The organism is Ruegeria sp. BH8 (assembly GCF_056538065.1).
The window spans coordinates 396,722-450,762 of sequence record NZ_JBQFSP010000001.1; the positions used below are offsets into that span (position 1 = coordinate 396,722).

The window sequence follows — 54,041 nt, forward strand, 5'->3', positions numbered from 1 at the left end:
AAAAGCTGCAAATGCCGCTTGAGAAGGTTCGCAAGGTGATGAAGATCGCCAAAGAGCCGATTTCACTGGAAACTCCGATTGGTGACGAAGAAGACAGCCAGCTGGGTGATTTCATTGAGGACAAGAATGCTGTGCTGCCGCTGGACAGCGCCATTCAGGAGAACCTCAAGGAAACCACGACACGGGTCCTGGCCTCACTCACCCCGCGTGAAGAACGTGTGCTGCGGATGCGTTTCGGCATCGGTATGAACACCGACCACACGCTTGAAGAGGTGGGTCAGCAGTTCAGCGTGACCCGCGAACGTATCCGCCAGATCGAAGCGAAGGCGCTGCGGAAGCTGAAGCACCCCAGCCGATCCCGAAAACTTCGGTCCTTCCTGGATCAGTAAGTATCAAGGCGCCTCTCCCGAGGCGCCTTTTTTTATTCCGGACACTCTTCACGATGGCCTGTTCTCCCATCACATTGGCGGGAACGCACAAGGGCTGGACCTTCTGTCCTTCTATATCCGTTCTGTCCACTCATGGGACGGGCCGGGGCGAGGTTTTTCAAGCTGATGACCCCCGGTCTCACGTCCGTATCGGGTGTTCTGTTCGCGTCTTGAACGCGCTGGGCGGCTGGCCTGTCCAACGTTTGAAAGCGGTCGAAAATGCGGCCTGATCGGCATAGCCCAGCGAATAGGCGATTTCGGACAAGGGCATTTCATTCTTGATAAAGGTCTGCGCCAGGTCGCACCGCAGATCGTCGACAACATCGCGATAGCTGGTGCCTTCGTCCCTGAGGCGCCGACTGAAGGTTCTAAGGCTCATCCCCAGATCAGCCGCGAGGCTTTCGGCCTGCGGGATTGCGCCGGGCAGGGATCGGGTAACCAGCCCTTCGACCTTGGCACGGGTCAGATGTTTGGGCGCGCCTCTCTCAGAAAGCAGGCGATCTGCATATTCCAGCAAGTGCTCTCTGAGTTGGGGGTCATAAGTCGGTACAGGCAGGTCCAGCGCTGAAAGAGGCAGGATAATCTCGAGGTTCTCAGCCCCAAAGGTCACGGGAAAACCGGCAAGCTTTTCAAATCTTCGGGCGTGGTCACCGACCCTGTGCTGAAACCGAATTTCTATCGGATAAAGATCGACTTGCGTCAGGTTCCGCATTCTGGCCAGGGCAGCAAATATCAGGAATTCGGTGCGTCTGTGATACCGCGCAAATCCGGGGTCTTTCCACTCGGCTTCCAAGGTCGCAAAGTTATCCGCGACGCGCAGGTTAAGCGCGATGGCAGGGTCGATGATACCGTGAAAGCGCGAGAGGTTCTCCATCACCTGTTTCAGGTCGCGGGAATACTTGCTGATATAGGCGGTCACGGTCGAGGCTGATGTAACCTCAAGACCTGTGCGGGCCGCAAACGTTATGTCATGGGTGGCGTCACATGCATAACGGATAAACAAAGCCTCGCTTTGTACGCTGTAGGTGGTCACCGGCGGCGCGATATCCTGAGGGCGCAGCCCTGCCATTTTCAGGACATCGCAGGACATGTCGCCATTTCCGGAATAGCGGTCCAGCGCCTGAACAAACAGATGAAGTCGGCCGATATCGACATCCATCGCGAAACAGTACCTCAAATTTTCAATTACATACACAAACTATTGCGGAATTGTCTTTCAGGATCGACGGTGCTGACAAGTGGATTTCACACAGAAACAAGCCGTCGGTGGCAGTTTCTCGAAATTTTTTGACCGGTATGGACAAGCATCGCCATGTGCAACGAACCAATTCAGTGGTGTTGCCGGGTCCAGACCTTTATGGGGATGAGGTCAGAGCCTCGGGGAAATCACCAGCCTCTGGTTAAGGCTCCCCGGCACGCCCCCACACCTTTCATACATGTCGCATTGCTTCGCTCAGGTGGTTTTGTCAGGCTGGCTTTAAGTCAATAGTTCCGGTGTAAAACCTTGCAGGATATTTTTGAGAATACAGCGGTTAATGACCAAAACCTAATTGTGTTCGACAGCGAATGCGTGCTGTGTTCGAGGTTTTTCCAGTTTATGCTGAAACGTGACCAGCGCCATGTTTTTCAATTTGCAACGGCGCAGTCCCCGCTTGGGCAAAAGCTATATCGTGATCTCGACCTTCCCACACAGGATTTTCAAACAAATCTGGTGGTCGTGAATGGCGCTGTTTTTCAGCATCTGGATGCATTTGCAGCGGCGATGCGACAGTTGCGCGGCCCATGGTCGCTATTATCAATGTGTCGGTTTCTGCCTCGGCTTATCAAGGATCCAACCTATCGCCTGATCGCACGAAACAGATATGCATTCTTTGGGCGTTCCGAGACATGTCTGGTTCCCGGTCCCGATATCAGGGCTCGTTTTGCCGAAAACGGGTACTAGCGATGGACGATCCCTTTCTTAAGGCGATAGGATCGACCGAAAGGTTGCCAAAGGCGGTTCGAGATCTGCACATGAGCGAGGGCTGCTTTGCAGGACGCTGCGACATCGAACGCGGCAAAGGGATATGGGTTGCCTTTGTAACACGTCTGGCCGGGTTTCCGCAAAACGGCAAAGACGTCCCCGTTTCCCTGCAGATTGATGCAAATGGCGAAATCTGGTCATGGGACCGGAATTTCGCGGGCCACAAAACCCGATCAACTCTGAAATATGATACGAAAAGAGAGTGTGTTCGGGAATCTTTCGGCGCGGTCTCGATCTGGTTACAGCCCGTTTGGCAGGAAAACGGGATGCATATCAAAATTCTCCGCCTGACCGTGTTTGGCATCCCGATGCCATCTTTTTCCTTGCCGCGTTCAAGAACGCACGAATGGCAGGACAAAGCGGGGCGCTTTCGGTTTGATGTGTCTGCGGACGCGCCGGGACTGGGGTTGTTGATCAGGTACCAGGGATGGCTCACGCCGGTTCACGCAACGCATGAGACGGATTAAACAGAACGTGAGCGACCCTGTGCCGACGAAGCTTATGGCCTAACCTTTTTGAGACACACAATCAGGGAAGAAATGACAATGAAACATACACGGACATTTGCCGCGATTGCCGCCCTGGCGTTCAGCATTCCAATGACGGCTGACGCGGCACCGCACGGGTACCGGACCGAGCCGATAAACGCCACCGATTTCGAAGTTATTCCGCGCGGCGACCAGCGTACCGAAGGATACTGGTGCGCGGCAGCGGATTATGCACGGCGTACATTGGGCGCGGGCTGGCGCGATCGGATCTACGTGTTGCGCGGGTATGGGCCAAGCGTCACCACCGGTCGTAAAACGGCGGTTCAGTTCTCGACCAAGCCGCCCCAGAATGTGGGTGCACAGCCAAGCAGCTTTGTTACAATCGGTTTTCAACCTGGCACCAGCATGTCTGTACAAGGCGCGAATGCCAGGTGTAACTATCGACCGTTCTATAACGACTGACAAAACGGCGAGACACCGCGAATGCAGACTGAATTTGTAATCCGGACCCAAGGATCAGGTCTTTACGAATTCACGTCCGAGGTGACGCAGTGGCTGGGGCAGGTGGCGACGGATGGCTTACTGACGCTTTTTGTTCGCCACACCTCCTGTTCATTGCTTGTTCAGGAAAACGCAGACCCCGAAGTTCAAACTGATCTTCGGGCGTTTTTCGAAAGGCTGGTGCCGCCGTCCAATCACCCGGCAATGTCGTATCTTCGGCATACTTATGAAGGCCCCGACGACATGCCAGCGCATATAAAGGCTGCGCTGTTGCCGGTATCCTTGTCGATACCTGTGGTGCAGGGTCGCCCATGCCTTGGAACATGGCAGGGAATATATCTGTTTGAACACCGCACGGCACCACACCAGAGACGGATTGCAGCGCACCTTGTCTGACCCTTTATCTAGCGGTTGAAATTTCCGACTACCCAAACTCTAGTTGCTGCCCTATAGTTGTGGATAAGTAAGTCGCAGCGCTTACAAAAAGAGGCGGAACAAGGGACGAGGAGACGGCGGATGCGCTGCCCGTTTTGCGGAAATATCGATACTCAGGTAAAAGATTCACGTCCGGCAGAGGACCACGTGGCAATCCGCCGACGCCGGTTCTGCCCGGCCTGTGGCGGGCGGTTCACGACTTATGAGCGTGTGCAGCTGCGTGATCTGGTTGTCATAAAGACCAATGGTAAGCGCGAGGATTTCGACCGCGATAAACTGGAACGTTCGATCCGCATCTCGATGCAGAAACGGCCAGTTGATCCCGAGCGGATCGATCAGATGATTTCGGGTATCGTGCGTCGGCTGGAAAGCATGGGCGACACGGATATCCCGTCCCACAAGATCGGTGAGATCGTTATGGAAGCTCTGGCGCGGATCGATACCGTCGCGTATGTTCGCTTTGCGAGTGTGTACAAGAATTTCCAGGCGGCCGATGATTTTGAGGAGTTTGTCCACGAACTGCGCCCGCCGCAGCCACCGACGGACGAGTGAGCGAAAAAGATAAGCGTTTCATGGCGCTGGCCCTGTCACTGGGGCGGCGCGGTCAGGGGATGTGCTGGCCAAACCCTGCGGTGGGGTGTGTTATCGTGCGCAAAGGCCGGATTGTCGGGCGCGGTTGGACCCAGCCGGGCGGCCGCCCCCATGCCGAAACCGAGGCTTTGGCGCAAGCCGGGCAGGCCGCACATGGCGCGACCGCCTATGTGACTTTGGAACCCTGCGCCCACCACGGCAAAACACCCCCCTGTGCCGAGGCTTTGATTGCTGCGGGTGTCGCCCGTGTCGTGGCAGCCGTGGAAGACAGCGATCCGCGTGTCGCGGGGCAGGGCTTTGCCAAGTTGCGCGAGGCCGGAATTAAGGTCGTAACCGGTGTCCTCGCAGAGCAGGCGGAACGTGATCTGGCGGGCTTCTTTCTGAAGACCGAACAGGGCCGACCTTTCGTGACCCTCAAGCTGGCCAGCAGTTTTGACGGGCGGATCGCAACCTCGACCGGGCACAGCCAATGGATTACCGGGCCACAGGCGCGCCGCGTTGTCCATGCCATGCGTGCGCGACACGACGCGGTGATGGTCGGAGCGGGTACAGCGCGGGCTGACGATCCCTCACTGACAGTTCGGGATCTTGGCATTGATCATCAGCCCGTGCGCGTTGTGGTTTCGCGCCATATGGATATATCCCTGATGGGGCATTTGGCCCGCACGGCATCAAAGACACCTGTGTGGCTCTGCCATGCGCATCACCCGGATGCCGAGCGCGCGAAAGCCTGGGAAGGATTGGGCGCAAAGCTGATCCCCTGTGCGTTGAAAGATCATCAGGTTGACGCGGTCGATCTGCTCCAACAGTTGGGGCAAGCCGGTCTGACCAGCGTCTTCTGCGAAGGTGGGGCGGCGCTGGCAGCGTCGCTGCTGGCCGAGGATCTGGTGGATGAACTGGTCGGATTTACCGCTGGATTGACCATCGGAGCCGAAGGTCTGGCTGCCGTGGGAACATTGGCTTTAACGACACTGGACGCCGCGCCACGGTTCGAACTGGTTGAAGCGAAAGTGGTGGGTGGGGATATCCTGCACCGTTGGCGCAGGGCGTCGGACTAGGTTTAGCGCCACAAGTGCGCATGTGTCGCAAACGCGCCCTGAAGTTTTGACAGAACTCGATTGAACGGACCGGTCGGAGCACAAGTGCCCTGCGCCAGACGTTCAACTGCAACCTCGACCGGGCAGGGTTGCCCCGTGACCGGGTCGAAATAACGAGGGTAATCAATCAGGGTGGCATGGACGAGGCCCATCAACGTTGGTCGTGCGCCACGCCGGGCGGGAACAACCCCCAGATCCGTGGTCAGCCCCCAACCCGCATAAAAGGGCGCGCCCAGAGTTGTAACCTTCACGCCGCGCAGCAAAGCCTCGAACCCCAGAAGCGATGTCATGGTCCATACTTCCTGCACGTGCGGCAACAATGACGCGGGGTCTGTTTGGGTTAAAACAATGTCTGCAATCGCCTCGGCATCGATCCTGCCTTCGCGCAGACCCGCTTCGACATCGGGGTGGGGTTTGTAAATCAGGATCGCGTCGGGATTGGCATCGCGCACAGTTTTCAGCAGGTCCAGATTGTTGCGGACCGCGCTGGTACCCAACAGGATCGAGGCGTCGTCCTCGACCTGTCCGGGCACAAGAATACGATGGCCTTCGGGCAGGGGGCTGGTCGGATTGCCGGTATTGTATTTGCTCAGGCCTTCGGCCAAAAGGTTTTCGACAAGACGTTCCGCGCGCAGGTCCTGATCCGGCCTCAACGTTTCACGCAAAGTGATCAGCTCTTCCAACTGGCTGGGTTTTGTCGGGTCGTAGTAGATACCGATCTCGTCTGTCACCAGCGACAATGGCGGGACCAGTGCCGCCCCAAGCCCGCGTGAACGCAGGAACCCGTCTTCGACCCGAACCGCCCCTTCGGTGTTCCTTGCCTGGCTGGCCCATACCATGTGGGGGCGGTCCGGTGTGCCGGGTTGAGATGCCGTAAAGCGCAGCTTTCCATGTTGCCCGAAAAACTGTTGCAGATGCCTGCGTTTCCACAAGCGCATCCCGGATGCCGTCCAGCCGTTCTTGTCCTGTCGCCAGGCGCGGGTCTTTGCCTCTAACGTGTCCAGTACCGTTTCCAGTTCGCACAGCTGATCGCGATAGGGGTCATACCAAGTCGGGTACAGCAGCATGGCGGCCGCGAACAATTGCGCCCGTGTCAGGCTGCGCTGGCGGCGCGGAACGGGTCTGTCATCCTGCGTCAGGCCCCATCCGGCATAGAAAGGTTGGCCGAACACACGCGGTTTGTGGCCCGCCAGAATTGCCTCAAACCCCAGTTGCGAGGACACGGTGTAGACAGCAACAGCCCCTTCAAGCAACGGCCATGGGCTGATCGGGTCGCTGAACTGCGTTATCCGGTCTGACAGGTCCTGATCGGTAAAATGCCCCTGACGGTGACCCGCCAGTGTTTCAGGATGCGTCTTGATCAGGATGCGCGCACCGGGGTTTTCCTCCTGCGCCAAGACAAGCATTTCAAGAAACCGGGCGCGGTCCGCTCCGCTTGCAGTTACTGAAGCATCGCCGACCGTCTGATCGATCACCAGAACATAGCCCGGATCGGGTGAATCAAGATCGAGATCGAAGGCGGAATATTTGCTGAGGTTAAGCTCTCTGATCCGCGTGATCGCGGCGCGGGCACGGTCCAGCAGGGCCGTGTCATCCAGAGGGTGCGTGGTCAGCACTGTCTCAAGTTCAGACGGCGTGGCGGCATCGAAATGCAGGCCGGAACGATCCAGCAACAGCCCCAAGGGGGGCTCGCCATTCCGGCCCGGGTGCAGAGATCTGAGAAAGGCGTCCTCGACCCGCAGAACCGGGGCAGCGTGTTTTTCGGCGATCTTAAGGCCGCGATGTGCTGTCGGGCTGTTGCCCCAGACGCCTACGCAATCGCCTTCTTTCGGAATTCCCAGACGAATGTCGTAACCCGAAAGCGCCAGTATTCGTCTCAGACGTTTCTGGGTCAGAAAGCCGCCGTTATAGACGAACAGCCGATTTTGCCCGCTCCCGGCTGACGTGTCGGGATCGGGCCGCATGCATCAATTGCCGGTTAGCGTGGCAACGTTTGCAACGGGCGTCAGACCGCCAGCGATAAGTGAGATCGACTTGCTCCACTGCGCATAGGGCGCTTCGGTCACGTAGATTGTATCATCATCCCGGATCACGAAATCGCGTGCAATGAACAGGCCGTTGGGGGCTGTCAGGTTCAGCAGGTAGATCATGCGCTGATCCCCTTTGAGGTCGGCGCGTCCGGTGATACTGCGGGCGACATCTTGACGTTCCTTGCGCAGAATGAATATTCCCGTTGGATCCGAGGAAAGCGTCAGCAGACCACCGACCTGCGCCAAGGCTTCCAGTGCCGACAGATTCTGGCTTTCAAATGCCACGCGCGACTGGCCCCCGGTTGCGCCAAGGGCGATATACGATCTGCTGTCCTCTTCCACCAGAATGCGGTCGCCACCGCGCAGGGCGACGTCCAGCTTGGGGTTGCGGAACAGGTCCTCGTACCAAACGGTACCCTTCTGATCGCCCCGGATCAGGGTCACCAGCGCGATGTCCGACGCGACCGAGACCCCGCCCGCCTGGGACAACATACCAAGCAGCGATCGGGTTGGCCGTTCAATCGGATAAATGCCCGGTGCGGCGACCGTGCCCGTCAGCGAGACGGTGGACCCGTCACCCGCGACGCGCCGCACTTCGACCTGCGGGTCCGGCGTTTGTTCCTGAAGCTTGTCTGTGATCAGTACGCGCAGCTGTTCCGGCGTGTTTCCCGCCGCCCGAATCCGGCCTGCATAGGGGACAAAGATAAATCCGTCACTATCGACCTGAACCTCGTTCAACGCGGTCGCAAGACCGGTTTCGCCGGACAGCAAGCCATCGTCGACGTTTTCCCAGATGGTCAGCCCCAGCACGTCACCAGGGCGGACGGTATCTGCGGTCAATGTCTGGGCACTGCTGAAGGAGGACGAAAAGCCATACTGAGGAATGGCGGACGTCGCGCGTGTGATATTGTCGTCAACTTCAACGACATATGCGTTGCCCCCGTTTTGAACTGAACCGGCCAGAATTTCGGATTTGTTCGGTCCGGCTTTTGGCAGCTGGCACGCAGCAAGCAGACCAATTGCAGCCACAAGGGACACACCCCGCATCCATCGCCTAGGAGAGACTTTCACCGCCCGATATCCTCAGTCTTTTGTAGTTGCGTGCAGATTAGCTGGTAAGTTGCTTAACTTCCAGTCACACACCACCCGTTTCATTCGACAACTTTCAACTGTGTCGTTCGCGCCTCGTTCGTATTCAGGACCGATTGGTAAGGATCGTTGGTGTCCAAAAGCATATCCACGGCGCGGCGCAGCAGCTGACGGCGGCCTCGTCTTGAATAGAACCCGCCGGGTACCTGACTGGTTTCCAGAAGAAATTGCCGATAACAGCGATAGGCTTCGGCATCCGGGTGGCGGGGATCGGCGAAAAACGCTGCGATCGGCTGCTGCGAGACGAAATCGGGTTTGTCATAAACCGAACGCCCGAAAATGCGCAATGGAATGCCCCGCCACAGGACCTGCTGTCCGGCGGTGGAATTCACGGTGACGGCCGAATTCGCCTCATCCAGCAATCTGGCCAGTTTGCCGCCCGGCACATAATGAACCCGGTCGCTGATGCCGTGTTTTCTGGCAATCTCGCGAGCCCGGCGTCGCAACGGTTCGCGATGGTTTTCCAGGGGGTGTTCCTTTACCACCAGCCTGTGATGGGCGGGCGCGCCTTGCGCAAATCCTTCGATTGCCAGCTCAAGAAATTCACACATGCCCGAAAAGCTGGAATGAGCCTGCACCGAGCTGTCATGCCCAAGCTGCAACAGAACGAGGTGGTAGGGGTATCCGCCCCATCTGACCCGCGCCGTTGCCACACTTCGTTGAAGGCGATGAAAAGGCATCAAAAACAGTCGCTTGAGGTACAATCTGAATTCTTGAGAGACAGGTAATTCCCTGTGCGGTTGAAAGTTGCGGTAGCGACTGTTCAGGGCCATCACGAACCAATGATAAAGGGCGCCATAGAAGATATGGTGCCGCATGTCTCCCCAATGCGACGGGGGCGGCGGCGCCTTTCGGTCGGACAAGGCCAAGGCCTGGCGCATTTGCTGAACGTCCAGCGACATCAGCCGGGAGTTTCCATTTGATCCGTCCCGCTCATAAGTCACCCACCAGGGGCGCAGATACCCTTCCTCGAATACATGTACGGTAACTCCGCACGACCGCGCGATTTCGACCGCACGCGCATGGATGGGTCTGGTGTCGCCATAAAGAACAATATCCGTAACAGCTTTTTCAGCGATCAAAGAGGACAGTGTTGCGGGCCAGTTTTCCGGTTTGTCCTGAAACGGGATGTAACTTGCCTTGTCAAACCAGAACGCCTGATCGCCTGCATTGAACCCAACCCGCCAGACCCGAGCCCCCGTGGCGCGCAACATACGCCCCAAGGCCGGGAAAAAAGGTCCGTGCGGGCCCTGAAGGAACAGGAAGACCCGATCATGAGACCTTGAAGGCGGGTGCGGCATCCGAACTGCTCGTATTGTTGTTGTTGCCAAAACTATGCCCGTTTGGTGGGTGTACGGCAAGGCAGGGCTTGCCCGCGCGGCCCGTTGGCCTTACCTCGACGGTGAAAGTCAGGCACAGGTTAGGAACTGAGGGTTAACGGAATGTTTACAGGGATCGTCACCGACATGGGCACCGTCGCCGAGCTGGAGCAGCAGGGAGACCTGCGTGCGCGGATCAGGACCACCTATGACACTGCGGGCATCGATATCGGGGCCTCGATTGCCAGTGACGGTGTGTGCCTGACCGTGATCGCGTTGGGCGACGATTGGTATGACGTCCAGATCAGCGCGGAAACCGTTTCGAAAACCAATCTCGACACCTGGGCTGTCGGCAAGCGTGTCAATCTGGAACGCGCCCTGAAGGTTGGTGACGAACTGGGCGGTCACATCGTTTCGGGCCATGTGGATGGCGTAGCCGAGGTGATCGCGATCAAGGAAGACGGCGACAGCACCCGCGTCACCTTGCGCGCGCCAAAGGATCTTGCACGGTTCATCGCGCCCAAAGGGTCGGTGGCACTGAACGGCACATCCCTGACGGTCAATGACGTGACAGACTGCGATTTTGGCATCAACTTCATTCCACACACCAAAGAGGTCACCACTTGGGGTGACGTGCAGGTCGGTGACAGGGTCAATCTTGAGATCGATACGCTGGCCCGTTATGTGGCGCGTCTGGCCGAAATGTCCTGATAGGATACGTCGCGTCGGAACAGACCTGCGCCGTTTGTGGACTGGTCTTTGTGCCCTCAGTGGTCTATTCCGCCGTTCAAACATGCCATGCGAAAGGCTGCCCAATGAGCTTTGAGACACCCGGCCCGGTCGAGGCCCGGCTGCGCGACGCGATCAGCCCGATCGAAGACATTATTGAAGAGGCGCGTGCGGGCCGGATGTATATCCTGGTCGACCACGAGGATCGCGAAAACGAGGGCGATCTGGTGATTGCTGCCGAGTTCGCCGATGCCGAGGCCATTAACTTTATGGCCACCCATGGCCGTGGCCTGATCTGCCTGCCGATGACGGCAGAACGGGTCGAAGCACTTGGGCTGCCGATGATGGCGGTGAACAACTCATCCCGGCACGAAACCGCATTCACCGTGTCCATCGAGGCGCGCGAAGGGGTCAGCACCGGGATCTCTGCCGCCGACCGTGCGCTGACCGTGGCAACTGCGATCAACGAGCAGAACACGATGGCCCATATCGCGACACCGGGCCACGTCTTCCCCTTGCGCGCCAAGCGGGGTGGGGTGCTGGTGCGTGCCGGTCATACCGAGGCTGCCGTTGATATCTCGCGTCTGGCCGGCCTGAACCCCTCGGGCGTGATCTGCGAGATCATGAAACCCGACGGCACCATGGCGCGTCTGCCCGATCTGGTTGAGTTTGCGCAAGAGCACAACATGAAGATCGGCACGATCAGTGACCTGATTGCCTACCGGTCGCGCAACGACAATCTGGTGGTTGAAACCTCGCGTCAGATGGTGACGTCAGAATATGGCGGCGAGTGGGAAATGCGGCTGTTCACCGATCAGACCCATGGCATCGAACACGTGGTCATGATCAAGGGCGACATCACCACACCCGAACCGGTGTTGACCCGCACCCATGCTCTGCACGAGGCCCCCGATATTCTGGGTCTTGGTCCGAAATCATCGCGCGAACTGCCGCGCGCCATGGAAAAGATTGCTGAAGAAGGACGGGGCGTGGTCTGCCTGTTCCGTCAACCGCGCAACTCGCTATATGCGACGGGTGACGAAGGGCCGCGCACCATTAAACAAACCGGTCTGGGGGCCCAGATCCTGTCCAAGATGGGAATTCAGGAACTGGTTCTGCTGACCGACTCGCCAGAAACCGTATATCTGGGGCTTGACGCGTTTGGCCTGTCCATCGTCGGTACCCGTTCGATTTTGAAGGAAGACTGATCATGGCTGCTCAAGACGAACATGGCGTTCTGCCGACACCGACATTTGACAAGCCGGTCAAGCTGCTGATCGTGGCGGCGCCGTTTTATCGTGCGATTGCCGATAACCTGATCACGGGCGCGAAGGCCGAAATCGAAGCCGCGGGCGGAACCTGCGAAGTGGTCGAGGTGCCCGGCGCGCTGGAAATCCCGACCGCCATCGCAATGGCCGACCGTCAGTGCAACTTTGATGGCTACGTCGCGCTGGGCTGCGTCATTCGCGGCGAGACCACGCATTACGAAACCGTTTGCAATGACTCCAGCCGGGCCATCCAGTTGATGGGCCTGCAGGGCCTGTGCATCGGCAATGGCATTCTGACTGTGGAAAACGACGCGCAGGCCGAAGTCCGCGCGAACCCGAAAAAGATGAATAAAGGGGGTGGGGCTGCTGCTGCGGCCTTGCATCTGATCGCGCTCAGCCGTAAGTGGGGCTCTTCCAAAAAGGGCGTTGGTTTCAAACCGCCGTCCGAGTCCATCCTCGTGGCGGGCGACAGCAACGGACCCTCGACAGCATGACCAAGACAGACGCGCCGAAACCGGCCAGCCAGAAACGCCTGATGAAATCCGCCGCCCGGCTTTATGCCGTGCAGGCGCTGTTCCAGATGGAACAGTCCGGGCAAACGACCGAAGCTGTCGTGAATGAGTTTCTGGATCACCGTTTTGGCGCTGTCTATGAGGGTGAGGAAATGTTGGACGGTGATATCAGTGTCTTCCGCTCGTTGGTCGACAATGCGGTGAACTATCAGGCGGCCATCGACCAGATGACGGACCGTGCGCTGGTCGCCAAATGGCCGATCGCTCGGATTGACCCGACCTTGCGGGCGCTGTTCCGTGCGGCTGGGGCAGAGCTGACCCAAAGCGACACGCCGCCAAAGGTTGTCATCACTGAATTTGTTGACGTTGCGCGTGCGTTTTTCCCGGAAGGCAAAGAGCCGAAATTCGTCAATGCTGTGCTGGATCATATGGCCCGCGAGGCACAGCCCGAGGCATTCTGACGCCTTTACGAAAACCAGATATGCGCTAACTTGAATGTCATAGCGCAAAGAGGTTCGCCATGCCCAAACTGATCCGCCTTTATATCACGCAAGTTGCCTGGGGCTTTGTCATTTCGGCTGTGTTTGTCGGCGTCCTGTTGGCGCTGAATGTCGCAAACCTGCGCCATCTGATAACCAGTTCGGAAATCGGTCTTATCGCTTTGGTGATGATCTGGTTCATGAACGGCATTGTCTTTGCCGGTGTCCAGTTCGCCTACAAGATCATGAGCATGGCAGAAAAGCCGCAAGGCCCGCGCCGGGGAACACCGGTTTTAGATGATTTGAAACCAGTTGCGATCAAGCAAGAGGCGAGTGTTTCACGCTAATTTTGATGCCAGGCTTTATCACACCAAGCCTCTTATGGGTTCTCTGGCATATCGTGAGATGGTTGCGCCGACATTGACTGTTGCAGCTTCAAAGCAGATGCAGCCGCTGTCACGTTTGTATGCGGTTGATTTCAGCCTATCGCGGATATTCAGAATGGCGTATCTGGGGCCTTGGTCTGAACATATTCCTTCAATATAGCGCTTTGAATAACCTGCTAATAGGAAGGGACTTTGATCATCTTGTCCAAGCGACTAGTTTGACAACATGGCCTCCGTACCACAATTAACCGACTGGATGATTACCGAAGGACGCCGCTCAGGCGACCCCGTGAAAGTAGTTTCTCATTTCTGCTCGTCATTAGTTGACGAAGGCGTTCCACTCTGGCGAGTCAATATTGGTCAGCGGTTCGCCAATCCGTTACTTATTGCATGGGGGATAGTCTGGACCCCTGACCGGACCGACAGCTACGACGTAACTCATGAAACGATGTCGACAGACGGGTATGTTGGCAGCTCATTTGAGTACATTCTGGAGCACAGAAAGCCACTTCATAAAAGTCTGCGACAACTTGATCCAAGGACCGAGCATTCATCGTATCTTGAATTCGCTGAGTCGGGTGGCACAGACTACTATGCCACCCTTTTGTATTATGGTGATGGATCTCTGCACGGCTGTACATTTGTTACACAGGACCCAGACGGTTTTTCACCGCAACATCTGGAATTGATTGAGGAAGCTCTGCCTGCTCTATCGTCCGCCTTGGAACCCGTCACAATGCGCAAGTCAGCCAAGGGGCTGCTACGAACATATCTTGGTGATGGGCCCTCTGATGCGGTTTGGAATGGGCGGATCAAGCGGGGCGAACGAACGACAGTTGATGCAGTTGTCATGTTTTCTGATTTGCGAGGTTTCACGGCTCTTTCGGAAGCCGCTCCCGAGGTGGATGTTTTTGACGCGCTGAGCGGTTACTTTGATCTGGTTGTGCAATCCGTAGAAGAGAACGGCGGCGATGTTCTCAAGTTTATGGGTGACGGTATTCTCTCGATCTTCACCATCGCAACTCAGGTTGACCACGCCGACCGATGCCGAAAGGCTGCGCAAGCCGCACAAAGTGTATTGGCCGGTTTGACGACGCTCAACAGTCGCCGCGTTGAGGCTAATAAGTCGTCTTTGGATGTAGGAATCGGGATCAATGTTGGGCAAGTCAGCTATGGCAATATCGGCAGTCCGGGAAGGCTTGATTTCACGGTTCTCGGGGGCGCAGTGAACGTTGCCAGTCGCATAGAAGGTCTAACCAAGTCTATCGGTCACAGAGTGCTGGTAACATCAGCGATTGCTGGGACCTCACCTGATCTGTTTTTGCCTTGTGGGGTTCACGAAGTTCGTGGCCTTGCTAATCCAATCGAATTGTTTTCTCTCATCGAAGGATAGCCTTGAACCAGTTTGCATGAATATTCTTGGGGCCAGGGAATGGGTGCTATGTTTCAACAGGAAGGCTGGTACACTAAGTCAGCATTGCTTTTGGAAGAATTGGGCTATCAGAGCGGATTAATTTGATCTGCATGGCATCCAGGCGTGTAAAGACCGACGTTGGTGGTGCTCTGAGCCAATTCAGCAATGTGGCGGGACCACCAAACAACCGTGTGGTTTGATTCCCGAGGACCTGTATATACAGGTGGGCGCCAGGTAATCAGGCCAGGACCTGAACAGAGCCAGCCCCCTCGGAATTGCTTAAGGCCACCAGAATGCTACCTGTCACAAGAAGGGCAGAACCCGCCACGCGCTTAAGTAGGGCGTCTGACGGGTTCGCACAAGGGGTCAGGCATCAACAGTTTCGTGCAATGCCGTGCGCATCTTGCCAAAGTGCTCGTCCCAACCCTTGTCCAGCGCCAGGATCAGGCCAAAGGCATCGGCCCCCTGCGGCAGGCCTTCATGCCGCAGGTCAAGGCGCGTCCCGCCTGCGACGGGTTCCAGGGTCCACTTGACGACGCTCACCGCGTCGCCCATCGGTTTTACGGTGAACGTGTATTCCAGATATTTTGGAGGGTTGGCAACGCGAACCTCACCCCAGATCAACAGGTCGCCGCTTGTTGTGCCAAACATCTCCAGCTTTTGACCCGCGGTCAGAGGATGTTTCGGTTTGTGGAACCATTCCGCCAGGCGATCCGGGTCTGTAAGATAAGCCCAAACCGTTTCCGGCTCGGCCCTCAGAAAGATCGATTTCTTCAGAACTGCATCGGTCATTTCGATTTCCTTTCAACAGCTTCCTTGAGAGAGTTGAGGCGATCGTCCCAGAATTGGTCAAAATATCTGAGCCAGTCCAGAACGGGGGCCATGCCTTGTGGTTCAAGTCGGTTAATGCGTTCGCGGCCACGGGTTTCAACGGTGATCAAGCCGCCGTCGGATAGCACGGTCAGATGCTTTTTGACCGCGGCCCGGGTCATGTCGAACCGGTCTGTCAACTGCCCGATGGTCATGTCCTGAGACGAGAGCAATTGTACAATGTCCCTACGTGTGGGATCGGCCAGCGCACGGAACGCGTTTTGAGTTCGGTTATCCATAAGCAACCCCAGAACAGATACCATTTGGTATCATATTAATGCGATACCAAATGGTACCATGTCAAGCGCGATGCAGTACTTTACTTTTGTTCACCAATTGTTCACATTTGGGGTATGTTGTTAGATTTGCAGCCCGGACAGAAACTGGCGCGTGGCGTCGCACGCCACCTTGCCGCGCATGGTTTTGTTTCTGTTGAAGAATTCGTTCCGGCACGTGGTTTGCGTGTCGATGTGATGGGGCTGGGTCCCAAAGGTGAGATTTGGGTGATCGAATGCAAATCCAGCCGTGCCGATTATCAATCGGATGCCAAATGGCAGGGCTATTTGGAATGGTGTGATCGATTCTTCTGGGCCGTGGATACCGAGTTTCCGACCGATCTGTTACCTGATGAAACGGGCTTGATCATTGCTGACGCCTATGATGCCGAGATCGTGCGCATGGCGCCCGAGGACAAGCTTGCCCCGGCGCGGCGCAAGAAGATGATCCAGAAATTTGCAACAGATGCAGCACGCCGTCTGCATGCGCTGCGCGATCCGCGCTTGTAAAAGCTCAGCCTTTGACGGCGAGGGCGGCCTGTATCGCGGCGCGGATCTCATCGGCGATTTCTTCGGCTTCCTCGGGGTCGAAATCCATCGGAATCTCGATGCCGTCGGCTTCGATGAACAAGCGTACCATCCCCTGATCGGTCGGACCGATTTGCAGGTTGGCCTGAATATCGCGTTCGGTATTGATGCCCATCTATGCCTCCGAGACTGAGCATTCGTGCTAGCGCGCACGGGGTTGAGAATCAAGTCACCTTTGCGGTCAGATAAGACATGGAAAATGTGGTTCTCAGAACGTTTCGCCCCGATGATGCCGCGTGGCTGGTTGGACAGCACGGGTTACTCTATGCGCGCGACGAAGGATTTGATGACAGCTTTGCCCCATTGGTTGCGCGCATCCTTGAGGAGTTCATTGCCAACAATGACCCGTCCTTTGAAAAAGGCTGGATTGCTGAACGGGCTGGGCAAAGATTGGGTAGCATCTTCTGCGTGCGTGTTGACCAGACAACCGCCAAACTGCGCCTCTTCCTGCTTGTCCCCGAAGCGCGCGGACTTGGGTTGGGGAAACGGCTGTTACAGACCTGTACAGACTTCGCACGCGAGGCTGGATATCGGGAAATGGTTTTGTGGACCCATGAAAGTCATACGGCTGCCTGCGCGCTTTACAGGGCGTTTGGCTGGGAACTGATCGACAGCAAACCGGTGCATTCCTTTGGCGTCGATCTTGTCGAACAAAGCTGGAGAATTAGGCTTTAATCCTCTTGCATTCCCCCGGCGCGTTCGGTACATCGCCCCTCACAAAGTGCCGCCTTAGCTCAGTTGGTTAGAGCGCTGGATTGTGGATCCAGAGGTCCCCTGTTCAAGCCAGGGAGGCGGTACCATTCCCCCCAAATCGACTGTCCGTGCTCGCATCACCAAGCGTATTACAAGCGTAGTGTAGGCTTGAACGCCGGAATTTGCGGCGCGCCGTCTTTTAGCGCGCCAGGTTCAGTTTGAACCGCATTTTTGCCCGTTTGGCGGTGGGGAGGTGGCGGTTCAGGCGTTTGTTGATCAGGCCAAATCCCCCGACAATCACCAATGTCAGCAAGATGAAATAGAAGGCCAGAATTGGATAGGGGATGAACGGGTTGAACGTTTTGTCCGCGAAATAGCTGGCGTAGTAGAGCGCGTCGCCACGTTGTTGCCAGGCCGGAAAGGCCGAGAAGAAGACCAGCGTGGTGGCATGGAACAGAAAGATCGCCTCGTTCGTATAGGCCGGCCAGGCCAGACGCAGCATGGTGGGCCAGACGATCCGCCGAAACCGCGACCAGCCGGACATGCCATAGGCATCTGCCGCTTCGATATCTCCCTTGGGGATCGAGCGCAGGGCACCGTAAAAAATCTCACCCGAATAAGCGGCAGTGTTCAGGAACAGCACGATCAGCGCCCCCAGCCAGGCCGAGGTGAAAGCGTCGAACATCGGATATGTTTTCTTCAGCGACAGGAAGAAGAAATAAGCAAAGAAGAACTGGATAAAGAGAGGCGAGCCCCGGAACAGAAAGATGAACCATTCGGCAGGTTTGCGCAGCCATTTGTTGGTCGAGGCTTTGCCGACGGCCAGCGCGGTGGCCAGAAAGAACCCGGTCGCCAGCGCCATGACGCCGAAATAGATGTTCCAGATCATGCCCGAGCCGATCAGGGTGAACTGTTCGCACAGGGTGAAATCGGTCTTGGGCAGCAGGCGTTCGCCAAAGCCAAGCGACCGCAGGCCGTAATCCTGAATGGTCTGGATGCAGCTCATGATCGGGCTCCTTGGAAAGGAGATTGCGGGCGCGAAAGAGATTGCTGTGCAATCGCGTGCGGCACCCGGTTGCGGTCTGGAACGCGGATCATCATGCCGTGGTCTCCTTGCGCAGAAGCTCTCCGCCGGAAGTGGCCTGTCCGTGGGACAATCGCCGCATCAGTTTTTCAAGCCCAAGTTCCGAGAAACGGGTCATGCCAAGGTAGAAGATCAGCAGGAACAGGAAATACCACATGCGCCAGTCGCCATGCGGGTATTGCGTGAATTTCGAGGTTTTGGTGCCGCCCAGTTCGCGCGCCCAATACACGATATCTTCGACGCCCAGCAGGAAGAGCAGGGGTGTCGCCTTGATCAGCACCATCCAAAGATTGGACAGGCCGGGCAGCGCGTAAACCCACATCTGAGGCACAAGGATACGCCAGAAGGTCTGGCGGCGATTCATGCCATAAGCTTCGGCCGTTTCCAGTTGCGCATGTGGTACGGCGCGCATTCCGCCGAACAGGACATTGGCCGCAAAAGCACCAAAAACGATAGAGAAGGTGATGACCGCAAGGAAAAACCCATAGGTTTCATGCACCCATTCAGGCGCGGTTCCGAGTGGCAGCTTGGCGGCCTGACAAACGAGGAAGTCATTGCCCTGGCGGATTGGGTCGGTCCAGTCCGGGCACAATATCTTATGCCGCGTCCACTCAAACGCCTGATCCAACGCTATGACGAAGAACAGGAAAAACGCAATGTCGGGCACGCCGCGCACAATCGCGATATACCCTTTGCCCAGCCAGCTGAGCGGGGGGAAATGCGAGCGCGCCGCCATGGCACCTGCAAACCCGAAGCCAAGAGCGACGGGCGCGGTCACAGCCAGCAAGGCCAAAACCTTGATGAAAGACAGGTAGAACGACCAGTGGACGCCATTGGTCAGGTAGCATGAAAACCAGCGGAACGTGCCCAGCGTGTCAGGATCAGCGCAGTACGAGAACATATGGCGTCTTTCCAACGTCTGTTCCGGCTAGGCCGGAAGCGGCCCGGCGCCAAAGCACCGGACCGGGATTGGTCAGGTCTTAGTTGGTGACGACCGAACCGTCAGAACCGTATGTGGCGGTGCCTTCACCGAACCACTTGATCAGCATCTCGTTCAGCGTGCCGTCAGCTTTCATCGAAGTGATGGCTTCGTCGAACTTGCCGCGCAGTTCACCGTCGCTTTCACGCAGGCCCATGCCGACGCCGCCGCCCAGCGGAACCGGATCGCCGATAAAGACCAGCTCACCGCCCGATTCCTCGACCAACGGCACCAGATAGTCGCGGTCGGCCAGAACGGCATCGGCTTCGCCGTTACGGACGGCTGCAATGGTTTCTTCCGGGGTCGCGAATTCAACCAGGGTTGCACCGGATTCGGCAACGTGGCCTGCCTGGATCGTGGCGGTTTGCGCAGCAACGACACCACCGGTTACGTCTGCCGAGTCAGAGGTCGCGACATAGGCCGACGCGGTCGGCGGGTAATAGTCTTGGGTAAAGTCGATGACCTCATCACGTTCGGCAGTGATCGACATACCGGCGATGATGGTGTCGTAGTTGCCCGAGACCAGGTTCGGAATGATCGAATCCCAGTCGTTCTTGACCCATTCACACTCCAGGTTAGCGCGTTTGCACAGCTCGTCGCCGACTTCACGCTCGAACCCGTCGATTTCACCTGCATCGTTGATGAAGTTGTACGGAGGGTAGGCGCCCTCGGTGCCCATGCGGACCGTGTCGGCCATCGCGATACCAGCAGTCAGCGCCAGGGCTGCAGTGGACAGAATCAGGTTTTTCATTGGTTACTCCCCAGTTTTGGTTCTGTTCTTGAAGTTAAGCCGCTTGAGTAGCGGAGAGAAAGCCCCGAAGCCGTTCGGATTCGGGTGACGTAAAGATATCTTCGGGCAAACCTTCTTCCTCGATCAGGCCCTGATGAAGAAATACCACGTGGCTCGAGATATCTGCCGCCATTTTCATGTCATGGGTCACGATGATCATGGTGCGCCCTTCTGCGGCCAGATCCTTGATCACCTTGATCACTTCCTGTTCCAGTTCGGGATCCAGCGCCGAGGTCGGTTCGTCGAACAACAGCGCCTGCGGTTCCATGCACAGCCCCCGCGCGATCGCGGCACGCTGTTGCTGACCGCCGGACAATTGCGCCGGATATGCGTCGCATTTGTCGCCAATCCCAACTTTCTCAAGGTATTTGCGCGCGCTGTCTTCCACTTCGGCCTTGTCGCGGCCCAGAACGGTCACGGGGGCTTCCATCACATTTTGCAGGATGGTCATATGCGCCCACAGATTGAACTGCTGAAACACCATCGACAGGTTGGTGCGGATGCGCAGAACCTGCTTGGGGTCCGCGGGGCGACGCCCATGGCTATCGCCCGACCATTTGACAGGCTCGCCTTTGAACAGGATTTCACCCTGCTGGCTGTCTTCCAGCAGATTGCAGCAGCGCAGCAAAGTTGATTTTCCTGACCCCGATGACCCGATCAGCGAGACCACGTCGCCGCCATGTGCTGTGATATCCACCCCCTTCAACACTTCCAGATTGCCGAAGCTTTTGTGAAGGTTTTTGATTTCGATGACGGGAGCGATTTCTGTCACGGGCAGTCCAGTAGTTTGTGGTGTTGGTGCGGTAATAGGGCCGAAAAATTTGCTCAATGCAATGCGCAATTCGCAAATTCAGGGTCGGAAACAGCCAAAATGACCAAATGCACCGGACAATTTGGTCATCAGATTATCCGCTGTGCGCATGGCGGTGGCGGGGTCGGTACGGACAGGTACTCCTCCGCCGGGATGTCGATCAGCCCCTGAATATGCAGCGTTTTGCGGTCGTGTTCGGCAAGGCCGACTATTGCGGTTCGAACTGCGTCTGCGACCAGATCCGCGTTTTGGTCGGGTCCAGTAATATAGGGCAGGGTTGGTGTAGGAGAGGTTTTTGCCAATTCGCGCAGGCTTTTGCCCAGATCGGTATGTTCCTGCAACATCATCCAGGTCAATGCATCCAGCGCGGCGAAATCTGCCTTCCCGTCCGAGACCGCCTGCGCTGACAGCGCGTGACCGCCTGTTTCCAACAACGACGCAGGATTCAGGTTCTCCCGGGATAGATGCGTGATCGGTGCTGCCCAGCCGGATTGAGACAGCGCTTCGTTATACGCGAAGATACCGTTAGTCATGCCCGCTAGCGTGCGGTTGTCGTCGCGCCGCGCCACAAAGACCGAGCAATAATGCCCGGCAGGACAACCGGGCAAGCCGTAATCCGGGGTGCCCACCAGTTGAACCCGACCATGCAAGCGTGTGCGATAGGGCATTCCACAGGTCTGCGCCAGCACCAGTTCGGGATCAAGCCAGACCTGCCAAACATCGGCGTCTCGGGTCAGCTGTTCCGGCCCGTATCCCAAATGCGCACGAATCAACCCCCAGAACCGATCATTGGCGGCCTGAACCTCGGGCATGTCATACATGCCAAGCATGGCTATCAAGATTTAGCGGCCTTTTGCCGGGCCAAAGCCGAATCCACGTCGCTGACCCCCAGCAGGCTGACAACCAGACGCAGCAGCGAGTCCTCCTCACCTGTACGGTGGCCATCAGCCAGGGCCACCGACCACAGCGCCTGAACCACCGCCAGCCGGTTTTCATAAGCGACAGCTTCTTTGATGGCACGGGTAAAACGGACCGTGTCGGGGGCCTCGGCCTCAAGATCTTCGGCACGGGCGCGCAAAGCCGCGCTTTCGAACGGGGACAAACCGTATCGTTCAGCCGAGATGCGGTCGATGCGCGCCATCTCAGAATCAGAATAATCGTTGTCAGATCGTGCCAGACGCACCAGCAGGGCCGTCAGGGCCAGGCGGGCATCATCTTCGACAAGCGGGTCGGGCTTGGGCTGTGTGAGCCTGGAAAGAAAGTCGCTGAACATGGGTAAGATATAGCGGGCGCTTAACTCACATCCAAGCGGCTTTGGACGCGCTCGCGCGCTGCCTGACTGTCATTATAGCTCAGGCCCATGGCAATGCGGGCTTCTTCGACGATCTTTATCTCGCCCTCGTCCGAACTGCCATCTGCCAGAACGATTTCCCACAACGCGTCAAGGGCTGCCAGCCGCTCTTTTAGGTCCGTGGTTTCCCGGATCAGTTTGCCGAACGTATCAGTTTCCGGTGCCGCAGCATGGAGCTTTTCGCAGGTGGCCCGAACCTTGGCCGCCTCAATCGCGTTATGCTGGTAAAGACGAGCCAGTATCTTGTCGATCAGACTGATCTCTTCCAGCTTATAATCGCGATCTGCCTGCGCGACGCGCACCATCAGAGCACCCAGAGCAAGTTCTGCATCCGGGTCCGGCAATTGTTCATGATGAGGCGGTCTGAGCGCCTTAAAGAACCTTTTCAACATAACAAACACCTAGACGACAGGTCGTGATCGGCCAAGCACGAAATGCCGGTCTTGCTATAGTATTGCGTGTGTCCCGCGCTGAACCAGAGCTGCGCGGCACCGGGTACACACCGGCCAACAATCAATCATTGCCCAATATCCATGAGTTTCAATTTGTCCTTAAGAAACAAAGGCCTGCGTTTACCAGGTCAGCGCCTCTTTGGTTGCGTTCTGCAACCAGGCCAGCATCTGGCGATAGGGGACCGGGCCGTAGCTGATCCGCGCGACCCCGAGCTTTGCCAGAGTGGCCGTATCCGGCGTGCCGGGCAGAGCGATGATATTGACCGGCAACGTGGTGGATTCGCAAAGCCGGGCGATCAGGGCTTCGTTCTTTAGCCCGGGGGCAAAGAATCCGCTGGCGCCTGCGTCAGCATAGGCATTGGCACGGGCAATGGCCTCATCCAGCATCGTGTCGTCATGGGTGTCCGCTGCGGCCTTCAGGAAGATATCTGTGCGCGCATTGACATAGCCGGGAATGCTTGCGCGCGCGCAAGCGTCGCACATCGCTTCAACGCGTTTGGCCTGAGTGGCGATATCGTAGAGACCGTCACCACCGATGATCTGGTCTTCAAAGTTGAACCCGACAACACCGCAGTCAAGTGCGCGCCGAACGTTTTGCGCGATCCCTTGCGGGTCTTCGGCATAAGCCCCCTCGAAATCCAGTGTTACCGGCAAATCAATCGCCGCAACGATGCGGCGTACATTGTCCAACGCGGCCTCAAGTGGAATGTTCTGCCCGTCGCCATAGCCCTGCGCCATGGCAACAGGGGCACTGCCGGTCGCGATGGCCTGGGCACCAGCGTCCCGAACGGCGCCAGCGCTGCCAGCGTCCCAGATATTGAACAGAATGACAGGATCGCCCTTCTTGTGAAGGCTGGTAAAGGTCACGGCTTTCTGGGACTGGCTGGTCATCGGAACTCTCCTGTTGTCACGTATCCTACAGCTAACGCTGAGAAAATGACCCGGCCAGAGTTTTTGCACCCAGCCAGGTCAATTTAAGGTGACGGCACAGGCACAGATTGCGTCAGCTTCGCAAAGCACCTGTGACATCCACCGGTTTGAAACCAAGGTCTCAGGCGTCGCCCGCAGCGCCAGAGACGAATTTCGCGCTAAACGCAGATTCGCCCAGACGTTGCAGAAGGCTCAGCTGTGTCTCCAGCCAGGCTTTATGACCTTCTTCTTCCATCAGGATGCGTTCGAACAGTGTACGCGAACCAACATCACCAACTTCGGCCGCCTGTTGCGCTGCATTGGTGTAGAAGTCGACGGCCTCACTCTCGTCTTTGAGATCAGAGGCGAACATCTCTTCCAGCGTGCCCGCTGCGGCCGGGCTTTTCTGAAACGCAAGCTCGGGGGTTCCACCCAGAAACAGGATACGTTCGATAAAGGCGTCAGAATGCACCAGTTCTTCCTGCATCTCGCCCCGCATTTTCTCGGCCAGAATATCAAGGCCCCAGTCGTCCAGTACGTGCGCGTGCAACTGGTATTGGTGCGCGGCAGTAAGCTCCATATGAAGCGCTTGCTGAAGGTTGGTGATCGTTGTTGCGTTGCTCATCGGAAATCTCCTGAAACCGTGAAATGCAAAAGCAGAAAACCTGCCTCTCCACACAGTTAAGAGGTCAGCCCCCACGAAACAACGTGGGGTGACAGTCCGACACAGTCAGAGATTAGACCAGCCGCGAAGTGTCTTTCGCGGCCCGCACAAATTCGCGAAACAGCGGATGCGGGTCAAACGGCTTGGACTTCAGTTCCGGGTGGTACTGAACGCCGATGAACCACGGATGATCCGCCCATTCCACGATTTCAGGCAGACGTCCGTCCGGCGACATGCCCGAAAACTTCAGGCCCGCTTTTTCAAGCTTGTCGCGATACTTGATGTCCACCTCATAGCGGTGGCGGTGTCGTTCCTCGATCTGCGTGCCGCCATAAACCTCGGCCACTTTGGATCCATCCGCCAATACTGCGTTGTAAGCCCCAAGGCGCATTGTGCCGCCTTTGTCGTCGCCGACCTTGCGCTCGACCTTGTGGTTGCCCTGTACCCACTCCTTGAGGTGATAGACCACCGGTTCAAACCGTTTCTTCCCGGCCTCATGGTCGAATTCCTCGGACCCGGCTTCGGTAATACCCGCAGCGTTCCGCGCAGCCTCGATCACCGCCATCTGCATGCCGAGACAAATGCCCAGATAGGGAACCTTGTGCTCGCGCGCATATTGCGCCGCCTTGATCTTGCCTTCGGTGCCACGCTCGCCAAACCCACCGGGGACGAGGATGGCGTGGAAGCCTTCCAGATACGGGGCCGCGTCTTCGGTATCGAAAACCTCGGCATCCACCCACTCGATCTTGACCTTCACGCGGTTGGCCATACCGCCATGGGTCAGCGCCTCGGCAATCGACTTATAGGCGTCCTCAAGCTGCGTATATTTGCCGACAATGGCCACTTTCACTTCGCCTTCGGCGTTGTGGATGCGGTCGCTCACATCTTCCCATTTGGCCAGATCGGGCTTGGGGGCGGGGCTGATCTGGAAGGCATCAAGAACGGCCTGATCCAGCCCCTCGCGGTGATAGGCCAGCGGGGCGTCGTAGATGGTCGACAGGTCCTGCGCTGCGATCACGCTGTCCGGACGCACGTTGCAGAACAGGGCCAGTTTTTCCCGTTCCTTGGTCGGGATCGGCCCTTCGGACCGGCAGACCAGAATATCGGGGGCCAGACCGATCGAACGCAGTTCTTTCACCGAGTGCTGGGTCGGCTTGGTTTTCAACTCACCCGACGCTTTGATGTAGGGCAGCAACGTCAGATGCATAAAGATACACTGGCCGCGCGGTTTGTCCTGACTGAACTGACGGATGGCTTCAAAGAAGGGCAGGCCTTCGATATCGCCCACAGTGCCGCCAATCTCACACAGCATGAAATCAACCTCATCCTCGCCGATGGCGATGAAATCCTTGATCTCATTTGTGACGTGCGGGATCACCTGAATGGTCTTGCCAAGGTAATCGCCACGGCGTTCTTTCTCGAGCACGTTCGAATAGATCCGCCCGGAACTGACCGAGTCGGTCTTGCGCGCGGCGACTCCGGTGAACCGTTCGTAGTGGCCAAGGTCCAGATCGGTCTCGGCACCATCATCGGTGACAAACACTTCGCCATGCTCAAAGGGCGACATCGTACCGGGATCGACGTTCAGATAGGGGTCCAGCTTGCGCAGACGCACCGAATAACCGCGGGCTTGCAACAAAGCGCCCAAAGCTGCCGAAGCCAGCCCTTTGCCCAAGGACGAAACCACACCACCGGTGATGAAAATAAAACGTGCCATAGTTTTTCGGCTGCTCCCGTGAGACGTCAAAATCAGCTGCCCGGCGGTTCCGAAAAACCGCTGCATCACGGGACTTCACGTATAAAGGATTCGCGCCAAAAGCGCAAGAGAACCGCAAGATGCTGTTGCAGTCCTCTCTCAGGTTTCTAGGTTTTGTGGATCAATCCGCCTGCGGGATCAGCGGCGCGTTGTCGTCCTGTGCCGGCGGCAGAAGATCATCAACCGACGGAATAGCCGGAGCGCTTTCCTCGGTCGAAGCCGGTGCCGGAACGCCCAGACGGTCGATTACCGAGCTGCCCGAAGATTTCTGAGCCGCAAGAATGGTCAGTGTGATCGAGGTGACGATGAAACACGCTGCAAGTATCCAGGTCAGCTTGCCCAAAGCCGTCGCTGCCGCGCGACCGGTCATCGCACCACCGCCACCGCCCATGCCAAGGCCACCGCCTTCAGACCGCTGCATCAGGACAACGGCGATCAGGCCCAGAGCCAGAAGAAGATGGATGATGAGAACGACGTTTTCCATGGTGGTCCTGTACAGCGTGGCGTGTATCGCGTGGTACTTATGCAAGTTTGCCAGCGGGGGCAAGTCAGGAGTTGGCATCAACTTCCTTGATGTATCCCATCACGTCAAAGGGACTGGACAGTGCGTTGAGTTGTGACGCAGGCTGCGGCCATGCCACATGACGATCACGACCACCCGCATGCCCTGTTGCCACCCGAACCCGCATTGCGCGTCAAAGCGCTTGAGACGATTCTGACTCGCAAAGGGCTGATCGATCCGGCGGCTCTGGACGAGATCATCGACACCTATCAGAACAGGATCGGGCCGCAAAACGGTGCGCGCGTAGTTGCCAAAGCCTGGAGCGACCCTGCCTTCAAAGCTGCCCTGCTTGAAGACGCCACTCCGGTCGTAGCCGACCTTGGCTACTATGGCCGCCAGGGCGAACATATGGTGGTGGTTGAGAACACACCGGATCGGCACAACATGGTCGTCTGCACCCTGTGCAGCTGTTACCCTTGGCCACTGCTGGGTATCCCGCCCGGATGGTACAAGTCCGACGCCTACCGAGCCCGCGCGGTGCGAGAACCGCGTAAGGTGCTGGCCGAGTTCGGCGTCACCTTGTCCCAAGACACCTCTGTACGGGTTTGGGATTCGACGGCCGAAATTCGCTACCTTGTCTTGCCCATGCGCCCTGTAGGCACAGAGGGGATGAACGAAGAGGGGCTTGCCGCGCTTGTGACGCGCGACAGCATGATTGGCACGGGCCTTCCAAGGGTGCCCGCATGACCCGCGTTCACGATATGGGAGGACGTTTCGGTGACGGTCCGATAAACCCCGAGACAGAGGATGCGCCGGTCTTTGCCGAAGACTGGCACGCCCGCGCTCTTGCGGTGACACTTGCATCCGGTTTTCTGGGGCAGTGGAACATCGACGTTTCGCGCCACGCGCGAGAACGCCTGTCCCCGAAGGATTACGCCCGGTTTTCCTATTATGAGAAATGGATATCCGGTCTGGCCGATCTGCTGGTCGAAAAGGGTGTTCTGACATTGGATGATCTGCGTGGCGTGAGCGGCGACAACCCGCATCCCTTGGCGGACAGAGCACTCAAGGCGGAAGCGGTGTCCGCTGCGCTGGCCAAAGGCGGGCCTGCGGACAGGCCTTCCAATGTCGCGGCGCTGTATTCTGTGGGGCAAGAGGTTGTCACGGTCCAACCGGCGGCAAATCGCCTCGTGGATGGAGGTCACACGCGCCTGCCTGTCTATGCATCCGGTGCCAGGGGCCGAATCCTGCGCCTGCACGGAACCCATGTTCTGCCCGATTCCAATGCGCATGGGTTGGGTGAGGCGCCAGAGCCGATTTATGCAGTGGCTTTTGCGGCATCAGAACTCTGGGCCGCCCCCGAACATCCCGCTGACCAGGTGGTTCTGGACCTCTGGCAAAGCTACCTGCAACCGGCATGAACGACTGTATCACATACGGAGCCCCCGAGCCGGTTTTTGCTGAGCCCTGGCACGCTCAGGTCTTTGCCGTCACAGTCGCGCTGAACGAGGCCGGGCGGTTCGAATGGGCGGATTGGGCGGCGCGTTTTTCAGCGACATTGAAACGCAACGGGCTTGCCCGGGAACTGGATGGCGGTGACGATTACTTCCACGCATGGCTGGAAACGCTTGAAGCATTGCTGGCCGAACAGGGCGCTGCCATGCCGAAGGATGTGCTTGATCTGCGTAAGGCCTGGGAAGAGGCTTACCTGACCACTCCGCACGGACAACCTGTCCACTTGCGATGACAGGGTAGGGGGGCTCTGCCCCCGCCGCCCGTTCCGGGCGCCTCCCCCGGGATATTTAAAGCCAGGTGAAGTAGGGGATCCGCTCTTCATCTGGCTACAAATATCCCCGCCGGAGGCATCGCGCGCCTGCGCGATTTTCCTCTGCGGCGAAATATCGGTTTCCCTGCCGTTTTTGCCCCGCTATATGAGCCGGGTTTGATCACTCAGCACGAAAAGGACCGGATATGGCCAACGTGGTTGTTGTCGGCGCCCAATGGGGCGACGAAGGAAAAGGCAAGATTGTCGACTGGCTCAGCGAAAGGGCGGACGTAATCGCGCGTTTTCAGGGCGGTCACAATGCCGGTCATACGCTAGTGATCGACGGTGAGGTCTATAAGCTGCACGCGCTTCCTTCGGGTGTAGTACGCGGCGGCAAGCTGAGCGTTATCGGCAATGGTGTGGTTCTGGACCCCTGGCATCTGGTCAATGAGATCGCAACCATCCGCGCGCAGGGTGTTGAAATCACTCCCGACACGCTGATGATTGCCGAAAATACGCCGTTGATTCTGCCGATTCACGGCGAGTTGGATCGTGCGCGCGAGGAAGCTGCGAGCAAAGGCACCAAGATCGGAACAACCGGTCGTGGAATTGGCCCGGCCTATGAAGACAAGGTTGGGCGGCGTTCCGTTCGCGTTGCCGATCTGGCGGACGAAGCCACGCTGGAGGCCCGCGTGGACCGCGCATTGCAACATCACGATCCGTTGCGCAAGGGTCTGGGTATCGAACCGGTTGACCGCGACGCGCTGGTTGCTCAGCTCAAAGAGATCGCGCAACAAATTCTGCCGTTTGCGGCACCTGTCTGGAAAGTGCTGAACGAAAAGCGCAAGGCCGGGAAACGCATCCTGTTTGAAGGGGCGCAGGGCGCTCTGCTGGATATCGATTTTGGCACTTATCCCTTTGTGACGTCGTCGAACGTGATTGCGGGGCAGGCGGCAACCGGCGTTGGAATCGGTCCGGGTTCGATCAATTTCGTGCTTGGCATTGTTAAGGCCTATACCACCCGCGTTGGAGAAGGGCCGTTCCCGACCGAGTTGGAAGACGCAGACGGTCAGCGTCTGGGTGAACGCGGGCACGAATTCGGCACGACAACAGGCCGCAAGCGCCGCTGCGGCTGGTTCGACGCCTGTCTGGTGCGCCAGACCTGCGCCACCAGCGGCGTGAACGGCATTTCGCTGACAAAGCTGGATGTTCTGGACGGGTTTGAGACCCTTAAGATCTGCACCGGGTATGAGCTGGATGGCGAGCGTTTGGATTACCTTCCAACCGCAGCTGATCAGCAAGCCCGCTGTACCCCGATTTATGAAGAAATGCCGGGGTGGAGCGAATCGACCGAAGGCGCGCGCAGCTGGGCCGATTTACCTGCAAATGCGATCAAATATGTACGTCGGGTCGAAGAACTGATCGAATGCCCGGTGGCACTTTTGTCCACCAGCCCGGAGCGGGATGACACCATTCTGGTGACAGACCCCTTTGCCGACTGATGAGCGAAAAACAGAAGACAGGGTTGAGTTACAAGGCACGCCGGCGCTGGTCGCTGGTGATCCTTGTGCTTGGCCTTCCGCTGTACATCATCGCTGTTGTGACGATCGTGAACTTGCTGGGGCGTCCTCCGATCTGGATTGAGTTGCTGGTCTATATCGTGCTGGGCATCCTTTGGGCCCTGCCGTTCAAGTTTGTGTTTCGCGGCGTCGGTAAAGAAGACCCCGATCAGTCCTAGCGCTCGTCAGGTACGTGTAAATGACCGGGCCTGCTGAGCACTGCGCAGGATTACGCGCGGTCCTCGGAGGTATTTTGTCGGCTGTCTGGTATCAGTCGAAACGCTCGGGCTTTGTCATTCAGGGCAGGAGTATGGTCCAACGGCAAAAAGCAAAAAGGCCGGGGGTAAACCCGGCCTCGCTTGTGAACCTTCCAGTGTGATTAGCCAACGGCACGCTCGTCATCGGGGCGAAAACCGATCAGGTTGGACGCCGCGAAACGCCCGCCTCCGGCTTTCTCGATCTTGCCATCGCGCAGCAACTGTCCAAAAGAACGCAGGCTTTCTTCGCGATTGAACTCGTCCTGTTTCAGTGAACGCACCTTGTTCATCAGCTGCGGGCGCGAAAACTGCTCCTGACCTTCGATGAAGGACAGATATGCGGCAGCCGCTTCCAGAAGATCAGGCAGCGATTGCGCACCCTGTTCCTGTGCAAACTGTGCGAAACCGCCTTCCTCCGATCCGGTTGCTTCCTGGTCTGCGGTGACACGACGTGGCGAGACCGGGCTTGCGGATGTTCCGTGTTCATCCACCCGCTGCTCGGCCACCAGCTTGAGCGGCGCTGGAGCTTCCGGTGCCGGACGCATGCTGGTTACCTTGATTTCGGGTCGCCGTGGGCTGACCACGGATGCCAGATCGCCGCGATATTCCCGGTCGGCCGCCTCTTCCGAGCGTGCCTGACCGTCGCGGTCGGCTTCGGTGGCTGCGACGGCGGTGCGCAAGTGCGAATAGGTTTCGCGCGCATCGCTGCTGCTGGGGTCATCCATATGCTCGCCGGTCTTTGCCATCAGGCGCGACATATCCTGATCGGGATCCGCATCGTCCGCCAGTTTTTGGCTCGAACGACCGGACAGGTGCTGTTCGATCTCGGAAATTTCGGTCAGCAGGTGCATTTCGTCGTCTGCCGTCAAAACACCCTGCGCCAGGTCTTCCTCGACCGGTTCATCGTCGGATTCAATTGCTACGTCTTCTACGTTGAGGATGTTGGGGGCATCCTCTTCGTCGAAATCGTCTTCGGCAACGTCTGCAAGATCAGCGAACAGAGGCTCGGCGGCGGTCTGATCCGCCACCGGTGTGTCTTCGATCTCGTCGATTTGCAAGGGCTGGGGGGTCAGGGGCGCCTGCAAGTCAACGGTTTCTTCGATCTGAGTTTCAGCAACTTCGGGGATCAGCGCATCAGCTGTCTCAGCCGCTTGTGGTTCCGCGGCCTCCTCGTCAAGCGCCTCGTCAACCGCAGGTGCCGCAGGCACTTCGGTTTCCTGGGCTTCAGGCTCTGTGGGCTCGGCAAAGTCTTCCGCGCTGAGCGCACCGGCCTCAAACGCGGCGGCCACTGCATCTACCGGGGGGGCGGTATTGGCCAACAGCGGTGAGTCTTCGTCTTCGGAATACTCGGCCGCGGGCACATCGGAATGAGAGACGACTGCGCGAATGCGTTGCAGTTTCGCCGCGATGCTGTCAGCGGCCGGGGGTGGGGTGTCCGCGACAGGTTCCGCTTCGGCGAACCCGGTCTGCGCAGGGGCCGGTTGTGGCTGAACGTGAGCGGGAGTTTCGGCAACATTGATCGTGGCCGTGTGCGGGGCCGGCTCTTCAGCAGCGACAGGGGTTTCGGTTGTCTGAGTGGCGCGCAGCAACAGGCCGGATTCGTTCTGACGGGCTTCGACGCGCTGCGACGCATCGCGCCGGGCGATGCGGGTCAGCATTTCGGCATCAGGTTGCGGGGGTTCCGAGCCGAAGTAACGATCATCCGCTGCGAGATCGCGGAAATATTCGGCGATGGCTTTCATCGTTTCAAAGGAATCATCGAATCCTTCCAAAGTGCAGGAGAAGGTTCCATATGAAACGGTTAGTACCTTGTTATTCTGTACCATCAGACGCACGTCCTTTACAAACTACGAGAGCCCACTTACCCGGAATCGGGAGCACACGAAGGCTCTGAACTTTATGCATGAACCTATCATTTTGTGGTCTTAATGTGTCCAAATCCGGGAAAAATGGCCAATCTTAGGGAAATCGAGCCAATTGTACGCTCTGCCGATCCAATTGGGCTGTTCGGAGGGGGATTTATCGGATCTGGAGACCTGAATCTGGTGCTGAATCGCGTCAATTCGGTCGTTGCCGCCGATGGCGGAGCGGACGTTTTGACAGAATCAGGCCGGATTCCCGATGCGGTGATTGGTGACTTCGATTCGCTGAGCAAAGCGACGCAAGCGAAAATTCCCGCGGATCGCCTGTTTGCCATCCGCGAACAGGACAGCACCGATTTCGACAAGGCTCTTCGCAATCTGCACGCTCCGCTGGTTCTTGGGGCCGGGTTTCTTGGCGGGCGACTTGATCATCAACTGGCCGTTCTGAACGTTCTGGTCCGGCGGCAGGATCAGGCCTGCATATTACTGGGCGAACGTGAACTGGTTTTTCACGCGCCGCCAGAGATCAAGCTGCCGGTTGCACCCGGCGATGTGGTCTCGCTGTTTCCGATGCAGCCCGTGACGGGGCGCAGTACCGGGCTGGAATGGCCGATTGACGATCTGGCCTTTCGACCGGACGGGCAGGTGGGGACATCCAACCGCGCATTGGCGCCTGTCGAGCTGAAGATGGACGGGCCGGGCCTGTTGGTGATGATCCCGCGCGCAGCGCTTGATCCGCTTATGCAGGTGTTTCTGTCGGGGCAGACCGGGCGCTGGCCCGCTCGCGCAGAATGACGTACAGGCCTGCGGCAATGGTGATGACGATGCCAGCCGCAGCCAATCCATCGGGCAGGTCGTTGAAAATCACCCATCCGATCAGGGTTGCAACCGGGATTTCCAGGTATTGCATCGGGGCCAGAGTGGCAGACGGCGCATAGCGCAGCGACCACGTCATCAACAGATGCGCGACCGTACCCAACACCCCGATCGCAATCAGCAGCCAGTTCAGATCGCTGGATGGCAGGGTCATCGAGAGCTCCTGAATGTTCATTTGCGTGCCAATCAGAAGGAGCGGTGCCAGAAGGATCGTCGCAAATACGCCGGACACGGCTTGCAACGACACCGGATCGGTCTCTTTCGCGACTTGCCGGGTGACCAGCATGAACAAGGCAAAAACCACGGCAACGATCAGTGGCAGCAACGCAGGTGCACCCACCTCGGCAAAGCTGGGTTGAATGACCAGCAATGTGCCGATGAACCCAACGACGCAGGCGGCAAGACGGCGGGAACCGACCTCTTCCTCCAGAACATATCTGCCCAGCAGCAGCATGATGAATGGCATGACAAAGGCAATTGCAACGGCATCCGCCAAGGGCAGGAATTGCAGCGCGCTGAACATGGCCGAAATGCCGATGATATGCAGCAGCGTCCGTAGCAGGGTCAGCCGCAGGATGCGGCCGCGCATCCGCCAGGGTCGCCCCGTCACCGCAACCAGGGGGATCAGGATCACCGCTTGCACCGCGAAACGCACCATGACCAGCAGACCCAGCGGTGTGGTTTCACCCAACAGCTTCGCCATCGCATCCCCCAAGGGTGCGAGCACGCAAAAACCAAGCATCAAAAAGATGCCAAAGACGGGTCTGTCCTGGGTCATGAGCGCGACGCTATCTGTTTCGCGACGCAGAGGGAAGCGCTGTTGTCAGCGGTCGGGCAGGGGATGAACCTTGGTGTAATCCGGCCCGATGCAGGTGGGCAAACCATCCTCCAATTTCAGCCATTTCAGCTTTTCTTCATGCGCGACATGCAACGTAGGTTCCAGTGTGTCAGGAGAGTCCAGTGTCGCGACATAAAGGTGCATCACATCCGACATGGCGGTTGAACGGAAGGACATTGGCGTGCCGCAGTGCGGGCAGAAGCTGCGCTCGACACCGGGAGAGGAGTTGAAATGCTTGGGCTCTTCACCGGTCCACCGCCAATGGCCATCCCGAACTCCGAAATACGTTGTCATCGGCGCTGCGCATTGGCGACGGCAACTGTCGCAATGGCAGGTGACGCATGACAGTACCGGAGGGTCGACCTCGAACCGGATCTTGCCGCACAGACAATGTCCACGCATGTCGCCCCTCGCTTTCTGTTTCAGCAATTCGGTACGTTCACAGCCAGACCACCCAGCGACGTTTCCTTGTATTTCTCATGCATGTCATGGCCGGTCTGGCGCATCGTCTCGATCACTGCGTCCAGCGGCACGAAATGCTGACCATCCCCGCGCAAGGCCAGCGAGGCGGCTGAGACCGCTTTGATGGCCCCCAGCCCGTTACGTTCGATACAAGGAACCTGAACCAAACCGGCAACAGGGTCGCAGGTCATGCCCAGATGATGCTCCAGCGCGATCTCAGCGGCATTTTCCACTTGCTCGGGGGTTCCCCCCATCACGGCGCAAAGCCCGGCTGCCGCCATGGCAGCCGCGCTGCCAACTTCGGCCTGACATCCCGCTTCGGCACCCGAGATCGAGGCGTTGTATTTCACCAACCCGCCAATGGCCGCTGCGGTCAGCAGGAAATCTTCGATATGGCTTTCGGACGCGCCCGGTACGTGATCCAGGTAATAGCGCAGAACAGCGGGCAGAACACCTGCGGCCCCGTTGGTGGGCGCGGTGACAACCTGCCCGCCCGCCGCGTTTTCCTCGTTGACCGCCATGGCATAGACGCTCATCCAGTCGTTGATCGTGTGCGGCGCGGTCAGGTTCATGCCGCGTTCGGCCATCAACGCATCATAGATGCCTTTCGCGCGGCGGCGCACTTTCAAACCGCCCGGAAGGATGCCGTCGGTGGTCAAGCCGCGTTCGATACAGGCATTCATGACGTCCCACAGGCGAGCCGAGCCTTTGGCAAAACTGTCAGCGCAGCCCCGCGCGATCTCGTTCGCGCGCTTCATCCCGGCTATGGTCTTGCCACTGGATTTGGCCATCTCAAGCATTTCTGCGGCGGATTTGAACGGGAACGGGACCGGGTCGCCTTCATCGGTGTCTTTCCCTTCGGCCAGTTCTTCCTCGGTCAGGACAAAGCCGCCGCCGATCGAATAAAACACCTGCCGCAGGATGACATCGCCCTGTGCGTCGGTAGCCATCAGGATCATCCCGTTGGCGTGCCCGGGCAAATTGTTGTCGTAGTCAAAAATCAGATCCGCCTTGGGATCGAAATGAAGCGTCGGCAGGCCTTCGGGCGTTACGGTGTGCGTGCGTGCGATATCGGCCAGCGCGGCCTCGGCCTTTTCGTTGTCATAGGTGTCGGGAACAAAGCCCGCCAGACCCAGAATGGTCGCCCGATCGGTCGCGTGGCCGACGCCGGTGAAGGCCAGCGAGCCGTGCAGTGAACCTTTCAGACCCGTAAATTCAAAGGGGGACGCGCGCATCATGTCCAGAAAGCGCGCAGCAGCCACCATCGGGCCCATTGTGTGAGATGAAGACGGGCCAATGCCCACTTTGAACATATCGAAGACAGATAGGAACATATCAGATAGCCGAGCCTTCCGGGGGATTAGCGTAAGTAGGGGATGTGAAGGGTGTAACGCCCAAACCTTCCGCAGCGATTGCCGAACGGGTGGCGGGGCATGTCTCAAGGTGCAGAAGCACTTTCTGCAGATGCGGCGTGTCGGCCAGTTGATACCAGCTGCGGTCAGTACTTACAGGGTACAGGGCCATCCAGCGCATCATGCAGGCGACATAATAGGTCAGAACCGATGGGACACCTGCGCGAAACCACTCAGGCCCGCGTTGCGCCAGCGCATCCAGCAACCGCAGGTGCTGCAGCAACCGGGGTCGGATGCCCGCGCGCAGCGTGTCGGCCTGTGAGGCGTCTATGTATTTTTCAGCGTAGAACAGGATGCGCAGATCCGCATGCAACGTGTTGGACGCGAAGAACAGCCATTTCAGAAATCCGGCGCGTTCAGGATCATCCACCGCCGGGGCCAGTTGACCATGGCGCTCTGTCAGCCAAAGCAGGATCGCCGCAGTTTCAAAGATCGGGCCCTGCGGCGTTTCCAGAACCGGGATCAGCCCGTTGGGATTAAGCGACCGATACGCGTCGCTGTCCTGCTCGTTCTGGCGGCGGTCCACCAGCACGGTTTCATAAGCCACGCCCATCTCGTCCAGCGCCAGCCGGATCACCAGCGAGGCGTTGTCAGGGGCATAATGCAGGCGGTACGGGGTCAACATGCGCGCAACTTACAGCGCAAAGATGTGGGTGTAAGACATGATTGCGACTTTTCCGACAGGAAACGCGTAGTCCTGAGACATCTTAACACCTGTCGGATCGCAAAATGGGGTCGCAGTCGTCTGACGCATTCCCTATAACTCCGTCAGAATAAACTGGGAAAGCTGCCATGACCAGAGATCTGTCGCCAATCGACACCGCGAAATATGTTGCCGCGTACCGTGCCGCCGACATGGTTGAAGACGGGATGCGCGTGGGCCTTGGCACAGGATCGACAGCCGCCTGGCTGGTGCGCCGTCTGGGTGAACGGGTGCGCGAAGACGGACTGCGGATCAAGGGTGTTCCAACCTCGACCCGCACGGCGCAGCTTGCCCGCGAGGTTGGTATCGACGTCATTTCACTGGATCAGGCCGGTTGGCTGGACATGACCATCGACGGCGCGGATGAGTTCGATCAGGACCTGAACCTGATCAAGGGCGGTGGCGGTGCGCATCTGCAGGAAAAGATTGTGGCCACGGCCAGCGACCAGATGATCGTCATCGCCGATGCAGGCAAAGAAGTTGAAACTCTGGGGGCCTTTCCGCTGCCTGTCGAGGTCATTCCCTTTGGCTGGCAGACAACACGCACATTGATCGAGGAAGCTCTGGATACGATGGATGTGCTTGGGACATCCTCGGCGCTGCGCTTGAATGGCGAGGCCCCGTTTGTGACCGATGAGGGCAACCACATCCTTGACCTGCACCTCAAGCGCATCGGCAACCCGCGCCAGATGGCGCTGATCCTGAACCAGGTGCCCGGTGTTGTGGAAAATGGCCTGTTCATCGACATCTGCGACAAGGTCGTGATCGGCCATGGCGATGGCCGGGTCGAGCTGCGTGATATCAACGCGGGTACGGTCGCAATGGATCAGCTGCTCAGCAGATCGCGCGATAACCTGTTTTCCGATTTTTCGGACTGAGTATCGTGCAGGTCCCTCCGGCAAGTGGCTATGAAAGTTCGAATTTTCCACGCCGGGGGTTGGCACAGGGTTTTTTACACCCAGATATCCAGAGAATTTTGCAAGTTGAACGAAGGAACCCGGCATGAGCTTTGACTATGATCTTTTTGTCATCGGTGGAGGTTCGGGCGGGGTCCGCGCGGCGCGTGTTGCGGCGGGTGAAACCGGCGCCAAGGTCGCGCTGGCCGAAGAAGACCGGTATGGCGGCACCTGTGTGATCCGGGGCTGCGTACCCAAGAAGCTGATGGTCTTTGCCAGCGAATACTCGGGCATGGTCGGGGACGCGCAGGCCTATGGCTGGGACATTCAGCCCGGCGCGTTCAACTGGAACAGTTTTCACGGCAAGCTGGTGGCCGAGCTTGATCGGTTGGAAGGGATATATCGCAATATCCTGAAGAACAACGGCGTCGAAAGCTTTGACCATCGTGCGCGCCTTGTGGATGCCCACACGGTCGAGCTGGCCGACGGAACCCGCAAAACGGCCAAACACATTCTTGTCGCCACCGGCGGTCGCCCGGTTGTTCCGGATTTTCCGGGCTCGGAACTGGCGATTACGTCGAACGAGATATTCCACCTGGACAAGCTGCCCGAAAGCATCCTGATCGTTGGGGGCGGTTATATTGCCTGTGAATTTGCCGGGATCATGAACGGGCTGGGGGTCAGGACGACTCAGTTCTATCGCGGCGCACAGATCCTTCGGGGGTTTGATGACGAGGCGCGTGGACTGATCAGCGAAGAAATGTGTCAGAACGGCATCGACCTGCATCTGGGCACCAATGTGCTCGAGATGAAAAAGCAGGGCGACAAGATCTGGGTCAAGGCCACCAACGGCTCCGAGCAGAGTTATGATGTGGTGATGTATGCCACGGGCCGTGCGCCGAATGCCGATAACCTTGGGCTAGAGGCTTTGGGCGTTGAACGCGGCCGTAAGGGCGAGATCATCGTGGATGAATACAGCCAGACCGCTGTGCCCTCGATCTATGCCATTGGCGATGTGACCGACCGGGTGAACCTGACACCGGTTGCGATCCGTGAAGGGATGGCTTTTGTGGAAACCGTATTCAAAGGCAATCCGACACCGGTGGATCACGACTTGATCCCGACTGCGATCTTCACTCAGCCTGAGATGGGTACCGTAGGCCTCAGCGAAGAAGAGGCGGCAGCGCAGGAACCAATCGAGGTCTATGCCACATCTTTCAAGCCGATGCAGAAATCTTTTGCTGGCGGCACGCAGCGGGTGCTGATGAAACTCATCGTCTCTCAGGCGACGCGCAAGGTGTTGGGTTGCCATATTGTCGCCCCCGGTGCCGGCGAGATGATCCAGCTGGCGGGAATCGCCGTAAAGATGGGCGCGACCAAGGAAGATTTTGACCGTACGGTTGCAGTTCACCCGGTCATGGCCGAAGAACTGGTGACAATGCGGCAACCTGTGCGCACGGCTTGATTTGCAAGCGCGCGCACACACGTTACAAGGGAACCCGTGATCACACGGTCCAAAACGAAGGAAAAGATACTTATGGCGGGCAACAGCGGCGGCCCCTGGGGGGGCGGAGGCTCATCCGGTGGCGGAGGAAATCGGGGTAACAACGGGGACGGGCGCAAGCCCCCCGAAAGCGATGGCCCGCATATCCCCGAGATCGACGAACTGATGAAAAAAGGCCAGGAACAGCTGCGCGTCCTCATGGGCGGCCGTGGCGGCGGTGGCCGTGGCGGTAGCGGTGATCAGGGCGGTGGCGGTCCGGCCTTTACCAAGGGCACAGTTGCGATTGGCCTTGTTGCAGCTGCAGTAGTCTGGGGGCTTGCGAGCTTTTATACTGTCAAACCCGAAGAACAGTCTGTCGAACTGTTTCTGGGCGAATTCTCGGCCGTCGGCAATCCGGGCCTGAACTTTGCGCCATGGCCGTTTGTAACCGCCGAGGTCATACCGGTGACCCGCGAACAGAACGAAGACATGGGTGGCGCGCGTGGTAGCGACGATGGCCTGATGCTGACCGGCGACGAGAATGTGGTCGACATAGATTATCAGGTTGTCTGGAACATCAACGACCCGGCCAAGTACCTGTTTAATCTGCGTGATCCGCGCCAGACGATCCGAGCCGTGTCCGAATCCGCGATGCGTGAGATCATTGCGCAAAGCGAGCTTGCACCGATCCTTAACCGTGATCGCGGCGTAATCGCCGACCGTTTGCAGGTGCTGATTCAGGATACAATGGACAGCTACGATTCGGGTGTGAACATCATTCGCGTCAACTTTGACAAAGCCGACCCGCCACAGGACGTGATCGCCTCCTTCCGCGATGTCCAGGCTGCCGCGCAAGAACGTGACCGGTTGCAGAACGTGGCAGACGCTTATGCCAACCGTGTGCTGGCCGAGGCACGCGGTGAAGCCGCACAGATTCTGGAAGAGGCTGAAGGGTACCGCGCCCAACAAATCAATAGTGCTCAGGGTGAGGCCAGCCGCTTTAGCGCGGTTCTGGAAGAATACTCCAAGGCACCGGACGTGACTCGCAAGCGTCTGTACTTGGAGCGGATGGAACAGATTTTGGGTGACGTCGACAAGATCATTCTAGACCCGAGTTCGAGTGGACAAGGGCAGGGCGTCGTGCCCTACCTGCCGCTGAATGAGCTGCGCCGTAGTCCTTCTGGGGAGAGCAACTGATGCGTAAGACGACATTTATTTTGCCGATCGTTTTCATCGCGGTAGTCGGTGTTCTTTCCTCGATTTTCATCGTGGACGAGCGCGAACGTGCTCTGGTTCTACAATTTGGCCGCGTTGTCGCGGTGAAGGAGGAGCCAGGTCTGGCGTTCAAGATACCGGTGATTCAAGAAGTAGTGCGCTATGACAACCGCATCCTGTCCATCGATGTCCACCCGCTGGAAGTTACTCCGCTGGATGATCGTCGTCTGGTGGTTGATGCGTTTGCGCGTTATCGAATTTCTGATCTGGAACAGTTCCGTCAGGCCGTTGGCGTCGGTGGTATCCCGGTGGCCGAGGATCGTCTGGACCGCATTCTGCGTGCTGAAACCCGCGAAGTACTGGGTTCGGTTTCCTCGCGTGACATCCTCAGCTCGGACCGTGCAGCCTTGATGCTGCGCATTCGAAATAGCGCGATTGCCGAAGCGCAGGCGTTAGGCGTCACCGTAATCGACGTGCGCCTGAAAGCGACCGACTTGCCGCAGGCCAACCTTGAGGCCACATTTGACAGGATGAAGGCCGAGCGGGAACGTGAAGCGACAGATGAACGCGCACGTGGTAACGAGGCGGCGCAACGTGTGCGCGCGCAGGCTGACCGGACTGTGGTTGAACTGGTGTCGGATGCGCGCCGTGAGGCTGAGATCACCCGCGGTGAAGCCGACGCCGAACGCAACGCGATCTTTGCCGAAGCTTATAGCGCCGATCCGGAGTTCTTTGAATTTTACCGCTCGTTGACGGCCTATCAGAATGCGCTGCAAGGCGGTAACAGCTCGCTGGTGTTGAGCCCGGATTCCGAATTTTTCAATTACCTGGGTTCACCCACAGGGCGGAGTGTTCCGGCGGCTCCGGTCTCTGAATAATGGGCATGATCCTTCTGGCCTTCGGGCTGGTACTGATTGTCGAGGGGCTGGCCTATGCGCTGGCCCCTTCGCTTATCGAGCGGATGCTGGAGGCGTTGCGCGCCATGCCCGAACAGGCCCGGCGTCTGGCCGGGTTGCTTTGTGTTGTCAGTGGTTTGATCCTGCTCTGGGGGGCATATCAACTGGGCTTTTGACGGGGCGGTTTCACGTGCGGGTGATTTCCCTGCGATCCCGAGTTGCTCACCGGGTTAAACTGACTACATTGGAAACTAAGAAAGGCCGAAACAGGCCTTGGCAAGATTGTCGACAAGGAGAGCTCAAGTGCAGGCGAAAGCGCGCAGTTTATCCGTCCGGTGGGACGACGTGAGTGTTTGGATGCGGCTGTTGTGGCTGGCCTTTGCCGGTACGCTGCTTGTGCTGGCGCAGTCGGTTTCCGCTCAGGCCAGAGGCGAAAGCCTGGCGCCCTTGGCCGAAAAGATCAGCCCGGCCGTGGTGAACATCACCACAAGCACCCTGATCGAAGGTCAGACAGGTCCGCAGGGCATCGTGCCCGAGGGGTCTCCGTTCGAGGATTTCTTTCGCGAGTTTCAGGATCGCAACGGCGGCAATGACAACGGCCCGCCCCGACGCAGCAACGCCCTTGGGTCGGGTTTTGTGATCTCTGAAGATGGTTACATTGTCACCAACAATCACGTCATTGCGGAAGCTGATGAAATCCTTGTGGAATTCTTCCCCGGCGACGGGCAGCCCAAAAAAGAACTGGTGGCCAAGGTCATCGGAACCGATGAGAAAACCGATATCGCGCTGCTCAAGGTCGAAGCGTCCGGCCCCTTGAAATACGTGCAATTCGGCGACAGCGACGTGGCGCGTGTGGGTGATTGGGTTATTGCCATGGGCAACCCGCTGGGCCAGGGCTTTTCTGTATCCGCTGGTATCGTATCGGCCCGCAACCGGGCGCTCAGCGGATCTTATGACGACTACATCCAGACGGATGCGGCGATCAACCGGGGCAACTCGGGCGGTCCGTTGTTCAACATGGACGGCGAAGTGATCGGCGTGAACACCGCCATCCTGTCGCCCAACGGTGGCTCGATCGGCATCGGCTTTTCGATGGCGTCGAACGTGGTAGTGAAGGTTGTCGATCAGCTGCGCGAGTTTGGTGAAACCCGGCGCGGCTGGCTGGGTGTCCGCATTCAGGACGTGACCGAGGACATGGCCGAGGCCATGGGGCTGGAAAAGCCCGGTGGCGCGCTGATCAGCGATGTTCCGGAAGGCCCCGCCCAGGAGGCCGGTCTGAAAGCAGGCGACGTGATCATCAGCTTTGACGGTGTCGAGGTCGAAGACACCCGTGGTCTGGTCCGTCAGGTTGGCGAAACAGAAGTCGGCAAAGCTGTCCGGGTCATTGTGCATCGCGATGGCGGCACGCAGACAATTCTGGTCACGCTGGGACGCCGCGAAGACGCAGAAAGCAAAGAAGATGACGAAGAAGAAACGCAGGATGCTCCGGTCGAAGAAAACGCCGATATTCTCGGGCTGACCATCTCCCCGCTCACAGATACGCTGCGTGCGGATATGGGATTGGATGCAGATGCCCAAGGTCTGGTGATTTCGAATGTCGATGAAGCGTCTGAGGCTTACGCGAAAGGGTTGCGTGCGGGTGACCTGATCACGGAAGCGGGTCAGCAAAAGGTGGAAACCATCGCGGACCTGGAAGCCCGAATGGACCAATCGCGAGAGGCTGGGCGGAAATCCCTGCTGCTTTTGGTCCGCAGGGGGGGCGAGCCGCGATTTGTGGCGCTAAGCCTGGAAGAGTGATTTGAATAGGCCGGGACAAGCGCCCGGCCTTTTTCATTGCCTGAACACCTGAAGAGGCATGCAGAAAGAAAATGAGCCATACGCAGTAATTGCGTATGGCTCAGATACAGGGAGAGATCAGTGGACAGATATCGGGGATGATTCTCTGACCTCCTACGGTAACAACTTCACCTTAGGTCAACACAAACCCTCTCGTATGTGAACTAGATCACACTGGTTCAGATAAGTTCGGAATCGGCCAGTTCCCGCAATGCGTCGAAATCCTGAATCAGCAATCCGCCGCGCGAGGATTCGACAATATTGTCGCGTTTCCAGATCGAGATTGTCTTGGAAACGGCCTCGCGCGTAGCCCCGACAAATTCGGCAAGCTCGCTCTGCGACAGGGTGATGCGCTGCGTTGGGTCGTCCTGCAATTCCGACAGATGCAGCAGCTTTCGGGCCAGTCGAATGGGCATGGGCAAAAAGACCTGCTCGTTCAGCTGCAACCCCATCCATCGCATCCGCAGCCCGGCCAACCGGATCAGATCCACGGCAAGGTCAGGCTGTTTTCTGATCTGGTTCATGACGTCATTGCGACGCACACGCAGGACGCGCGATGGCTCGGCCGCGGCAATAGTCGCCGTACGCGGGCCGTTGTCAAACAGAGCGATCTCGCCAAAAACTTCACCTGGGCGCATCAGCGTCAATGTCAGTTTCCGGCCGCTCATCGCCAGAAAGGACACTTCAAGCGTGCCTGCCAGAATGGCATAGAGCGAATCCCCTTCATCGCCTTGTTCGAAAAGGGTTTCTCCTTGAGCCAGCGAGATGTCGGTCGCTTGCGCCGAAAGCATCTCTCTAAGCCCGTCGGAGGCTTCGGAAAGGAAGCCGCTGGTGGGAAAGGCCGTCATGTATACACCGATCTTGGGCAAGGTGTGAGTGTGGGTGGTGATACAACTTCCCATAGCTCGGCGGCTAAGCCAAGAATTTTGTTTGTTTTTGCAGGTATGGCGACGTCAGGGCAGTTATTTCTGTTCCGGGTCGTCCATGTAGCGTTGCAAGATGCTGAATTGCAGCATCAGGAAGGCCATCAGCGCGATGGGAAATCCGAAGGTTTCGATCTTGACCCAAAGGTCGGTCGACATGGTGCGCCAGACAAACTCGTTTGCGGCGGCCAGAACAGCGAAACAGGCGCATAGGCGGCGCGTCAGAATCATCCAGCCCTCGTGCTTCATCGGCAGCATTTCATCCAATACGTAGGCCAGATAAGATTTCTTTTGCAGCAAGCCGATGCCAAGGATCAGGGCGAACAGGCCATAGACAAGCGTGGTTTTCATCTTGAAAAACCGCTCGTCATTGAACCATGCGGTCAGGCCGCCAAAGAAAATGACCATGAAGGCCGTGAAAATCTGCATCCGGCTGAGTTGGCCGGTGAGGTACCACAGGATACCCATTGCCCCCAGCATCAGGGGGACGAAGATAATCGTGGCGATGATAAAGCCGGAATATTCGGTACCACCGATCAGAAAGCTGTCATCACGCAAGCGCAGGTAGATGAAGAAGAAGGCCAGCGGCGGGCCAAGCTCCAGCACCTGTTTCAGAAATGGGTTGATGTCTTTTTTGCCTGTCATCGGTATGTCCTGCTGCTTACCCGCCCATTTCAACTATTACTGCGCCGAGTGCAATCAATGCCATCAATGCAATGCGTCTTGGGCCAACGGTTTCCTTCAGGACAAGCCAGCCGATCAGCGCCGCAAAGACGGTTGAGGTTTCGCGCAGCACGGCGGCTTCGCCGACTTTGTCCAGTCGTGTGGCCAGCATGATCGAACCGAAGGACAAAGGCGCGATGATCCCGCCGGCCAGCCCCCGCAACATCAGCGGGCCGGGCGCAGGGCGATGCGTCATCGCGCGCCATCTGAGGAAGGCATAGATCGGCATGGCCGCGCCGTCGATCATGAAGAACCAGGCCAGAAATGTGAACGGGTCGGCGGTGGCGCGAATGCCATAGGCGTCATAGGTGGTGTAGAGGGCGACAAACAGGCCCGTGATGATCGCCAGTGTCAACGCGATGCCCAGCGTATCCCTGTTGGTTTCCAGGAACCTGAAGTTGTAGGCGGCCAACCCAAATATCCCGGCCAGCAGGGTTGCGACGCCCAGCCATTGAACGGCCGAGAATGTTTCGCCGAACAGAAGATAGGCACCGATGACAGTGAACAGCGGACCCGTACCACGCACCACGGGATAGACGACAGTGTAGGACCCTTTGGTGTACGCTGCGGCTTGCAGCGTCTTGTAGGCAATGTGGATCAGCCAGGCGAGGGCGAAGATCGGCCACATATGAGGTTCAGGCCAGGGCACCACGAAAAAGGCAAACGGGGCGGCCATCAGGCCATAGCTGGCGTCAATGGCGCCACGGGACAGCCATGGATCATGGCGGCCTTTCTGCAGCGCCCCGAACGCGGCGTGCAGGAAGGCAGCCGTCAACGCCAGTGCCAGCGCCAGTTGGTGACCGGCTTCGGTGCCTTCAAGTGAGATCAGCCAGTCGCTCAAATACGCAGACCTTTTGTAGGGCGGAGAGGGGTGGGGGCTGCCTGCCCCCACACCCCCGAGGGTATTTAGGGCCAGATGAAGTGGCGGATCAGCCCTTGTCGAGCCCGGTCAGGGCGGCGGCGAATTCTTCGGGATCGAAGGGGGCAAGGTCATCGATCTGTTCTCCCACCCCGATAGCGTGGATCGGCAGGCCGAACTTGTCGGCCAGCGCGACCAGCACACCGCCCTTGGCGGTTCCGTCCAGCTTGGTCATGATCAGGCCCGAGACATCGGCCAGCTTGCGAAAGGTTTCCACCTGGCTCAGCGCGTTCTGACCTGTGGTGGCGTCAAGGACCAGCAAGGTGTTGTGCGGTGCGGTCTCGTCAACCTTGCGGATGACGCGGACGATCTTGGCAAGTTCCTCCATCAGGTCGGTGCGGTTTTGCAGGCGTCCGGCGGTATCGATCATCAGCAGATCCGCGCCTTCGGCCTGAGCCCGGGTCAGCGCGTCAAAGGCGAGGCTGGCGGGGTCCGAGCCCTCGGGCGCGGTCAGAACCGGAACCCCGGCGCGATCGCCCCAGACTTGCAATTGTTCGACGGCCGCCGCGCGAAAGGTGTCACCGGCGGCGATGACGACTTTTTTGCCAGCCTGCTTGAACTGGCTGGCCAGTTTGCCGATGGTCGTGGTCTTGCCCGAGCCGTTGACGCCGACGACCAGCACCACTTGCGGGCGTTTGGGATAGATCGGCAGGGGCCTGGCCACGGGCTCCATCACGCGGGCCACTTCCTGCGCCAGCAACTGTTTGATTTCCCGGGTCGAGAGTTTGCGCCCAAAGCGCCCCTCGGCCATGTTCGAGGTGACACGTAGGGCGGTGTCGACGCCCATGTCAGAAGCGATCAGCAGCTCTTCGAGTTGCTCGAGCATGTCGTCATCCAGCGTGCGGCGTATTTCTGTGGCAGCGCTGCCACGGCTGAACAAGCGGTTCAGGATGCCTTTGGATTCAGGGACTTCTGGTGGCGGGGCAGCTGGTGTGGGATCCGCCGGGGCGGGGGCAGGTTGTTCAGCCGGTTCCTGCGCCGGTTCAGGGGTCGGGATTTCGGGAACCGGTTGCGGTTCGGGCTCAGGTTCGGGGAGGACAGGGTCGGGAACGGCGGTTTCCTCGCCACCATCCTCGACGATGGCGTCCAGCCCCTGTTCGAGGCGGGATGAGGATTTGAACAGCTTGTCCTTTAGCTTTGAGAAAAACGCCATATTTGGTCTCCGCAGGTGTTCCTTTCACCTAATGCGGATTTGCGGCAGTTGCAAAGGGTCACGCAAAAGCAAAGACGAAACCAAATTGCGCGCCCCAGTAGAGCGGCCAGATCAGATAGGGCGTCAGCTTGTGGGCGGGGTGGTTCGCAGGCAGCAGGAACTTTTCCGTAGCAAGGATCAGATCGGACGCGATGAAGGCGATTGCAGCCGGGAATGCCCATCGCAAGGCACCTGTCTGGGGCAGCGCCAGCACGGTGATCCCCATGCCAAGGATGATCGGGATATAGGCCAGAACAGGGCCTTTCAGGTCTCCGGCGCGGGGGGCAAGCAGTGTGGCCATGACAATGCCCAGAATGACCAGAGACCACACGATCGCGGGGGCATCCCAGATCAGGCTGGCGGAGCTGGCAGGATGCGACAGGAACAGGGCGATATAGGCCAGATGCCCGGCGGCAAAAGCGGCAATGCCGGCCATGAACGTGGCATCCGTTTCACGCGACAACAGCGCGTCCCCGGTTGCGCACAGGGCAAGCGCAACGGCAAGCATCCATGGGCTGCCTTGCAGAACCGCAATGACTGCCAGCGCGGCGACCGAGGTGGTTTTCAGCACAGTGCGCAAGGAACTGGCTGGTCGGGCCGTCAGGGGCAGGTATCCCAATGCGCAGCCAAGGGCGATCCAGAAGAGAAGGGTTGTCATTTCACCTCACCGCGGTTTTCGAATACCTTCATCCCGAGCGCGGCATATAATCAAGCGCTTACGTTGAGTTAAGCGTGTTTCCCCAAGCCCTGGCCAAAGGGTGAATGGCATAGCGGGATCGCATCTGACACAATGGGCATATGTTCCGAGCGCTGATGATTCTTGCCTGTTTTGCCGCACCGCCCGCTGCGGCCCAGACCCCTTTGTCCGGCCCCGAATTCGACACCTATACGCAGGGCAAGACCCTGTTTTACGGGTTCGAAGGGCAGGTCTACGGGGTCGAACGTTATTTGCCCAACCGCCGCGTGATCTGGTCTTTTCTGGATGGCGATTGCAAGGAAGGTGTCTGGTATCAGCAGGAAGAGCAGATTTGTTTCATCTACGAAGACCGGTTTGACCCGCAATGCTGGGTCTTTACGCGATCTGGCGGTGGCCTTGTCGCGCAGTTTGAAGGCGACCCGCAGGCGACCGAGCTGTACGAGGCGGAAGATATCGGGGAAGAAATGGTGTGTTATGGCCCCGATGTCGGGGTCTGACTAGGTCACCCGAAGCTCATCATAGCTGAGCATGACATGCTCCTGATACGGGCGTCTTTCTGTCAGCTTATCGTAATAGCGTCGCAATTTGGGCAGGAGCGCGCGGGATATGCCGATGTCGTAATAGCGATAAAGGATATGTCCCAGCTGAATATCGGCCAGTGTCAGATCGGGCCCGCACAGGTAGGTGTTTTCTGACAGTCGGGTATCGGCAAGTGCCAGTTTTCTATCCAGCGCGGCAACAGCCTGTTCAATCGCGTGTTGGTCCTGCTGCGCCGGGGCCGTCCGCACAACCTGCCAGAACACGGGCACTGTGAAACCCATCGCAACGTTGATCTTGGCCCATTCCGCCCATTTGTCGACTTCGGCCTGCTGGACCGGGTCGCGTGGCCAGAAGGCATTCCCGCCATAGGCATTCGCCAGATAGCGCAGGATTGCGCCGGTCTCCCACAGCGGTGGGTGATTGCCATCCTGTAGTACTGGGATGGTGCCGTTCGGGTTCAGCTTGCGAAAGGCATCGGTGTCCAGCCCGCCGAACCTGTGCCCTGCATCGTGGCGATGAAAGCGCAGATCCAGCTCTCCGACGCACCACATCAGGGCCTGAACATTCGATGACGTTTTGCGGCCCCAGATTGTCAGCATGGCTTAGAACAACGATCCCTGATCTGGTGCATCCGGTTTGGATTTCCGGTTGGGCTGCTTTACGGCTGTCCCGGTGCCAAGGATGCCATCGGCGAATTCGATGTCCAGCGCTGTATGTTTTGCGGCCTCGGCTTTGGTCGTGATGACATTCCCATCTGCGCGAACCACGGCATATCCGCGTTCCAGCGTCGCCTTGTAGCTGAGCGTTTCGCGCAGGCGGTCTGTGGCCTCAAGCTGATGTTTCAGACGATCCAGCCGCGTGGTCTGCGCCGCGTTCATCCGGTCACCAAGCCGGGCAAGGTTTTGCGCGTGCTGGCCGATCTCGCGTTGAATTGGGCGCAGGGACAGGCGCGACGACAGGTTGCGCAGTGATTCCTTCCGGGCCGAGACCAGACCGCGCAGAGTTGACGGGCGCAGATGGGCTGACAGTTCCACAACTTGCAGGCGGCGGTTTTGCACTCCTCGCGTCAAAGCCGGGGTCAGGCGATCTGCAATCAAATCAAGGCGTTGCCGGGGGGAGTTCAACAGGCTGTCCGGGCGCGGCAGGGCGCGGGACAAATCGCGCAGCCTTTGCGAACGGCGCTGCACCGCGTCCGTTGCCGCGCGCGACAGGCGGGCGCCTTGCTCGCCGGTCCAGGCGAGCAGTTCGATACGGACCGGCACGGCCAGCTCTGCCGCAGCTGTGGGTGTAGGCGCGCGGCGGTCCGAGACGAAATCGATCAGGGTCGTGTCGGTTTCATGCCCAACGGCCGAAATCAGCGGTATGTCCGATGCGGCGGCGGCGCGCGCGACACTCTCTTCGTTGAAGCCCCAAAGATCTTCGATCGACCCACCGCCACGGGCCACGATGATCAGGTCAGGACGGGGCAGCGCGCCACCGGGTGTCAACTGGTTGAACCCTTCGATGGCGCGGGTAACCTCGGGGGCGCAGTTTGCACCCTGCACGGCCACGGGCCAGATCAGCACCTTGCGCGGGAACCTGTCCCGAAGCCGGTGCAGAATGTCACGGATCACCGCGCCCGAAGGCGATGTCACAACGCCGATGATCTGCGGCAGATACGGCAGGGGCTTCTTACGCTCGGGCGCAAACAAACCTTCGGCCTCAAGCTGTTTCTTGCGCTTTTCCAGCAAGGCCATAAGTGCGCCCTGACCGGCAACGGCAACTTCATCGACATTCAGGTTGTATTTGGATTGCGCGCCAAAAGCGGTCAGGCGACCGGTGACGACTACCTCCAGCCCTTCCTCTGGCACGACCGAGAGGCTGGAAACCTGACCTTTCCATGTCGTGCAGGCCAAAACGTTCCGGTCGTCCTTGATGTCGTAGTACAGGTGCCCGGACCGGGCCTTGAACACGCGCCCGACTTCGCCGCGCACGCGGATTCGCCCGAACGCGCTTTCCAGCGTGCGCTTCACCTCGCCCGATACCTCGGAAACCGTGTATTCAGGGGTGTTTTGGCCCGGAATCGGGTCATCAAGCAGGTCGGACATTTCAGCGCCTTGTTTCAATTGCTCACCCAGCTTAGAACGCCGCGCAGGCGAGGCCAAGCAGATCGGAGACGACCCCATGAACATCCTTATTCTCGGCAGCGGCGGGCGCGAACACAGCCTGGCCTGGGCGGTGATGCAAAACCCAAAATGCGACCGTCTGATCGTGGCGCCGGGCAATGCCGGGATCGCTCAGATCGCGGAGTGTGCCGCTCTGGATATCGAAAACGGTGGGGCCGTCGTCAGCTTTGCCGAGGAAAACGCGATTGATTTCGTGATTGTCGGCCCCGAGGCCCCCTTGGCCGCCGGAGTGGCGGATCGCCTGCGCGAAGCCGGGGTGCTGGTTTTCGGACCGTCTGCCGAAGCGGCCCGGCTGGAAGTCTCAAAAAGCTTTACCAAGGAAATCTGCGACGCGGCACATGCGCCCACCGCTGCCTATGCGCGGTTCACCGCGCCCGAACCCGCCAAGGCCTATATCCGCGAACAGGGAGCGCCCATCGTGGTCAAGGCCGATGGTCTGGCCGCGGGCAAGGGCGTGATCGTGGCCATGGACGAAGACACGGCGCTTGACGCCATTGACGACATGTTCGGCGGTGCTTTTGGCGGGGCCGGGGCCGAGGTCGTGATCGAAGAGTTTATGGACGGCGAAGAGGCGTCTTTGTTTGTTCTGTGCGACGGCCAAGACATCCTGTCCATCGGCACGGCCCAAGACCACAAGCGGGTGGGCGAAGGGGATACCGGCCTGAACACCGGGGGGATGGGTGCCTATTCTCCGGCGCCGGTTCTGAGCGCGGAAGTTGAAGCGCGTGCGATGGAAAAGATCGTGCGCCCCACCATTGCCGAGATGAAGCGCCGGGGCACGCCGTTTCAGGGAATTCTCTATGCCGGGCTGATGATCAAGGACGGCCAGCCGCGCCTTGTGGAATACAACGTCCGTTTTGGGGACCCGGAATGTCAGGTCCTGATGATGCGTCTGGGCGCGCAGGCGATGGACCTGTTGCATGCCACCGCCGAAGGGCGGCTGGGCGAGATGCGGGTCAACTGGGCCGATGATCACGCGATGACGGTCGTGATGGCGGCCAAAGGTTATCCGGGAACCTACGAGAAGGGCACGGTCATCAAAGGATTGGACGGCTTGCCCGAGGACAGCAGCAATATGGTGTTTCATGCCGGCACTAGCGAGGCTGCGGGGCAGGTGCAGGCTGTCGGCGGGCGCGTTCTGAACGTGACCGCGCGCGGAAAAACGCTGCAAGAGGCGCGCGACCGGGCGTATCAGATGGTTGATGCCGTGGATTGGCCCGAAGGGTTCTATCGCAGCGATATCGGCTGGCGCGCTTTGGAGGGATGATCGGGCAGGGGGCTTTGCCCCCTCGGCCTTGCGGCCTCCCGGCGCTGCGCGCGTTCGCGGTTGAAATCGTCCACTGGACGATTTCCTTTCAACCGCTCACCCCCTCAGGGTATTTATGGCCAGATGAAGAAGCGGATCAGCAATTCAGGGCTGATGTGAGATTGTCGCGGTGTTTGAGCGGACCGAGGTCCGTCAGATGCCAGCCATCCTGATAGGAAACACGGATGATCCGCGACCAGTCTGCGCTGGCGAGGATCATTTCGGGATGGTCGCCACAGCTCCTCAGGCCGCCGGAAATGAAATCCTCACCGATCTTGTGGTTGGTCAGGCCGGGCAGAACAGCGATTTCGGTCAGTCCACCATCCTTGAAGCGCCAGATGCGCAGGGTTTTGGCCAGGTGGGGGCGGTCGATATAGGCGATCTCGATATTGCCGTCACCATCCAGATCAGCAGCACCGACCGGGGCGAGCCAGCGGAAACGTGCGCCGATATGAGGTGTGGCTGCGATTTTTTCGCCAGCGGCGTTGTAGATCGCAAGCTGAGCGCCTGTTGTGTTCTGCGTTTCGACGACAACTGCTTCAACCGCGCCGTCCCTGTCGATGTCTGCCAGACGCGGCGCGAGGTCTTCGAATACACGGTCCTGTGGCAGACGAACCGTTACGACTGTATCATCGACCACAAGTTCCAGCGCGCCGTATTCGATATTGTCGCCCAAAACACCATGCGCGTATCGCGTGGTTGGTTCCGTGAAGCGGGCGTCGGTTATGGTATCCGCCGCGACAGCGATTGGCAGCGCGCACCACAGGCCAAAAGGGAGCAAAGCGCTGCGCACCCGACATTGCCACAGGCGGGCGGGCTGACGCGGCGCTTTGTTGGGCATCAGATCTGCTTTTCGGGCATCTGGACAATCAGACCGTCCAGCGCGTCGGTTACCTTGATCTGGCAGGTCAGGCGCGAGCGGGCCGGGTCGGGCTCATAGGCGAAATCCAGCATGTCCTCTTCCATGTCGTCCTTGGCCGGGATCTTTTCGACCCAGTCGGGGTGAACATAGACATGGCAGGTCGAGCAGGCGCAGGCACCGCCGCAATCGGCCTCGATGCCGGGAATATTGTTGTCACGGGCCCCTTCCATGACGGTCAGTCCGTTGGCGACCTCGACAGTGTGCTCGGTACCGCCATGCTCGACATAGGTGATCTTTGCCATTGCGTGCGTCTTCCTTTTGCGATGTTCGAAACCTTCCTTAGTGAAGGGAGTTAGGTGTTTCCAGCCTCATTTGCGACTCCTTGCGCCGTGTCTGGACTTTCCTGTATTTTGTTCTATTTTTGTTCTTATGTTTACTGCCCCTTTTCACCGCGCGATTTCAAACCGGGACTGGCCGCGACCGCCGTCCTGTCTGCCCTCCGCCCAGCTGGAGGCCCCGCCCGAAGGGGCGCGTGTGGCCGTGGCCGGGCTGGTGATCCTGCGGCAGAGGCCGGGGACGGCCAAAGGCGTGATCTTTCTGACGCTTGAGGATGAGACCGGGATCGTCAACGTGGTGGTCTGGCGCAAAATCTACGAACGCTTCCGCCGTGCGGTGATCTCGGGGCGGTTGCTGAAGGTGACAGGCCGGATGCAGCGGGCGCATTCGGTGACCCACGTGATCGCGGAAGAGATCGAGGATATCTCGGACATGCTGGACCTGCTGGTGCAGGGGCAGGGTTAGATCTGTCGTGCGGATCAATCCTAAATTGTCCGTCGCCGTGCCGCAAACCCGCGCCTGAAGAACGGGCGATATGTTTTCTTTGCCTCAAATGCGCGATTAAGGCGCTTTTCCGCCACTTGAACGCGGGATGGTCGACTCTCCGGCGCCGGGCGCGTAGTGACACGCATCTTTGCGCATCGGCTTGTGTCAAAGCTCGGGCCGGATTGCGCATCACTCAACGTCTTTTCAGAGTCAGTTCGGATGCCCAACGCAACGCACCAAGGATCGCTCGAAAATACCGTCTCTCGGGACGAAAGCCGGATTTCCGACCGTCTGGCAGAGCTCTCGGAACTCACGCGTTCAGCGGGATATGTTCATACCGCCCGAATGATCGATGAGGCGCTAAGCGCTTATTCCTTCGAACGCAGACAGGCTGAGACTGCAAAAAGGCTTCGGTCAGAGTTGCAGCAACTCAAGCGGATTGAGGCGTCGCGCTCGTCTGACGAAACGGATCGAAAGCCGCATTTGGTTCCGAACTTTCGGTCCCGGCGGTCGGCAAAACCCGATGGGATGCTGTTCGACGGGGCCGAGCGTTCTGACGGCGCAGCCCAGAAAGCCGGGGCGCGCAACGGGCAGGCCGCATTTGTCCTGACGACCCGGATGCGTGTTGACGGGTGGAACGTTGCAAGGCTGCGCAATGGGCACTGGACAGGCATATCCATGTCTTTCCCCGCGGAACCTGAATTCCAGTTTCGCTGATAAGTCGCGCCGCCGCCACGGATCCGCCGCCGGGGGCGTTGCAGGGCCGGATGCAGAGGGCGCATTTGGTAACCCATGCGATCGCGGCAAGGATCGAGGATATTCCGGGGATACAGGATGTGTTGGTGTGGGGGAGAGGGTTAGTCCGCTTAGCGGACTTTGCTGCCATTGCCATTTCAGGTGTTTGCTAATGCAGCATTCTATTGCAGGTGCGGCACGCTCATCGCTGCGATGCAGCCGATGTCGTCAGAGCGGTCATTCAATGCCAGTCTGAGGCGCGAAATTCGAACCGCCCTTTCGCTGCAACCACGACCGACTAACGAGAAGCGGGAATATACCGTCATTGGCGTTCGTGATCTGAACGGCCGCTTTTTTGTCCTTCGCGCCGGCGGCGAAAACAGCAAAGGATAAACCGGACCTTCGCTGCTCTCGCGAAAAGCCATTCCCAGTCTTGCTTAGCGGTCATTCGACGACGTCTGCGTGAATTAACTTATTGGTCCGCTTGAGCACGCAAACAGAGAAACCACCGGACGGTGTCGGCC

At 58.5% G+C, this 54,041-nt stretch carries 63 protein-coding genes and 1 tRNA gene (1 of these 64 cut by a window edge); 32 read left to right on the forward strand and 32 right to left on the reverse strand.

The genetic code is table 11. From position 1 onward, the window contains the following. Positions 1–389, forward strand: the 3' portion of a protein-coding gene (gene rpoD / locus ACR0AD_RS01935) for an RNA polymerase sigma factor RpoD (RefSeq protein ID WP_209504318.1). The gene continues 1,594 nt to the left of window position 1, outside the view; only the last 389 of its 1,983 coding nucleotides appear in the window; its start codon lies beyond the left edge, outside the window; it ends in the stop codon at positions 387–389. A 178-nt stretch (positions 390–567) separates the two neighbouring features. Here the strand turns inward: rpoD and ACR0AD_RS01940 are convergent, their stop codons facing one another. Then, positions 568–1,587 (reverse strand): helix-turn-helix domain-containing protein, encoded by a 1,020-nt coding sequence (locus ACR0AD_RS01940; RefSeq protein WP_480486077.1) that lies wholly within the window; start codon positions 1,585–1,587, stop codon positions 568–570. Between the two features lie 438 nt (positions 1,588–2,025). Between ACR0AD_RS01940 and ACR0AD_RS01945 the strand changes: the two genes are divergently transcribed. From ACR0AD_RS01945 to ribD, 6 genes are all read left to right on the forward strand, one after another. Continuing rightward, positions 2,026–2,370: a thiol-disulfide oxidoreductase DCC family protein gene (locus ACR0AD_RS01945; protein ID WP_480486075.1), complete on the forward strand. Its 345-nt coding sequence runs from the start codon at positions 2,026–2,028 to the stop codon at positions 2,368–2,370. A 2-nt stretch (positions 2,371–2,372) separates the two neighbouring features. Then, positions 2,373–2,918: a DUF4166 domain-containing protein gene (locus ACR0AD_RS01950; RefSeq protein WP_480486073.1), complete on the forward strand. Its 546-nt coding sequence runs from the start codon at positions 2,373–2,375 to the stop codon at positions 2,916–2,918. Positions 2,919–2,996: 78 nt separating this feature from the next. Beyond that, entirely contained in the window at positions 2,997–3,401 is a 405-nt protein-coding gene (locus tag ACR0AD_RS01955; protein WP_480486072.1) for a hypothetical protein, read from the forward strand. A 21-nt stretch (positions 3,402–3,422) separates the two neighbouring features. Then, the gene (locus ACR0AD_RS01960; protein WP_480486070.1) at positions 3,423–3,836 is read left to right on the forward strand and encodes a secondary thiamine-phosphate synthase enzyme YjbQ; all 414 of its coding nucleotides are present in this window, start codon (positions 3,423–3,425) and stop codon (positions 3,834–3,836) included. Between the two features lie 120 nt (positions 3,837–3,956). Then, complete coding sequence (gene nrdR, locus ACR0AD_RS01965) at positions 3,957–4,427, forward strand: transcriptional regulator NrdR (protein ID WP_267367325.1); 471 nt, start codon at positions 3,957–3,959, stop codon at positions 4,425–4,427. Continuing rightward, the gene (ribD, locus tag ACR0AD_RS01970) at positions 4,424–5,524 is read left to right on the forward strand and encodes a bifunctional diaminohydroxyphosphoribosylaminopyrimidine deaminase/5-amino-6-(5-phosphoribosylamino)uracil reductase RibD (protein ID WP_480486068.1); all 1,101 of its coding nucleotides are present in this window, start codon (positions 4,424–4,426) and stop codon (positions 5,522–5,524) included. Before nrdR ends, ribD begins: the two co-directional genes overlap by 4 nt. A gap of 2 nt (positions 5,525–5,526) precedes the next feature. Here the strand turns inward: ribD and ACR0AD_RS01975 are convergent, their stop codons facing one another. The 3 genes from ACR0AD_RS01975 to ACR0AD_RS01985 form a co-directional block, all read right to left on the reverse strand. Beyond that, the gene (locus ACR0AD_RS01975) at positions 5,527–7,527 is read right to left on the reverse strand and encodes a capsular polysaccharide biosynthesis protein (protein ID WP_480486067.1); all 2,001 of its coding nucleotides are present in this window, start codon (positions 7,525–7,527) and stop codon (positions 5,527–5,529) included. A 3-nt stretch (positions 7,528–7,530) separates the two neighbouring features. Beyond that, entirely contained in the window at positions 7,531–8,664 is a 1,134-nt protein-coding gene (locus tag ACR0AD_RS01980; protein WP_480486065.1) for a polysaccharide biosynthesis/export family protein, read from the reverse strand. A gap of 80 nt (positions 8,665–8,744) precedes the next feature. After that, positions 8,745–10,043 (reverse strand): capsule biosynthesis protein, encoded by a 1,299-nt coding sequence (locus ACR0AD_RS01985; protein WP_480486063.1) that lies wholly within the window; start codon positions 10,041–10,043, stop codon positions 8,745–8,747. Between the two features lie 141 nt (positions 10,044–10,184). Here ACR0AD_RS01985 and ACR0AD_RS01990 point away from each other — a divergent pair, with 141 nt between their 5' ends. The 6 genes from ACR0AD_RS01990 (at position 10,185) to ACR0AD_RS02015 (ending at position 14,828) form a co-directional block, all read left to right on the forward strand. Beyond that, a complete protein-coding gene (locus tag ACR0AD_RS01990) occupies positions 10,185–10,772 on the forward strand; it encodes a riboflavin synthase (RefSeq protein WP_480486061.1) in 588 nt (195 codons plus the stop codon). A 104-nt stretch (positions 10,773–10,876) separates the two neighbouring features. Further along, on the forward strand, positions 10,877–11,998 hold the full coding sequence (gene ribB, locus ACR0AD_RS01995; protein WP_267365297.1) for a 3,4-dihydroxy-2-butanone-4-phosphate synthase: 1,122 nt from the start codon (positions 10,877–10,879) through the stop codon (positions 11,996–11,998). Positions 11,999–12,000: 2 nt separating this feature from the next. After that, on the forward strand, positions 12,001–12,552 hold the full coding sequence (locus ACR0AD_RS02000) for a 6,7-dimethyl-8-ribityllumazine synthase (protein ID WP_209504307.1): 552 nt from the start codon (positions 12,001–12,003) through the stop codon (positions 12,550–12,552). Then, complete coding sequence (gene nusB / locus ACR0AD_RS02005; RefSeq protein ID WP_480486059.1) at positions 12,549–13,031, forward strand: transcription antitermination factor NusB; 483 nt, start codon at positions 12,549–12,551, stop codon at positions 13,029–13,031. The genes ACR0AD_RS02000 and nusB overlap by 4 nt, the downstream gene beginning before the upstream one ends. Positions 13,032–13,090: 59 nt before the next feature. Further along, a complete protein-coding gene (locus tag ACR0AD_RS02010; RefSeq protein WP_480481563.1) occupies positions 13,091–13,396 on the forward strand; it encodes a hypothetical protein in 306 nt (101 codons plus the stop codon). Between the two features lie 328 nt (positions 13,397–13,724). Further along, positions 13,725–14,828 carry an adenylate/guanylate cyclase domain-containing protein gene (locus tag ACR0AD_RS02015; protein ID WP_480486057.1) on the forward strand — a complete coding sequence of 368 codons (1,104 nt, stop codon included), beginning with the start codon at positions 13,725–13,727 and terminating at the stop codon, positions 14,826–14,828. A gap of 387 nt (positions 14,829–15,215) precedes the next feature. Here ACR0AD_RS02015 and ACR0AD_RS02020 read toward each other — a convergent pair whose 3' ends face one another. Both ACR0AD_RS02020 and ACR0AD_RS02025 read right to left on the reverse strand, forming a co-directional pair. Beyond that, positions 15,216–15,641: an SRPBCC family protein gene (locus ACR0AD_RS02020; protein WP_267365293.1), complete on the reverse strand. Its 426-nt coding sequence runs from the start codon at positions 15,639–15,641 to the stop codon at positions 15,216–15,218. Further along, positions 15,638–15,958: an ArsR/SmtB family transcription factor gene (locus tag ACR0AD_RS02025; RefSeq protein ID WP_480476940.1), complete on the reverse strand. Its 321-nt coding sequence runs from the start codon at positions 15,956–15,958 to the stop codon at positions 15,638–15,640. The genes ACR0AD_RS02020 and ACR0AD_RS02025 overlap by 4 nt, the downstream gene beginning before the upstream one ends. 114 nt (positions 15,959–16,072) lie before the next feature. Between ACR0AD_RS02025 and ACR0AD_RS02030 the strand changes: the two genes are divergently transcribed. Continuing rightward, the gene (locus ACR0AD_RS02030) at positions 16,073–16,504 is read left to right on the forward strand and encodes an MmcB family DNA repair protein (protein WP_209504302.1); all 432 of its coding nucleotides are present in this window, start codon (positions 16,073–16,075) and stop codon (positions 16,502–16,504) included. A gap of 4 nt (positions 16,505–16,508) precedes the next feature. Here the strand turns inward: ACR0AD_RS02030 and ACR0AD_RS02035 are convergent, their stop codons facing one another. Then, positions 16,509–16,697 (reverse strand): DUF6324 family protein, encoded by a 189-nt coding sequence (locus ACR0AD_RS02035; RefSeq protein WP_117869403.1) that lies wholly within the window; start codon positions 16,695–16,697, stop codon positions 16,509–16,511. 77 nt (positions 16,698–16,774) lie between these two features. Between ACR0AD_RS02035 and ACR0AD_RS02040 the strand changes: the two genes are divergently transcribed. Continuing rightward, complete coding sequence (locus ACR0AD_RS02040; protein ID WP_480486055.1) at positions 16,775–17,257, forward strand: GNAT family N-acetyltransferase; 483 nt, start codon at positions 16,775–16,777, stop codon at positions 17,255–17,257. A gap of 48 nt (positions 17,258–17,305) precedes the next feature. Further along, positions 17,306–17,382, forward strand: a tRNA-His gene (locus tag ACR0AD_RS02045). Positions 17,383–17,474: 92 nt separating this feature from the next. On the opposite strand, the gene ACR0AD_RS02050 is transcribed toward ACR0AD_RS02045, so the two are convergent. From ACR0AD_RS02050 to secG, 11 genes are all read right to left on the reverse strand, one after another. Further along, on the reverse strand, positions 17,475–18,281 hold the full coding sequence (locus ACR0AD_RS02050; protein ID WP_209595834.1) for an ABC transporter permease: 807 nt from the start codon (positions 18,279–18,281) through the stop codon (positions 17,475–17,477). 91 nt (positions 18,282–18,372) lie between these two features. After that, positions 18,373–19,260 (reverse strand): ABC transporter permease, encoded by an 888-nt coding sequence (locus ACR0AD_RS02055; RefSeq protein ID WP_480476942.1) that lies wholly within the window; start codon positions 19,258–19,260, stop codon positions 18,373–18,375. 79 nt (positions 19,261–19,339) lie between these two features. Continuing rightward, positions 19,340–20,089 carry a transporter substrate-binding domain-containing protein gene (locus ACR0AD_RS02060; protein WP_480481555.1) on the reverse strand — a complete coding sequence of 250 codons (750 nt, stop codon included), beginning with the start codon at positions 20,087–20,089 and terminating at the stop codon, positions 19,340–19,342. A 34-nt stretch (positions 20,090–20,123) separates the two neighbouring features. Further along, on the reverse strand, positions 20,124–20,900 hold the full coding sequence (locus ACR0AD_RS02065) for an ABC transporter ATP-binding protein (RefSeq protein ID WP_267365283.1): 777 nt from the start codon (positions 20,898–20,900) through the stop codon (positions 20,124–20,126). 128 nt (positions 20,901–21,028) lie between these two features. Beyond that, positions 21,029–21,778 (reverse strand): phosphate/phosphite/phosphonate ABC transporter substrate-binding protein, encoded by a 750-nt coding sequence (locus ACR0AD_RS02070; protein ID WP_480486053.1) that lies wholly within the window; start codon positions 21,776–21,778, stop codon positions 21,029–21,031. Then, the gene (locus ACR0AD_RS02075) at positions 21,775–22,212 is read right to left on the reverse strand and encodes a tellurite resistance TerB family protein (RefSeq protein ID WP_209504296.1); all 438 of its coding nucleotides are present in this window, start codon (positions 22,210–22,212) and stop codon (positions 21,775–21,777) included. Before ACR0AD_RS02075 ends, ACR0AD_RS02070 begins: the two co-directional genes overlap by 4 nt. 20 nt (positions 22,213–22,232) lie before the next feature. Beyond that, a complete protein-coding gene (locus ACR0AD_RS02080; RefSeq protein WP_209504295.1) occupies positions 22,233–22,682 on the reverse strand; it encodes a tellurite resistance TerB family protein in 450 nt (149 codons plus the stop codon). Between the two features lie 180 nt (positions 22,683–22,862). Further along, complete coding sequence (locus ACR0AD_RS02085; protein WP_480481550.1) at positions 22,863–23,633, reverse strand: isocitrate lyase/PEP mutase family protein; 771 nt, start codon at positions 23,631–23,633, stop codon at positions 22,863–22,865. Between the two features lie 160 nt (positions 23,634–23,793). After that, positions 23,794–24,276 (reverse strand): bacterioferritin, encoded by a 483-nt coding sequence (locus ACR0AD_RS02090; protein WP_267365948.1) that lies wholly within the window; start codon positions 24,274–24,276, stop codon positions 23,794–23,796. 112 nt (positions 24,277–24,388) lie between these two features. After that, entirely contained in the window at positions 24,389–26,032 is a 1,644-nt protein-coding gene (locus tag ACR0AD_RS02095) for a CTP synthase (protein WP_209595839.1), read from the reverse strand. Positions 26,033–26,192: 160 nt separating this feature from the next. Next, positions 26,193–26,555: a preprotein translocase subunit SecG gene (gene secG / locus ACR0AD_RS02100; RefSeq protein ID WP_209504291.1), complete on the reverse strand. Its 363-nt coding sequence runs from the start codon at positions 26,553–26,555 to the stop codon at positions 26,193–26,195. 150 nt (positions 26,556–26,705) lie between these two features. Here secG and nthA point away from each other — a divergent pair, with 150 nt between their 5' ends. From nthA to ACR0AD_RS02125, 5 genes are all read left to right on the forward strand, one after another. Next, a complete protein-coding gene (gene nthA / locus ACR0AD_RS02105; protein ID WP_480486051.1) occupies positions 26,706–27,320 on the forward strand; it encodes a nitrile hydratase subunit alpha in 615 nt (204 codons plus the stop codon). After that, a complete protein-coding gene (gene nthB, locus ACR0AD_RS02110) occupies positions 27,317–27,994 on the forward strand; it encodes a nitrile hydratase subunit beta (RefSeq protein WP_480486049.1) in 678 nt (225 codons plus the stop codon). The genes nthA and nthB overlap by 4 nt, the downstream gene beginning before the upstream one ends. Further along, positions 27,991–28,320, forward strand: a complete 330-nt coding sequence (locus ACR0AD_RS02115) for a nitrile hydratase accessory protein (protein ID WP_480486048.1) — start codon at positions 27,991–27,993, stop codon at positions 28,318–28,320. Before nthB ends, ACR0AD_RS02115 begins: the two co-directional genes overlap by 4 nt. A gap of 224 nt (positions 28,321–28,544) precedes the next feature. After that, positions 28,545–29,840 carry an adenylosuccinate synthase gene (locus ACR0AD_RS02120; protein ID WP_480486046.1) on the forward strand — a complete coding sequence of 432 codons (1,296 nt, stop codon included), beginning with the start codon at positions 28,545–28,547 and terminating at the stop codon, positions 29,838–29,840. Next, the gene (locus ACR0AD_RS02125; RefSeq protein ID WP_480481534.1) at positions 29,840–30,076 is read left to right on the forward strand and encodes a DUF2842 domain-containing protein; all 237 of its coding nucleotides are present in this window, start codon (positions 29,840–29,842) and stop codon (positions 30,074–30,076) included. The genes ACR0AD_RS02120 and ACR0AD_RS02125 overlap by 1 nt, the downstream gene beginning before the upstream one ends. A gap of 200 nt (positions 30,077–30,276) precedes the next feature. On the opposite strand, the gene ACR0AD_RS02130 is transcribed toward ACR0AD_RS02125, so the two are convergent. Then, on the reverse strand, positions 30,277–31,980 hold the full coding sequence (locus tag ACR0AD_RS02130; RefSeq protein WP_480486045.1) for a hypothetical protein: 1,704 nt from the start codon (positions 31,978–31,980) through the stop codon (positions 30,277–30,279). 123 nt (positions 31,981–32,103) lie between these two features. Between ACR0AD_RS02130 and ACR0AD_RS02135 the strand changes: the two genes are divergently transcribed. Continuing rightward, complete coding sequence (locus ACR0AD_RS02135; RefSeq protein ID WP_480486043.1) at positions 32,104–32,811, forward strand: thiamine diphosphokinase; 708 nt, start codon at positions 32,104–32,106, stop codon at positions 32,809–32,811. On the opposite strand, the gene ACR0AD_RS02140 is transcribed toward ACR0AD_RS02135, so the two are convergent. The 4 genes from ACR0AD_RS02140 to ACR0AD_RS02155 are packed head-to-tail and all read right to left on the reverse strand — an operon-like array spanning position 32,756 to position 36,229. Continuing rightward, entirely contained in the window at positions 32,756–33,670 is a 915-nt protein-coding gene (locus ACR0AD_RS02140) for a DMT family transporter (RefSeq protein WP_480481528.1), read from the reverse strand. The genes ACR0AD_RS02135 and ACR0AD_RS02140 overlap by 56 nt on opposite strands. A gap of 45 nt (positions 33,671–33,715) precedes the next feature. Then, a complete protein-coding gene (locus tag ACR0AD_RS02145; protein WP_480481526.1) occupies positions 33,716–34,132 on the reverse strand; it encodes a GFA family protein in 417 nt (138 codons plus the stop codon). Positions 34,133–34,152: 20 nt separating this feature from the next. Next, the gene (locus ACR0AD_RS02150; RefSeq protein ID WP_480481524.1) at positions 34,153–35,526 is read right to left on the reverse strand and encodes an L-serine ammonia-lyase; all 1,374 of its coding nucleotides are present in this window, start codon (positions 35,524–35,526) and stop codon (positions 34,153–34,155) included. Position 35,527: 1 nt separating this feature from the next. Further along, positions 35,528–36,229 (reverse strand): glutathione S-transferase family protein, encoded by a 702-nt coding sequence (locus tag ACR0AD_RS02155; protein ID WP_480486041.1) that lies wholly within the window; start codon positions 36,227–36,229, stop codon positions 35,528–35,530. Between the two features lie 167 nt (positions 36,230–36,396). Here ACR0AD_RS02155 and rpiA point away from each other — a divergent pair, with 167 nt between their 5' ends. The 6 genes from rpiA (at position 36,397) to ACR0AD_RS02185 (ending at position 42,594) form a co-directional block, all read left to right on the forward strand. After that, entirely contained in the window at positions 36,397–37,185 is a 789-nt protein-coding gene (gene rpiA, locus ACR0AD_RS02160) for a ribose-5-phosphate isomerase RpiA (protein WP_480486039.1), read from the forward strand. A gap of 124 nt (positions 37,186–37,309) precedes the next feature. Then, on the forward strand, positions 37,310–38,668 hold the full coding sequence (gene gor / locus ACR0AD_RS02165) for a glutathione-disulfide reductase (protein ID WP_480486037.1): 1,359 nt from the start codon (positions 37,310–37,312) through the stop codon (positions 38,666–38,668). Positions 38,669–38,740: 72 nt separating this feature from the next. Continuing rightward, complete coding sequence (gene hflK / locus ACR0AD_RS02170; protein WP_480481516.1) at positions 38,741–39,883, forward strand: FtsH protease activity modulator HflK; 1,143 nt, start codon at positions 38,741–38,743, stop codon at positions 39,881–39,883. After that, positions 39,883–40,779, forward strand: a complete 897-nt coding sequence (gene hflC, locus ACR0AD_RS02175; protein WP_480476482.1) for a protease modulator HflC — start codon at positions 39,883–39,885, stop codon at positions 40,777–40,779. The genes hflK and hflC overlap by 1 nt, the downstream gene beginning before the upstream one ends. Then, the gene (locus tag ACR0AD_RS02180; RefSeq protein ID WP_267363999.1) at positions 40,779–40,973 is read left to right on the forward strand and encodes a DUF2065 domain-containing protein; all 195 of its coding nucleotides are present in this window, start codon (positions 40,779–40,781) and stop codon (positions 40,971–40,973) included. The genes hflC and ACR0AD_RS02180 overlap by 1 nt, the downstream gene beginning before the upstream one ends. A gap of 127 nt (positions 40,974–41,100) precedes the next feature. Further along, on the forward strand, positions 41,101–42,594 hold the full coding sequence (locus ACR0AD_RS02185; protein WP_480486035.1) for a DegQ family serine endoprotease: 1,494 nt from the start codon (positions 41,101–41,103) through the stop codon (positions 42,592–42,594). A 218-nt stretch (positions 42,595–42,812) separates the two neighbouring features. Here ACR0AD_RS02185 and ACR0AD_RS02190 read toward each other — a convergent pair whose 3' ends face one another. The 5 genes from ACR0AD_RS02190 to ACR0AD_RS02210 all read right to left on the reverse strand — a co-directional run bounded on the left by ACR0AD_RS02190 (position 42,813) and on the right by ACR0AD_RS02210 (position 47,048). Further along, positions 42,813–43,481 carry a Crp/Fnr family transcriptional regulator gene (locus ACR0AD_RS02190; protein WP_209504274.1) on the reverse strand — a complete coding sequence of 223 codons (669 nt, stop codon included), beginning with the start codon at positions 43,479–43,481 and terminating at the stop codon, positions 42,813–42,815. 114 nt (positions 43,482–43,595) lie between these two features. After that, complete coding sequence (locus ACR0AD_RS02195) at positions 43,596–44,201, reverse strand: inner membrane-spanning protein YciB (protein ID WP_267363984.1); 606 nt, start codon at positions 44,199–44,201, stop codon at positions 43,596–43,598. A 16-nt stretch (positions 44,202–44,217) separates the two neighbouring features. Beyond that, the gene (locus tag ACR0AD_RS02200) at positions 44,218–45,120 is read right to left on the reverse strand and encodes an EamA family transporter (protein WP_480486033.1); all 903 of its coding nucleotides are present in this window, start codon (positions 45,118–45,120) and stop codon (positions 44,218–44,220) included. An 88-nt stretch (positions 45,121–45,208) separates the two neighbouring features. Then, positions 45,209–46,351, reverse strand: coding sequence for a signal recognition particle-docking protein FtsY (ftsY, locus tag ACR0AD_RS02205; protein ID WP_480481504.1), 1,143 nt, complete (start codon positions 46,349–46,351; stop codon positions 45,209–45,211). A gap of 58 nt (positions 46,352–46,409) precedes the next feature. Next, positions 46,410–47,048: a lysoplasmalogenase family protein gene (locus ACR0AD_RS02210; protein ID WP_480481502.1), complete on the reverse strand. Its 639-nt coding sequence runs from the start codon at positions 47,046–47,048 to the stop codon at positions 46,410–46,412. Between the two features lie 140 nt (positions 47,049–47,188). Between ACR0AD_RS02210 and ACR0AD_RS02215 the strand changes: the two genes are divergently transcribed. Then, complete coding sequence (locus ACR0AD_RS02215) at positions 47,189–47,584, forward strand: hypothetical protein (protein WP_480486031.1); 396 nt, start codon at positions 47,189–47,191, stop codon at positions 47,582–47,584. Here the strand turns inward: ACR0AD_RS02215 and ACR0AD_RS02220 are convergent, their stop codons facing one another. Both ACR0AD_RS02220 and xseA read right to left on the reverse strand, forming a co-directional pair. Further along, a complete protein-coding gene (locus ACR0AD_RS02220; protein ID WP_480486030.1) occupies positions 47,585–48,226 on the reverse strand; it encodes a glutathione S-transferase family protein in 642 nt (213 codons plus the stop codon). Positions 48,227–48,229: 3 nt separating this feature from the next. Then, positions 48,230–49,714, reverse strand: coding sequence for an exodeoxyribonuclease VII large subunit (gene xseA / locus ACR0AD_RS02225; protein WP_480486028.1), 1,485 nt, complete (start codon positions 49,712–49,714; stop codon positions 48,230–48,232). A gap of 76 nt (positions 49,715–49,790) precedes the next feature. On the opposite strand from xseA, the gene purD reads away from it, so the two are divergent. Continuing rightward, complete coding sequence (gene purD, locus ACR0AD_RS02230) at positions 49,791–51,059, forward strand: phosphoribosylamine--glycine ligase (protein ID WP_480486026.1); 1,269 nt, start codon at positions 49,791–49,793, stop codon at positions 51,057–51,059. Between the two features lie 136 nt (positions 51,060–51,195). Here purD and ACR0AD_RS02235 read toward each other — a convergent pair whose 3' ends face one another. Beyond that, complete coding sequence (locus ACR0AD_RS02235) at positions 51,196–51,939, reverse strand: FG-GAP repeat domain-containing protein (protein WP_480486025.1); 744 nt, start codon at positions 51,937–51,939, stop codon at positions 51,196–51,198. Beyond that, on the reverse strand, positions 51,939–52,262 hold the full coding sequence (locus tag ACR0AD_RS02240; RefSeq protein WP_209504265.1) for a 2Fe-2S iron-sulfur cluster-binding protein: 324 nt from the start codon (positions 52,260–52,262) through the stop codon (positions 51,939–51,941). The genes ACR0AD_RS02235 and ACR0AD_RS02240 overlap by 1 nt, the downstream gene beginning before the upstream one ends. 127 nt (positions 52,263–52,389) lie before the next feature. On the opposite strand from ACR0AD_RS02240, the gene ACR0AD_RS02245 reads away from it, so the two are divergent. Then, positions 52,390–52,761, forward strand: coding sequence for an OB-fold nucleic acid binding domain-containing protein (locus tag ACR0AD_RS02245; RefSeq protein ID WP_480486023.1), 372 nt, complete (start codon positions 52,390–52,392; stop codon positions 52,759–52,761). 240 nt (positions 52,762–53,001) lie between these two features. After that, positions 53,002–53,499, forward strand: a complete 498-nt coding sequence (locus ACR0AD_RS02250; protein ID WP_480486022.1) for a hypothetical protein — start codon at positions 53,002–53,004, stop codon at positions 53,497–53,499. Positions 53,500–54,041: the final 542 nt, after the last annotated feature.

What these genes read in the sequence shown, in the direction of transcription:
- ACR0AD_RS01940 (WP_480486077.1), bottom strand. Translation starts at nt 1,587, where the DNA reads ATGGATGTCGATATCGGCCGACTTCATCTGTTTGTTCAGGCGCTGGAC.
- ACR0AD_RS01945 (WP_480486075.1), top strand. Translation starts at nt 2,026, where the DNA reads ATGCTGAAACGTGACCAGCGCCATGTTTTTCAATTTGCAACGGCGCAG.
- ACR0AD_RS01950 (WP_480486073.1), top strand. Translation starts at nt 2,373, where the DNA reads ATGGACGATCCCTTTCTTAAGGCGATAGGATCGACCGAAAGGTTGCCA.
- ACR0AD_RS01955 (WP_480486072.1), top strand. Translation starts at nt 2,997, where the DNA reads ATGAAACATACACGGACATTTGCCGCGATTGCCGCCCTGGCGTTCAGC.
- ACR0AD_RS01960 (WP_480486070.1), top strand. Translation starts at nt 3,423, where the DNA reads ATGCAGACTGAATTTGTAATCCGGACCCAAGGATCAGGTCTTTACGAA.
- nrdR (WP_267367325.1), top strand. Translation starts at nt 3,957, where the DNA reads ATGCGCTGCCCGTTTTGCGGAAATATCGATACTCAGGTAAAAGATTCA.
- ACR0AD_RS01975 (WP_480486067.1), bottom strand. Translation starts at nt 7,527, where the DNA reads ATGCGGCCCGATCCCGACACGTCAGCCGGGAGCGGGCAAAATCGGCTG.
- ACR0AD_RS01985 (WP_480486063.1), bottom strand. Translation starts at nt 10,043, where the DNA reads ATGCCGCACCCGCCTTCAAGGTCTCATGATCGGGTCTTCCTGTTCCTT.
- ACR0AD_RS01990 (WP_480486061.1), top strand. Translation starts at nt 10,185, where the DNA reads ATGTTTACAGGGATCGTCACCGACATGGGCACCGTCGCCGAGCTGGAG.
- ribB (WP_267365297.1), top strand. Translation starts at nt 10,877, where the DNA reads ATGAGCTTTGAGACACCCGGCCCGGTCGAGGCCCGGCTGCGCGACGCG.
- ACR0AD_RS02000 (WP_209504307.1), top strand. Translation starts at nt 12,001, where the DNA reads ATGGCTGCTCAAGACGAACATGGCGTTCTGCCGACACCGACATTTGAC.
- nusB (WP_480486059.1), top strand. Translation starts at nt 12,549, where the DNA reads ATGACCAAGACAGACGCGCCGAAACCGGCCAGCCAGAAACGCCTGATG.
- ACR0AD_RS02010 (WP_480481563.1), top strand. Translation starts at nt 13,091, where the DNA reads ATGCCCAAACTGATCCGCCTTTATATCACGCAAGTTGCCTGGGGCTTT.
- ACR0AD_RS02020 (WP_267365293.1), bottom strand. Translation starts at nt 15,641, where the DNA reads ATGACCGATGCAGTTCTGAAGAAATCGATCTTTCTGAGGGCCGAGCCG.
- ACR0AD_RS02025 (WP_480476940.1), bottom strand. Translation starts at nt 15,958, where the DNA reads ATGGATAACCGAACTCAAAACGCGTTCCGTGCGCTGGCCGATCCCACA.
- ACR0AD_RS02030 (WP_209504302.1), top strand. Translation starts at nt 16,073, where the DNA reads ATGTTGTTAGATTTGCAGCCCGGACAGAAACTGGCGCGTGGCGTCGCA.
- ACR0AD_RS02035 (WP_117869403.1), bottom strand. Translation starts at nt 16,697, where the DNA reads ATGGGCATCAATACCGAACGCGATATTCAGGCCAACCTGCAAATCGGT.
- ACR0AD_RS02040 (WP_480486055.1), top strand. Translation starts at nt 16,775, where the DNA reads ATGGAAAATGTGGTTCTCAGAACGTTTCGCCCCGATGATGCCGCGTGG.
- ACR0AD_RS02050 (WP_209595834.1), bottom strand. Translation starts at nt 18,281, where the DNA reads ATGAGCTGCATCCAGACCATTCAGGATTACGGCCTGCGGTCGCTTGGC.
- ACR0AD_RS02055 (WP_480476942.1), bottom strand. Translation starts at nt 19,260, where the DNA reads ATGTTCTCGTACTGCGCTGATCCTGACACGCTGGGCACGTTCCGCTGG.
- ACR0AD_RS02060 (WP_480481555.1), bottom strand. Translation starts at nt 20,089, where the DNA reads ATGAAAAACCTGATTCTGTCCACTGCAGCCCTGGCGCTGACTGCTGGT.
- ACR0AD_RS02075 (WP_209504296.1), bottom strand. Translation starts at nt 22,212, where the DNA reads ATGTTCAGCGACTTTCTTTCCAGGCTCACACAGCCCAAGCCCGACCCG.
- ACR0AD_RS02080 (WP_209504295.1), bottom strand. Translation starts at nt 22,682, where the DNA reads ATGTTGAAAAGGTTCTTTAAGGCGCTCAGACCGCCTCATCATGAACAA.
- ACR0AD_RS02085 (WP_480481550.1), bottom strand. Translation starts at nt 23,633, where the DNA reads ATGACCAGCCAGTCCCAGAAAGCCGTGACCTTTACCAGCCTTCACAAG.
- ACR0AD_RS02090 (WP_267365948.1), bottom strand. Translation starts at nt 24,276, where the DNA reads ATGAGCAACGCAACAACGATCACCAACCTTCAGCAAGCGCTTCATATG.
- ACR0AD_RS02095 (WP_209595839.1), bottom strand. Translation starts at nt 26,032, where the DNA reads ATGGCACGTTTTATTTTCATCACCGGTGGTGTGGTTTCGTCCTTGGGC.
- secG (WP_209504291.1), bottom strand. Translation starts at nt 26,555, where the DNA reads ATGGAAAACGTCGTTCTCATCATCCATCTTCTTCTGGCTCTGGGCCTG.
- nthA (WP_480486051.1), top strand. Translation starts at nt 26,706, where the DNA reads ATGCCACATGACGATCACGACCACCCGCATGCCCTGTTGCCACCCGAA.
- nthB (WP_480486049.1), top strand. Translation starts at nt 27,317, where the DNA reads ATGACCCGCGTTCACGATATGGGAGGACGTTTCGGTGACGGTCCGATA.
- ACR0AD_RS02115 (WP_480486048.1), top strand. Translation starts at nt 27,991, where the DNA reads ATGAACGACTGTATCACATACGGAGCCCCCGAGCCGGTTTTTGCTGAG.
- ACR0AD_RS02120 (WP_480486046.1), top strand. Translation starts at nt 28,545, where the DNA reads ATGGCCAACGTGGTTGTTGTCGGCGCCCAATGGGGCGACGAAGGAAAA.
- ACR0AD_RS02125 (WP_480481534.1), top strand. Translation starts at nt 29,840, where the DNA reads ATGAGCGAAAAACAGAAGACAGGGTTGAGTTACAAGGCACGCCGGCGC.
- ACR0AD_RS02130 (WP_480486045.1), bottom strand. Translation starts at nt 31,980, where the DNA reads ATGGTACAGAATAACAAGGTACTAACCGTTTCATATGGAACCTTCTCC.
- ACR0AD_RS02135 (WP_480486043.1), top strand. Translation starts at nt 32,104, where the DNA reads ATGGCCAATCTTAGGGAAATCGAGCCAATTGTACGCTCTGCCGATCCA.
- ACR0AD_RS02140 (WP_480481528.1), bottom strand. Translation starts at nt 33,670, where the DNA reads ATGACCCAGGACAGACCCGTCTTTGGCATCTTTTTGATGCTTGGTTTT.
- ACR0AD_RS02145 (WP_480481526.1), bottom strand. Translation starts at nt 34,132, where the DNA reads ATGCGTGGACATTGTCTGTGCGGCAAGATCCGGTTCGAGGTCGACCCT.
- ACR0AD_RS02150 (WP_480481524.1), bottom strand. Translation starts at nt 35,526, where the DNA reads ATGTTCCTATCTGTCTTCGATATGTTCAAAGTGGGCATTGGCCCGTCT.
- ACR0AD_RS02155 (WP_480486041.1), bottom strand. Translation starts at nt 36,229, where the DNA reads ATGTTGACCCCGTACCGCCTGCATTATGCCCCTGACAACGCCTCGCTG.
- rpiA (WP_480486039.1), top strand. Translation starts at nt 36,397, where the DNA reads ATGACCAGAGATCTGTCGCCAATCGACACCGCGAAATATGTTGCCGCG.
- gor (WP_480486037.1), top strand. Translation starts at nt 37,310, where the DNA reads ATGAGCTTTGACTATGATCTTTTTGTCATCGGTGGAGGTTCGGGCGGG.
- hflK (WP_480481516.1), top strand. Translation starts at nt 38,741, where the DNA reads ATGGCGGGCAACAGCGGCGGCCCCTGGGGGGGCGGAGGCTCATCCGGT.
- hflC (WP_480476482.1), top strand. Translation starts at nt 39,883, where the DNA reads ATGCGTAAGACGACATTTATTTTGCCGATCGTTTTCATCGCGGTAGTC.
- ACR0AD_RS02180 (WP_267363999.1), top strand. Translation starts at nt 40,779, where the DNA reads ATGGGCATGATCCTTCTGGCCTTCGGGCTGGTACTGATTGTCGAGGGG.
- ACR0AD_RS02190 (WP_209504274.1), bottom strand. Translation starts at nt 43,481, where the DNA reads ATGACGGCCTTTCCCACCAGCGGCTTCCTTTCCGAAGCCTCCGACGGG.
- ACR0AD_RS02195 (WP_267363984.1), bottom strand. Translation starts at nt 44,201, where the DNA reads ATGACAGGCAAAAAAGACATCAACCCATTTCTGAAACAGGTGCTGGAG.
- ftsY (WP_480481504.1), bottom strand. Translation starts at nt 46,351, where the DNA reads ATGGCGTTTTTCTCAAAGCTAAAGGACAAGCTGTTCAAATCCTCATCC.
- ACR0AD_RS02210 (WP_480481502.1), bottom strand. Translation starts at nt 47,048, where the DNA reads ATGACAACCCTTCTCTTCTGGATCGCCCTTGGCTGCGCATTGGGATAC.
- ACR0AD_RS02215 (WP_480486031.1), top strand. Translation starts at nt 47,189, where the DNA reads ATGTTCCGAGCGCTGATGATTCTTGCCTGTTTTGCCGCACCGCCCGCT.
- ACR0AD_RS02220 (WP_480486030.1), bottom strand. Translation starts at nt 48,226, where the DNA reads ATGCTGACAATCTGGGGCCGCAAAACGTCATCGAATGTTCAGGCCCTG.
- xseA (WP_480486028.1), bottom strand. Translation starts at nt 49,714, where the DNA reads ATGTCCGACCTGCTTGATGACCCGATTCCGGGCCAAAACACCCCTGAA.
- purD (WP_480486026.1), top strand. Translation starts at nt 49,791, where the DNA reads ATGAACATCCTTATTCTCGGCAGCGGCGGGCGCGAACACAGCCTGGCC.
- ACR0AD_RS02235 (WP_480486025.1), bottom strand. Translation starts at nt 51,939, where the DNA reads ATGCCCAACAAAGCGCCGCGTCAGCCCGCCCGCCTGTGGCAATGTCGG.
- ACR0AD_RS02240 (WP_209504265.1), bottom strand. Translation starts at nt 52,262, where the DNA reads ATGGCAAAGATCACCTATGTCGAGCATGGCGGTACCGAGCACACTGTC.
- ACR0AD_RS02245 (WP_480486023.1), top strand. Translation starts at nt 52,390, where the DNA reads ATGTTTACTGCCCCTTTTCACCGCGCGATTTCAAACCGGGACTGGCCG.
- ACR0AD_RS02250 (WP_480486022.1), top strand. Translation starts at nt 53,002, where the DNA reads ATGCCCAACGCAACGCACCAAGGATCGCTCGAAAATACCGTCTCTCGG.